This window comes from Spirosoma fluminis, from assembly GCF_054778895.1.
Genome location: NZ_BAAGZD010000003.1, coordinates 115,344 through 173,014, shown reverse-complemented (window position 1 = coordinate 173,014; position 57,671 = coordinate 115,344). Strand labels below are relative to the sequence as shown.

At 53.2% G+C, this 57,671-nt stretch carries 38 protein-coding genes and 1 tRNA gene (2 of these 39 cut by a window edge); 17 read left to right on the top strand and 22 right to left on the bottom strand.

What is annotated here, in order from left to right:
* Positions 1-437, bottom strand: partial view of a TonB-dependent receptor domain-containing protein gene (locus ACYVBJ_RS02740; RefSeq protein WP_460980770.1) — the beginning only. Its footprint begins 2,026 nt before the window's first position; 437 of the gene's 2,463 nt are visible here — the first part of the coding sequence; it begins with the start codon at positions 435-437; its stop codon lies beyond the left edge, outside the window.
* A gap of 178 nt (positions 438-615) precedes the next feature.
* Between ACYVBJ_RS02740 and ACYVBJ_RS02735 the strand changes: the two genes are divergently transcribed.
* The 8 genes from ACYVBJ_RS02735 to ACYVBJ_RS02700 all read left to right on the top strand — a co-directional run bounded on the left by ACYVBJ_RS02735 (position 616) and on the right by ACYVBJ_RS02700 (position 9,247).
* Positions 616-1,053, top strand: a complete 438-nt coding sequence (locus ACYVBJ_RS02735; RefSeq protein ID WP_460980769.1) for a MarR family winged helix-turn-helix transcriptional regulator — start codon at positions 616-618, stop codon at positions 1,051-1,053.
* Positions 1,054-1,133: 80 nt separating this feature from the next.
* Complete coding sequence (locus ACYVBJ_RS02730; protein ID WP_460980768.1) at positions 1,134-2,585, top strand: sulfatase family protein; 1,452 nt, start codon at positions 1,134-1,136, stop codon at positions 2,583-2,585.
* A gap of 79 nt (positions 2,586-2,664) precedes the next feature.
* Positions 2,665-2,907 (top strand): hypothetical protein, encoded by a 243-nt coding sequence (locus ACYVBJ_RS02725; RefSeq protein ID WP_460980767.1) that lies wholly within the window; start codon positions 2,665-2,667, stop codon positions 2,905-2,907.
* 191 nt (positions 2,908-3,098) lie between these two features.
* Complete coding sequence (locus ACYVBJ_RS02720) at positions 3,099-3,323, top strand: hypothetical protein (RefSeq protein ID WP_460980766.1); 225 nt, start codon at positions 3,099-3,101, stop codon at positions 3,321-3,323.
* 185 nt (positions 3,324-3,508) lie between these two features.
* Complete coding sequence (locus ACYVBJ_RS02715) at positions 3,509-3,967, top strand: YybH family protein (RefSeq protein WP_460980765.1); 459 nt, start codon at positions 3,509-3,511, stop codon at positions 3,965-3,967.
* A gap of 128 nt (positions 3,968-4,095) precedes the next feature.
* A complete protein-coding gene (locus tag ACYVBJ_RS02710) occupies positions 4,096-5,202 on the top strand; it encodes a sensor histidine kinase (protein WP_460980764.1) in 1,107 nt (368 codons plus the stop codon).
* Between the two features lie 149 nt (positions 5,203-5,351).
* Positions 5,352-8,129 carry a DUF7133 domain-containing protein gene (locus ACYVBJ_RS02705; RefSeq protein WP_460980763.1) on the top strand — a complete coding sequence of 926 codons (2,778 nt, stop codon included), beginning with the start codon at positions 5,352-5,354 and terminating at the stop codon, positions 8,127-8,129.
* An 80-nt stretch (positions 8,130-8,209) separates the two neighbouring features.
* Positions 8,210-9,247 carry a sugar phosphate isomerase/epimerase family protein gene (locus ACYVBJ_RS02700; protein ID WP_460980762.1) on the top strand — a complete coding sequence of 346 codons (1,038 nt, stop codon included), beginning with the start codon at positions 8,210-8,212 and terminating at the stop codon, positions 9,245-9,247.
* 204 nt (positions 9,248-9,451) lie between these two features.
* Here ACYVBJ_RS02700 and ACYVBJ_RS02695 read toward each other — a convergent pair whose 3' ends face one another.
* A complete protein-coding gene (locus tag ACYVBJ_RS02695) occupies positions 9,452-9,730 on the bottom strand; it encodes a hypothetical protein (protein WP_460980761.1) in 279 nt (92 codons plus the stop codon).
* Between the two features lie 144 nt (positions 9,731-9,874).
* Complete coding sequence (locus ACYVBJ_RS02690) at positions 9,875-10,246, bottom strand: hypothetical protein (RefSeq protein WP_460980760.1); 372 nt, start codon at positions 10,244-10,246, stop codon at positions 9,875-9,877.
* 252 nt (positions 10,247-10,498) lie between these two features.
* Here ACYVBJ_RS02690 and ACYVBJ_RS02685 point away from each other — a divergent pair, with 252 nt between their 5' ends.
* The 3 genes from ACYVBJ_RS02685 to ACYVBJ_RS02675 are packed head-to-tail and all read left to right on the top strand — an operon-like array spanning position 10,499 to position 14,335.
* Positions 10,499-11,818, top strand: a complete 1,320-nt coding sequence (locus ACYVBJ_RS02685; RefSeq protein WP_460980759.1) for a Gfo/Idh/MocA family protein — start codon at positions 10,499-10,501, stop codon at positions 11,816-11,818.
* A gap of 31 nt (positions 11,819-11,849) precedes the next feature.
* A complete protein-coding gene (gene kefF / locus ACYVBJ_RS02680; RefSeq protein ID WP_460980758.1) occupies positions 11,850-12,452 on the top strand; it encodes a glutathione-regulated potassium-efflux system oxidoreductase KefF in 603 nt (200 codons plus the stop codon).
* The gene (locus ACYVBJ_RS02675) at positions 12,449-14,335 is read left to right on the top strand and encodes a monovalent cation:proton antiporter-2 (CPA2) family protein (protein ID WP_460980757.1); all 1,887 of its coding nucleotides are present in this window, start codon (positions 12,449-12,451) and stop codon (positions 14,333-14,335) included. Before kefF ends, ACYVBJ_RS02675 begins: the two co-directional genes overlap by 4 nt.
* A 212-nt stretch (positions 14,336-14,547) precedes the next feature.
* Here ACYVBJ_RS02675 and ACYVBJ_RS02670 read toward each other — a convergent pair whose 3' ends face one another.
* The 8 genes from ACYVBJ_RS02670 to ACYVBJ_RS02635 form a co-directional block, all read right to left on the bottom strand.
* A complete protein-coding gene (locus tag ACYVBJ_RS02670) occupies positions 14,548-15,465 on the bottom strand; it encodes a T9SS type A sorting domain-containing protein (protein WP_460980756.1) in 918 nt (305 codons plus the stop codon).
* 12 nt (positions 15,466-15,477) lie between these two features.
* Complete coding sequence (locus ACYVBJ_RS02665; RefSeq protein WP_460980755.1) at positions 15,478-17,892, bottom strand: Ig-like domain-containing protein; 2,415 nt, start codon at positions 17,890-17,892, stop codon at positions 15,478-15,480.
* Between the two features lie 72 nt (positions 17,893-17,964).
* A complete protein-coding gene (locus ACYVBJ_RS02660; protein WP_460980754.1) occupies positions 17,965-21,558 on the bottom strand; it encodes an Ig-like domain-containing protein in 3,594 nt (1,197 codons plus the stop codon).
* 79 nt (positions 21,559-21,637) lie between these two features.
* On the bottom strand, positions 21,638-28,804 hold the full coding sequence (locus tag ACYVBJ_RS02655) for a beta strand repeat-containing protein (protein WP_460980753.1): 7,167 nt from the start codon (positions 28,802-28,804) through the stop codon (positions 21,638-21,640).
* Between the two features lie 859 nt (positions 28,805-29,663).
* Entirely contained in the window at positions 29,664-30,497 is an 834-nt protein-coding gene (locus ACYVBJ_RS02650) for an SPFH domain-containing protein (protein WP_460980752.1), read from the bottom strand.
* The gene (locus tag ACYVBJ_RS02645; protein WP_460980751.1) at positions 30,494-30,682 is read right to left on the bottom strand and encodes a hypothetical protein; all 189 of its coding nucleotides are present in this window, start codon (positions 30,680-30,682) and stop codon (positions 30,494-30,496) included. The genes ACYVBJ_RS02650 and ACYVBJ_RS02645 overlap by 4 nt, the downstream gene beginning before the upstream one ends.
* 885 nt (positions 30,683-31,567) lie before the next feature.
* Positions 31,568-32,140 carry a GAF domain-containing protein gene (locus ACYVBJ_RS02640; protein WP_460980750.1) on the bottom strand — a complete coding sequence of 191 codons (573 nt, stop codon included), beginning with the start codon at positions 32,138-32,140 and terminating at the stop codon, positions 31,568-31,570.
* 362 nt (positions 32,141-32,502) lie between these two features.
* Entirely contained in the window at positions 32,503-38,475 is a 5,973-nt protein-coding gene (locus ACYVBJ_RS02635; protein WP_460980749.1) for an SBBP repeat-containing protein, read from the bottom strand.
* Between the two features lie 756 nt (positions 38,476-39,231).
* On the opposite strand from ACYVBJ_RS02635, the gene ACYVBJ_RS02630 reads away from it, so the two are divergent.
* Positions 39,232-41,259, top strand: coding sequence for a PAS domain-containing sensor histidine kinase (locus ACYVBJ_RS02630; protein WP_460980748.1), 2,028 nt, complete (start codon positions 39,232-39,234; stop codon positions 41,257-41,259).
* Between the two features lie 290 nt (positions 41,260-41,549).
* Here ACYVBJ_RS02630 and ACYVBJ_RS02625 read toward each other — a convergent pair.
* Positions 41,550-41,622 (bottom strand) — tRNA-Thr (locus tag ACYVBJ_RS02625).
* 117 nt (positions 41,623-41,739) lie between these two features.
* Here ACYVBJ_RS02625 and ACYVBJ_RS02620 point away from each other — a divergent pair.
* Complete coding sequence (locus tag ACYVBJ_RS02620; protein WP_460980747.1) at positions 41,740-43,725, top strand: ABC-F family ATP-binding cassette domain-containing protein; 1,986 nt, start codon at positions 41,740-41,742, stop codon at positions 43,723-43,725.
* A gap of 108 nt (positions 43,726-43,833) precedes the next feature.
* Here the strand turns inward: ACYVBJ_RS02620 and ACYVBJ_RS02615 are convergent, their stop codons facing one another.
* Both ACYVBJ_RS02615 and ACYVBJ_RS02610 read right to left on the bottom strand, forming a co-directional pair.
* Positions 43,834-44,637, bottom strand: coding sequence for a DUF3667 domain-containing protein (locus tag ACYVBJ_RS02615; RefSeq protein ID WP_460980746.1), 804 nt, complete (start codon positions 44,635-44,637; stop codon positions 43,834-43,836).
* A gap of 84 nt (positions 44,638-44,721) precedes the next feature.
* A complete protein-coding gene (locus tag ACYVBJ_RS02610; protein ID WP_460980745.1) occupies positions 44,722-45,624 on the bottom strand; it encodes a bestrophin family protein in 903 nt (300 codons plus the stop codon).
* A 101-nt stretch (positions 45,625-45,725) separates the two neighbouring features.
* Between ACYVBJ_RS02610 and ACYVBJ_RS02605 the strand changes: the two genes are divergently transcribed.
* Positions 45,726-47,027, top strand: coding sequence for a type IX secretion system plug protein (locus tag ACYVBJ_RS02605; RefSeq protein WP_460980744.1), 1,302 nt, complete (start codon positions 45,726-45,728; stop codon positions 47,025-47,027).
* An 84-nt stretch (positions 47,028-47,111) separates the two neighbouring features.
* On the opposite strand, the gene ychF is transcribed toward ACYVBJ_RS02605, so the two are convergent.
* Both ychF and ACYVBJ_RS02595 read right to left on the bottom strand, forming a co-directional pair.
* Positions 47,112-48,212 carry a redox-regulated ATPase YchF gene (gene ychF, locus ACYVBJ_RS02600; RefSeq protein ID WP_460980743.1) on the bottom strand — a complete coding sequence of 367 codons (1,101 nt, stop codon included), beginning with the start codon at positions 48,210-48,212 and terminating at the stop codon, positions 47,112-47,114.
* Between the two features lie 269 nt (positions 48,213-48,481).
* Positions 48,482-48,802 carry a DUF3276 family protein gene (locus ACYVBJ_RS02595; RefSeq protein ID WP_460974638.1) on the bottom strand — a complete coding sequence of 107 codons (321 nt, stop codon included), beginning with the start codon at positions 48,800-48,802 and terminating at the stop codon, positions 48,482-48,484.
* Between the two features lie 273 nt (positions 48,803-49,075).
* Here ACYVBJ_RS02595 and ACYVBJ_RS02590 point away from each other — a divergent pair, with 273 nt between their 5' ends.
* Both ACYVBJ_RS02590 and ACYVBJ_RS02585 read left to right on the top strand, forming a co-directional pair.
* Positions 49,076-49,516, top strand: a complete 441-nt coding sequence (locus ACYVBJ_RS02590) for a septal ring lytic transglycosylase RlpA family protein (protein WP_460980742.1) — start codon at positions 49,076-49,078, stop codon at positions 49,514-49,516.
* Between the two features lie 141 nt (positions 49,517-49,657).
* Positions 49,658-50,569, top strand: coding sequence for a DUF58 domain-containing protein (locus ACYVBJ_RS02585; protein WP_460980741.1), 912 nt, complete (start codon positions 49,658-49,660; stop codon positions 50,567-50,569).
* Between the two features lie 181 nt (positions 50,570-50,750).
* Here ACYVBJ_RS02585 and ACYVBJ_RS02580 read toward each other — a convergent pair whose 3' ends face one another.
* Complete coding sequence (locus tag ACYVBJ_RS02580) at positions 50,751-52,250, bottom strand: DUF4369 domain-containing protein (protein WP_460980740.1); 1,500 nt, start codon at positions 52,248-52,250, stop codon at positions 50,751-50,753.
* A 98-nt stretch (positions 52,251-52,348) separates the two neighbouring features.
* Between ACYVBJ_RS02580 and ACYVBJ_RS02575 the strand changes: the two genes are divergently transcribed.
* Positions 52,349-53,143, top strand: a complete 795-nt coding sequence (locus ACYVBJ_RS02575; RefSeq protein ID WP_460980739.1) for a YdcF family protein — start codon at positions 52,349-52,351, stop codon at positions 53,141-53,143.
* Between the two features lie 69 nt (positions 53,144-53,212).
* Here ACYVBJ_RS02575 and pfkA read toward each other — a convergent pair whose 3' ends face one another.
* The 5 genes from pfkA to ACYVBJ_RS02550 all read right to left on the bottom strand — a co-directional run.
* Positions 53,213-54,187, bottom strand: a complete 975-nt coding sequence (gene pfkA / locus ACYVBJ_RS02570; RefSeq protein ID WP_460980738.1) for a 6-phosphofructokinase — start codon at positions 54,185-54,187, stop codon at positions 53,213-53,215.
* Positions 54,188-54,429: 242 nt separating this feature from the next.
* Positions 54,430-55,185 carry a glycosyltransferase family 2 protein gene (locus ACYVBJ_RS02565; protein ID WP_460980737.1) on the bottom strand — a complete coding sequence of 252 codons (756 nt, stop codon included), beginning with the start codon at positions 55,183-55,185 and terminating at the stop codon, positions 54,430-54,432.
* Positions 55,186-55,239: 54 nt separating this feature from the next.
* Complete coding sequence (locus ACYVBJ_RS02560) at positions 55,240-56,529, bottom strand: glycosyltransferase family 4 protein (protein WP_460980736.1); 1,290 nt, start codon at positions 56,527-56,529, stop codon at positions 55,240-55,242.
* The gene (locus ACYVBJ_RS02555) at positions 56,526-57,491 is read right to left on the bottom strand and encodes a hypothetical protein (protein WP_460980735.1); all 966 of its coding nucleotides are present in this window, start codon (positions 57,489-57,491) and stop codon (positions 56,526-56,528) included. The genes ACYVBJ_RS02560 and ACYVBJ_RS02555 overlap by 4 nt, the downstream gene beginning before the upstream one ends.
* A 94-nt stretch (positions 57,492-57,585) precedes the next feature.
* Positions 57,586-57,671, bottom strand: the 3' portion of a protein-coding gene (locus ACYVBJ_RS02550; protein WP_460980734.1) for an FkbM family methyltransferase. It continues 724 nt past the right edge of the window; 86 of the gene's 810 nt are visible here — the last part of the coding sequence; its start codon lies off the right edge, out of view; the stop codon is at positions 57,586-57,588.

The window sequence follows — 57,671 nt, the reverse complement described above, 5'->3', positions numbered from 1 at the left end:
TCTACGTTCACTACCGTGCGATCGGTCATCCGTTCGTAGAGGGGTTTCTGAGCCACTACCTTTACCTCATTCAGGGTTGTGTTCTGGTTCGGACGGAGTACCAACGCGGGCAGGCGCTGCCCTTCGGCAGCGACCGTAATCGGAGCCGTTTTTGCCCGGGCAAACCCAACCTGCGACGCGGCCACGAAGTAGCGCCCGGCGGCCGGAAGGGCGAACGAATACGTACCCTCCGCATCGGTGAACTCCGCCTTGACAACAACGGAATCACTCGCCCGGTTGAGCGTAACAGTGGCGAACTCAACGGCCAGTCCAGACTCGGTCTGCACGCTGCCTTTTAGCTGAACGGGTGATTGTGCCCAACTAGCGGGGCTGACCGACAGCACGTTGAATAAGGTAAATAATGCCGAAAAGCAGTTTAGATAAAGCGCTGGTTTCATAGGTAATGGATCACTAAGCGGTTGATGCGACAAACGTATGATATATCATTTAATCAAAGACGGGGCTTCTGACTGAATTGCGCAAAAAGAAGTGTGAACGAACTATTTTGGGGATGAACGGCCGGATTCGGGGAGGTTTGGATATACTTGCAATACCTAACTTCGTTCTGTGCGGCCTATGCTGGATACCGTCATCTTTTACGTACTCGAAAAAACGATCAAGCGCTACCGCCAGTTTGCCCAAAGCCATCTTGACCAGGCAGCCCTGGGCATCACCGTCGATCAGTGGCTCGTTCTGAACGTAATCCGGGAGTCGCCTGCGCTGGGTCAGACCGAAATCGCGGAGCGGGTATTTAAAGATCAGGCATCGGTAGCCCGTATTATCGACCTGCTGGTTAAAAAAGAACTACTCACGCAAAGCGTCAGCCCACACGACCGTCGGCGGGTTGACCGAGCCATTACGTCCCAGGGGATGGCTTTACTCGATTCAGCGGGCCCTATTGTTGTCGGATACCGCAGCGCAGCCCTACAGGGATTATCGGAACCGGCCATTGACCAACTGCGACAGACATTAGAGACGATCTACGCCAATTGTCAGGTTAGGGGCGCCGAGTAGGCAATGTGCCTTTGCTTCAGTGGCTGAAATGGATTGGCTATTCAGATACGTATCATTTTCAAACCTCTTGACGGACAAATATGAGCAGTAAAAAATATCCTGGTATCCTCGCGGCAGTCGTTACGTTGTCTCTCGGAGGTCTGGTCATCAGCGCCTGGGTCAACCTGCCGAAGGCCGCCAAACCTAACGTGATCCTGTTTTTCATGGACGACCTGGGGTACGGTGATCTTTCCTGCACGGGTGCGATGGGGTACCGTACGCCGAACCTGGATCGGATGGCGGCCGAGGGAAGCCGGTTTACCAATTTTCTGGCCGCTCAACCCGTCTGTACCGCGTCCCGGGCGTCGCTGCTCACCGGTTGCTATCCCAACCGCATCGGTCTGGCCGGTGCATTAGGCCCCAACTCGCCCATCGGACTGAATCCGGACGAGGAAACGATTGCCGAACTGCTTAAAGAACAGGGGTATGCGACCGGAATATTCGGTAAATGGCACCTGGGCGACAAATTGCCGTTCATGCCCCTGCAACAAGGCTTCGATACGTATTTTGGCGTACCCTACTCGCACGATATGTGGCCGCTGCACCCGGACCAGGCACGTGCCAATTACCCTCCTTTGTTTCTGATCGACGGGAATCGGCCCGTTAAAGAAGTGAAGACCCTGAACGAGGCTAGCGAATTGACAACGACATTCACCGAAAAAGCTGTTTCGTTCATTCGAAAGCACAAAAAAGACCCGTTCTTCCTGTACTTACCTCATCCGCTCCCTCATGTCCCGCTGGCGGCATCGGCGCGTTTTCGGGGTAAAAGCGAGCGGGGTTTGTTCGGGGACGTACTGATGGAGCTGGACTGGTCGGTTGGCCAGATCATGCAGGAGCTTAAGCAGCAGGGACTCGACCGGAATACGCTCGTTATTTTTATCAGCGACAATGGCCCCTGGTTAAACTACGGTGACCATGCTGGCTCAACGGGCGGGCTGCGCGAGGGTAAAGGCACTACGTTTGAGGGCGGCAACCGGGTACCTTGTCTCGTACGCTGGCCCGGTGTGGTGCCAGCCGGCCGGGTTAGTAACAAACTCCTGACAACCATGGATATTCTGCCTACCGTAGCGAAATTGTGCGGAGCCCGGCTGCCCAGGCGATCTATTGATGGTGTCGACTGGATTGCCCTGCTCAGGGGCGATGAATCCGTAACGCCACGCAGCCATTTTTACTACTATTATCGGAAAAACAACCTGGAAGCCGTTCGCAAGGGCGACTGGAAGCTGGTGTTTGCGCATCCGGGCCGAACTTACGAGGGCTTTCTGCCGGGTGAAAACGGCAAACCGGGTAAGAATGACGAAAATCATAGATTCTCCGCGGGGCTGTATGACCTTCGACGTGACCCCGGCGAGCGCTATGATGTGCGCGAACAACATCCCGACATTATCAGAGAGCTCGAAACCTTAGCCGAAAAGGCACGCGCTGATCTGGGCGACGATCTGCAGCAGCGAACAGGAGCCAATACCCGTCCCGCTGGCCAGCAAACGGAATAACTTACTTCCCGCTGCCAGCCGGAAACTGCGAGATACGCTGCGCGAAACGGGTCAGTTAGAGAACACACTGATCGTTTTCTTGTCGGATAACGACGCTAGCCCCGAAAACTGCGCGGCTTACGGTCCCGGCTTCGACCGTCCGAACGAGACCCGCGATGGCCGGCCAATCGTGTATGATCTGAAGGAACGGGTCATGTCAGGTCCACAAACCTCGTTTGCTTCAATTGGTCAGCGGTGGGCAAACGTGTCCAATACGCCATACCGGTATTGGAAAGCTGAGTCATACGAAGGAGGAATCCATACACCGATCATCGCCTTTTGACCCAACGGTATAAAAGCGAAAAAAGGTAGTTCCAGCCCACAGGTTGGTCACGCAATGGACTTTATGAGCACGTTTGTTGAGGTAGCCGGAGTAACTTATCCCAACATGCATAAAAGACGTACCGTTACTCCAGCCACGGGTGTAAGTTTGGTGTCCTCTTTCCGGGGTGAAGCATCGGGAGACACGAGTTGTTGTTTAATGAACACTACGGCGCTCGTTACGTCCGGTCTGGCGATTGGAAACTGGTATCATCCAGCCGCGACAGTACCTGGCAACTGTTTAACCTGGCGACCGACAAGGCCGAAACAAAAAACCTGGCGAGCTATCACCCGCAGAAAGTAAACCAACTAAAAACGCAATGGCAGCAATGGGCGAGTAGCCATCAGGTGTTTCCCAAACCTGACAAGAAAAGCTAACGAAGTTGAGCTGCCTTTTCGACTATAAGCCGACTTACGGTTTATACAGCGAAATACCCGACTTAATCATTAAACGTGTGTGTCTGGCTTATCTAGCTGGCGTTGCTGATGGGGCCTGTATAGCTTTGATGAGATTCCGGTATGTTACCGGGAAACTTTCGAACCATAAACCGTTAAGCACTTACATGAAAAACAACGTACTTACCTATGCGCTCTTCGGCCTGCTAGCGCTGGTTTCATGGCAAATCAATGCCCAGAACCCGTCCCTGGCTGACCTCAAAAAACAGGTTGCCGATACCGAGCGGGCCTTTGCGAAAACCATGGCCGACCGGAATCACGCGGCATTCAGTACGTTCCTGTCCGAAGAAGCCGTTTTCTTTTCCGGCCCTAAACCCCTCCACGGAAAAAACCAGGTAGCGCAGTCATGGAAACCGTTTTACGAGTCGGCAGAAGCGCCGTTTTCGTGGGAGCCCGAGCAGGTAGAAGTGCTGGAGTCGGGTAAACTCGCTCTGAGTACGGGTCCGGTCCGCGATCCAACGGGTAAAGTCGTCGGCACCTTTTCGTCTATCTGGCGACTAGAGGCTCCCAACACCTGGCGGATTGTATTTGATAAAGGAAATCCTGTATGTGACCCGGCTAAGTAGGGGAGCTGCCAACGTTCATTCCGTTTCAGTTTGTTGGGCTGGTCGTCTACGAAAGCCGAGCAGTAGTCAGCTCAAATTCAAGTGCATACACAGATTTGACCGTTGCTGGCTATATTTACTGACTAGATATGAACCGGCTAACCTTGGCAACGCTGAACGATCGTTGGATACGTAGTATTGGTATTGGTGGACTGTGGCTGCTCAGCCTGCTAACCAGTGGTCTGCTGGACCAGCCATGGTCATCTGGCCAGCTGATCCGAATGGCTATCCTGCTGGGGTCGATCACCATCACCTGGCACTTCATCCGGTTCTTGATTCTGTTTTTCCGGCAGAAATATTTCAGTAAGCAGGATACGGTCAAGCGGTTGCTGCTTACGTTTCTGACGGGTAGTCTGGTCTCTTCGCTGATTATGCAGGGGACGCATGTGCTGTGGTATTTTCTTCGCTACGGTTCACTGGCCAATTTTCGGTCTGCTGCCGCCAGTATTACCATCAATAACTACACGTTTTCGCTCAATCTGTACGGGTTCGATCTGTTGCAGTCGGCGCTGGTCTTTATCTTCTTTCAGAGTATTTACGAAGTACTGTTCTTTATCCAGCGCACGCGCAAATACCAGAAACGACTGAAGGAAGCCGAACATGAGCAGGAAAAGCTGCGAACGGCCAGTCTGCAAAGTCAGCTCGATGCCCTCAAGCAGCAGGTCAATCCGCATTTTCTGTTCAACAGCCTGAACGTACTCGACTCGCTGATTGAAGACGACCCGGCGCAGGCCCGCGTGTTTCTGGAGGAATTAAGCACCGTCTACCGCTATCTGCTGCGTTCCAACGATCAGCATCTGACCGATCTGGGCACCGAACTCGATTTTATTCACTCGTATTTTCATTTGCTCAAAACCCGCCACGGCGACGGGTTGAGTCTGGCAATTGCGGTAGACGACCGGCTTCAGACGTATCAACTGCCTCCGCTGACGCTGCAACTGCTGGTCGAGAATGCGGTGAAGCACAACATCGTTTTGCCCGAGCAACCGCTGTGCATTGCCATCTCTACCGACGGGCAGTCCCGGTTGCAGGTTCGCAACAACCTGCAGCGCAAGACCGTACGGGTTGCGTCCAACGGCGTTGGTCTGACCAATATTTTCGCTAAATACCGGATGCTGAACCAGCCTGCCCCCATCATTCGGGAAAGCGACGGGCAATTTGTGGTTACGCTGCCGCTCATTGTCGAGCGGCCCTGAGTCGCTGAGTACTGACTAATTGCATTTCCAGAACGATACGTACTGTAGCCAGCGTCGGAGGTAGTCGGCCAAGGGGATTTTTGTTGTGCTTTACGGCGAATCAATATGATTTAGATCAGTATAAATCAACCTTTTCAGGTTTTGATAGTATGCTGAAATCTTTACGTACCACCGGTCTGGCAGTCGCTCTTTGCGCAGGAGCGCTGTCGTCGTTTATTGGCTCGAACCCAATCCAACAAATTCGGCTGCAACAGCATTTTTTTGCGGCTGATACTCTTCCCAGGGTTAAACTACCCGAAAATGCCAATCCCGATGATCCCGATTGGAAAGGCATTGATCTGGAGCCTAAAGCGCCTGTGCAGCCCCTGTCGCCAGCGGAGGAAGCCAAGCAATTTCTGCTGCCGCCAGGCTACAAAATCGAGCCCATTCTGACCGAGCCCGCGATCCAGCAGCCAGCGGCTATCTCCTTCGATGGAAACGGTAGGATGTACGTGCTGGAACTGAGGACCTACATGCTGGACGCCGATTCGAAAAACGAGTTGATGCCAACCAGCCGGATTTCACGCTGGGAGGATAAAAACAACGACGGCGTCTACGAAACCGGAACGACCTTTGTCGATAACCTGGTTTTTCCGCGCTTTGTGCTGCCTTACGGTAAAGACTGCATTCTGACGATGGAGTCGGATGCCGATAACGTCTATAAATACACCGACACCAATGGCGACGGTAAGGCCGATAAAAAAGAGTTTTTTACCAATAAATACGGTCGGTCGGGCAACGTAGAGCACCAGCAGGCATTCATGTACTGGGGCATGGACAACTGGCTGTACAGCACCGTCAATGCGTTCCGGGTTCGGGAAACGCCCAATGGGGTCATTCGGGAGAAAACCGGCTTTAACCGGGCGCAGTGGGGCGTTACTCACGACGATAACGGGAAATTATGGTTCCAGGGTGGAGCCAGCGGCTTGCCATCGTATTTCCAGTTTCCGATTCACTACGGCAATTTCGACGTACCGAACGAGTTTGCGCAGGGCTTCGACGTACCGTGGGGCGCTGCCGTTAAACTGGCCGACATGCAGGGCGGCATGGACGAAGTTCGCCAGCCCGATGGATCACTCAAACGCGTAACCGGTTCCGCTGGGAACGACGTGTACCGGGGAGATCGCTTACCCGCCGAACTGAAAGGTCAGTATTTTTACGGTGAGCCCGTAGCTCGCATTGTTCGTCAGATCAACCCCGTTGTAACCGAAGGACTCACGACACTGCATAACGTCTACCAGGATAAGCAGTCCGAGTTTCTGCGTTCGACCGATCCGCTGTTTCGGCCCGTCGACATGACGACGGCTCCCGATGGTACCCTGTACATCACGGATATGTACCACGGCATTATTCAGGAGGGGCAGTGGACGCAAAAAGGAACGTACCTGCGGACCAAAATCGAACAGTATCAACTAGATAAAGTCGTGGGGTTGGGCCGCATCTGGCGCATTACGTACGAAGGCAAGGAACGGAACAAAGCTCGGCCGACAATGTACACCGACAAAACGGCCGCTCTGGTGAAACACCTGGAACACCCCAACGGCTGGTGGCGCGATGCGGCTCAGCAGGTGATGGTACAACGCAAGGATTTATCGGTAGTGCCACAACTGACCGCTATGGCGCTCACCAATCAAAATCCACTCGCCCGGATGCATGCCCTGTGGACGCTCGAAGGGCTGGGGGCTCTGAAAGCAGATGTCGTGCAGAAGCTGTTGAAGGATGCCAATCCCCGTATCCGCATACAGGCTCTCCGGGCGGGCGAAACGCTTTACAAAACCGGCGATAAAGCGCTGGAAGCTGATTTCAGCCGGGCCTTAGCCGATTCGGATACCGACGTACAGATTCAGGCGATGCTTTCGGCCAAATTTTTGAAACTGCCCGATATGGAAACGGGCATCAAATCGGCGATGGCGAGTAATAAAGCTGCGGGCGTGAAGCTGGTTGGCGAACAAATTCTGACCCCACCCAAACCCCGTAACATGGGACCATTCGGCGCTCCTGAACTGGCAGCCAATCAGAAAGCGATGATTGAACGTGGCGCGTTGATCTATAACGAGTTATGCTCACAATGTCACGGTAATAACGGTATGGGTACCCCGGCGGGCGATGGTCGGCTGCTGGCACCTGCCCTGGCAGGGTCGCAGCACATTCAGTCGCATCCGGAGTATGCCGTACGCGTAATCCTGCACGGACTGGAGGGCTCAATCGAAGGAAAGACGTATGCCGGTGGCCTGATGGCCAGCATGAAAGAACAGTCCGACGAATGGGTAGCCGATGTGCTGTCTTATGTCCGGAATGGATTGTCGAACGACGCATCGCTGGTTTCGGCGCAGCAGGTGGCAAAAATTCGCGAGAAAACGGCCAGTCAGAAAGGACCCTATCAATACGCGCAGCTGGCTAAGTTAACGCCGTTTGAGTTGCAGCCGCAAACCCTGAAGGTAACGGCCAGCCACACAAACTCTACCCGCATCGGCGGCAACGCGTCGCCCTCGAGTGCCTTCACCTACGAAGGCTGGTCAACCGGTGGCCGTCAGGAAAAAGGGATGTGGTACCAGATCGAGTTTCCCCAGGATGTGAAAGTGGCCGAGCTTCATTTCACCGCTCCGCAAACGATCAAGCCCGGCTGGCGACGTGATCCGAACGCGCCCACGGTACCCCCGCCTTATATTCAGGCGTATCCGCGTGCTTACACCATTGAAGTGTCGTCGGATGGGCAGCACTGGCAGGAAGTGATGGCGGATGTAAAAGGAAGTGAGGGTGACAACGTTGTCTCAGTCAATGCGCCTAAATCACGATTTATGAAGATACGACTGAACGAAAGCTTAACCGGCGGCAGCGAATCTATACCCTGGTCAATGCGGCAATTGAAAGTATTCGCTCAGAATTAATCGGGTCATTGGTACGTAGCTAGTCACTTGGCGGCCAGCTACGTACCAATGACAATTCTTTTTCCCTAACAACTATGAACATGAAAGACCAACAAACCCGTCGCCAGTTTCTGGGCGCATCGGCGGTGCTGGCAGCCACTGCGGTAGCCGGTACGAACAAGCTGTTTGGTGCCCCCGCCATTATCCGAAACCTGAACAAGCCCAATTCTCTGATTAATGGGGTGCAGATTGGCGTTATTACGTATTCGTTCCGCGATATGCCCGACCAGAGTGCCGAGGCTACCCTGCAATACGTCCTGGATAGCGGTATTAGTGCCATTGAGTTGATGGGCGGACCCGCCGAATCATTCGCGGGGGCACCGAAGAACACCGTCGACATGCGGTCGCTGTTCCCGCTGATGCGGAAGCGACGCGAAAACCAGACGCTTACCGAAGACGAGCAGAAAACGCTGGCTGAAGCCGATGCACAGATGAAAGCCTACCGGGCCGAAGTGGCCAAATGGCGGCTCTCGGCACCCACGGCCAAGTTTGAGCAGGTGCGCAAGATGTATAACCAGGCGGGCGTAACGATCTACGGATTCAAGCCCGATGCATTTGGTATGCAGAACACCGACGCTGATATTGAGTATGGAATGCGGGCTGCCAAAATCTTGGGAGCAAACCAGGTTACACTCGAACACCCCGCCAACGATGCGCATACGCTCAAGCTGGGGCAAATGGCACAGAAACACGGGTTGCGTGTGGGCTACCACGGCCATGAGCAGCAAACGCCTACCTTCTGGGATACGGCGCTGGCACAGTCACCGGGCAACGCGATGAATTTTGATTTAGGTCACTACGTAGCCGCTGGTCAGCCCGATCCACTGGGGTTAATCCGGCAAAAACACACGCGCATTGCCAGTATGCACATCAAAGACCGCCAGACACCGGCACATGGCAAGGGCAACCTGCCGTGGGGGCAGGGCGATACGCCCTTAACCGACGTTTTGAACCTGATGCGGGAACAGAAATACACCTTCCCGGCCACCGTCGAGCTGGAGTATCAGATTCCGCAGGGCTCCAACGCCGTTGCCGAAGTGAAGAAGTGCGTAGAGGTATGCCGCAAGGTATTGGCATAAATCGCTCAAGTATGAGGCTGTTTATAATTTCACTTTGTGCGTGAGTTTACCGTTCTGACTTGAGAATGAATCTCCTTTGGTCAGAATGACAAAAACGCTATAGTTTCATCTTAACTAATTCAGGAATAGATCACTCAAAAAAACAAGCCCGGATAAACACTCACGTTTATCCGGGCTTGTTCTGCTTTATACCAGGCTTATCGGTCAGCTGATGTTTCGTTTGATGTTTCGTTTTTGCAGCTGGTTATTGAGCGCTTTTCGCTTCTTGTTATATTCCTCCAGAGCCGGAATCATGGCCCAGCTGGTAATGGCTACCAGATACGATTCGAGCACAAAAGCCATACTCACAACCAGCACCAGCAGTAGCAGCATAACGGCTCCCAGTTGCCGGACCCTGGTCCGTTTAGCCAGAAGTTGACTATCAGATAGCTGTTCTAAGGTAAGTTGATCGTAGGAGCAGGAAGTGAGTAGCGACGTCATCATTTAGTTGATTTAGGCTTAAAGCTAGCGATCCCCCAAGCATCTCAGGGAATAAACGGATAAAAGGGGTATACAGCGGTTAACTGGCGAGATTCTGCGCCTAAGTACTACTGCCTGAATTGGACCTACTTTGTAAATCGAACTCGTTTACTGGGAAACAGAAACAAATTTGACATCAAATTTTCCAGAAGCCCGGCGACCTTTCAGAGAGACGGTGTACTCTGTTCCTTTCTGATTCAGTAAATGGATAGAGCCAGTCTCCGCGGTTTCAATGGCTTTATTAAACAGTAACTCAGAAGAAGATTCTAGCGTCGCTTCTAAGTGGCCATTGGGTTCACTGAATTGATAAGCTAGATAGACGTTGTTGCTCGGTACGTGGAGCGTAGATACTTGTTTTCCGGTCAGTTCATTAAAATCCGCTTGCGTACGCTGCGGTGTTGAAGAGCCCTGCCAGTTTTTGGTATAAGAACACGAGCTAAAAAGAACGGTAACAAGTAGGTAAGGCATAAAACGGTTCATCGTAGTAACATTTAGCGTTGATCAAACAGTACCTCTGTTTTAGCCAGTAGATGAATAGTTTCTGGTTATGGTTGCAGGGCGATCAGGTCAACTATCTTCCAAGGTCATGTCATGAACTGCTGTTTCTGTTTTAACAAGTCATTTTTCTGAGCGAAACATGTTGGGGTAGTAACCGCATACGCGTAACTTACTGCCTACTCGGGAGATACGTACTGAATTGTTACCTGAGCCAACCTCCTAAGCACTGAACGTATGCCTACCTCAAGACGCCAATTCCTGACCCAATCGACCCGCCTGGCCGCGGGTGTTGGCTTGTCCCACGCTGTTCCGGTGGCGCGAGCGGAAACCTCTACCAATGCGGCAGATACGGTCAATATCGCGCTGATCGGCTGCAACAGCATGGGCTGGGCCGACTTAACCTCCATGCTCAAAACCCCCGGCGTTCGCTGCCTGGCCCTGTGCGACGTAGACAGCAACGTTCTAAACCGACGAGCCGCTGAACTGGAGAAATCGACCGGACAAAAGCCGCTGCTGTACGCCGACTTCCGCAAACTGCTCGAAAATAAAGATATCCACGCGGTGATCGTCGGTACGCCCGACCACTGGCATTGTTTGCCTACCGTGGTGGCCTGTCAGGCCGGTAAAGATGTATACGTCGAAAAGCCCCTGGCCAACAGCATCGAAGAATGTAACCTGATCGTGGAGGCCGCCCGGAAGTACAAGCGAGTGGTGCAGGTCGGGCAGTGGCAGCGGAGTGGCAAACACTGGACTGAAGCGCTTGAGTACGTCCGGTCGGGAAAACTGGGCACCATTCGGTCGGCGAAAGCCTGGGCGTTTATGCCCTACGGCAAAACGTTTCCCGTGGTGGCCGATGAGCCCGTACCCGCCGGTGTCGACTACGATATGTGGCTGGGACCGGCACCCCATCGGCCGTTTAACCGCAATCGCTTCCACGGGAGTTTTCGGTATTTCTGGGATTATGCCGGTGGGCTGATGACCGACTGGGGTGCCCACATGATCGACATGGTGCTGGCGGGTATGCAGGTCAACGCGCCTAAATCCGTTGTGGCAGCGGGCGGTAAATTTGGCTTCCCCGATCATGCCAGCGAAACTCCCGATACTATGCAGACGGTGTACGATTTCGGTAATTTTAGCTTACTTTGGGAACAATCGCTGGGAACGGGTCGTGGGCCTTATGACCGCGAACATGGCGTAGCGTTCATCGGCAACCTGGGTACCCTGGTCATTGACCGGGGTAAGTGGGAGGTGTTGCCCGAAGTAGAAGGAGGAAAGTACCTGACACCCGCTATGCCCGTTCAACGTAACGACGGCCGTGATCTGGACAACCACACGCGCAACTTTATTGAGTGTGTCCGCAGTCGCCAACAACCTAATTGTTCGGCCGAGATCGGTCGCGATGTGGCCGTTTGTGCCCAGTTGGGAAACATGGCCTATCGGCTGGGTCGTAAGCTGCACTGGAATGCCGCAACCAGCACCGTAGCCGATGATGCGCAGGCCAACGCGCTGGTTAAGGCGCATTACCACAACCCCTGGCGTTTACCAGCCGTCTAGCCCGATTTACACGAACCGTAGAACCCATAATATGCCCAACGTATTAATACAATTTGCCCATCCGGCACTGGAAAAATCACGCGTCAACCGGCTGTTGATTGAAGCCGTCAGCGATCTGCCCTTCGTTACGGTCAATGACCTGTATGAACGGTATCCCGATTTCGACATTGATATTGATCGGGAGCAGGCGCTGCTGCTCGAGCACGAATACGTCCTGCTGCAGCATCCGTTTTACTGGTACAGCGCCCCCGCTATTATTAAGCAGTGGGAAGACCTGACGCTGGAACACGGCTGGGCCTACGGTCGGCATGGGAATGCACTAACGGGTAAGAAACTGATGAACGTTATTTCGGCGGGTGGACGGCAGGAGGCTTACGCCGAATCGGGCTACAATGGCTTGACGGTTCGGCAGTTTCTGGCCCCCTTCGAGCAGACGGCTACTCTGTGCAAGATGACGTACCTGCCGCCTTTCGCGGTGCACGGTACGCACCGAATTACTGATGAAAGTATCGAAACGGCTACTCGGCAATATCGGACGCTGCTCGAACGGCTGACGGCCCGCGAGATTGATCCCGAATACGCCCGTCAGTTTGATTACATCAATGATCTGTTAACCGAAATGCCAACGTTATGAGTGAATCTGTCTTGATACAGGCCCTGGTGTATCTGGCCGCCGGGGTTGTTTTTGTGCCCATCGCCAAACGATTGGGCTTAGGCTCTGTACTGGGTTATCTGATTGCGGGTATGGTGATTGGGCCGGCCGCCCTGGGGTTAGTCGGTGAAGAAGGGCAGGATGTGATGCACGTAGCGGAGTTTGGCGTTGTGATCATGCTTTTTCTGATTGGGCTTGAGCTGGAACCTGACCTGCTCTGGAAATTACGGGTGCCCATCGTCGGTCTGGGTGGCTTACAGGTGCTGCTGACCATGCTGGTACTGGGCGGCCTGGCCATGCTGGCCGGTTTGCCGTGGCAGGCCGCTTTAGCCGTAGGTATGATCCTGACCATGTCGTCGACGGCCATTGTGCTGCAAACCATGGAGGAAAAGGGGTTGATGCAAACCGCTTCCGGGCAGAGTACGTTTTCGGTGCTCTTGTTTCAGGATGTTGCCGTCATTCCCATCCTGGCCGTTTTGCCCCTGTTGGCTACGTATCCGGTAGCTGCCACGGGCGAAGCCAATAGGCATCAGACCTGGCTGGCCGATTTGCCGGGCTGGTTGCATACGCTGGCTGTGCTTGGAGCGGTGGCAGTAGTGGTTTTATTGGGCCGATTCATCATGCGGCCAGTATTCCATGCCATCGCCCGGACGGGCTTGCGGGAGGTGTTTATCGCGTCGGCGCTGCTGTTGGTCGGAGGGGTAGCGCTGCTGATGGAATCCGTAGGGCTCAGTCCGGCGCTGGGGGCTTTCGTGGCGGGGGTCGTTCTGGCGAACAGCGAATACAAGCATGAACTGGAAAGCGATATTGATCCATTTCGCGGCCTGTTGCTAGGGTTGTTTTTTATTTCCGTCGGCGCGTCGATCGACTTCGCCCTCATTGCCGATTATCCGTTGCTGGTGATTGGCCTCGTCGTAGGCGTAATGGCGCTGAAGGCGCTGGTACTGGCGGGGTTAGGCAAACGGTTTAAACTGAGCACGGATCAGAACGTAACGTTTGCCCTGGCGCTTTCGCAGGTTGGCGAATTTGCGTTTGTACTGCTGTCGTTCACCTTACAAAACGGCGTACTCGATGCGCGGACGGCAGGCCTGTTAACCGCCGTTGTGGCCATCAGCATGGCCCTGACTCCCTTTGTCTTTCTGCTGAACGAGCGCGTTCTGCTGCCCCGAATTGGTACCCGTCCTGAGTCAGCGAAAGCGTCGGATCCCATCGAAGAGAAGAATCCGGTCATCATTGCGGGCTTCGACCGGTTCGGCAACATCGTCGGGCGATTTCTGCGGGCAAGCGGCATTCACACGACGGTACTCGACTTCGACTCCGACCGGGTGGACGTGCTGCGGAAAATTGGTATCAAAGTGTATTACGGCGATGCCTCCCGCTATGATCTGCTCAGGTCGGCGGGGGCCGAAGAGGCAAAGCTGATCGTTATTGCGCTGGACTCGCCCGAAAAATCGCTGGCGCTGGTCGAAACGATCAAGAAACATTTTCCGCATCTGAAAATATTAGCTCGGGCGCAGGACCGCGACGACGCGTATGAGTTCATGGATGCGGGTATTGACCATATCTACCGGGAAACGTTAGATGCTTCCTTACGGACGGGGGTGGATGTGATGCGACTGCTCGGTTTCCGGGCGTACCATGCCGAACGGTCAGCCCGGCTTTTTCGCCGACACGATGAGGAAGCGCTCGTTGAGCTGGGGGCCGTGCGCCACAACCAGAAACAATACTTCAGCACTGCCCGCCGACGGATTCATGAGTTAGAGCAGCTCATCAGCTCCGACGAAACGGACCGCTGGCTGCGTGAAGTAGAAGAAGGCTGGGATGCCGATTCACTTCGCAAAGAAGCAAACCAGCCTGCCGAATAGGCGGGATGAGCTTCGGTGAATCATGCATCGCTCCATGATTTACCGAACATACGTAGTGTGTGGTACGTTGTCTTCACCGGTTTAGGAGCTGAAGCAGCCGATCTCATCGAGAGAAAACAAAAGAAGTCCTCAACACTCGCTGAGGACTTCTTTTGTTTATACACGTAAGCTTAAGCGTTTGGACTGATTCGGCTCGATGAACTACCAACTCGCTACTGCTTGATAATCTTCTTGGTAACCCGCTGACCCTGCACCATGCCCCGGACAAAATAAACCCCGCCCGGTAAATTAGAGACCACGAATCGGGTCGAGTTGAAGCCGGGTTTGGCATTCAGGGCGCTATTCTGTTTTACGTTACCCTGGTTGTCGAGCAGTTCGAGTTGCAGACCGGCCTGTTCGGTCGCGCTAAAATACTTGACCTCGATCAGATCGGTAGCCGGGTTTGGATACGCCTGCACCGACAGGGTGGCAATGTCCTCGTTAGCACCCGTCGGAGCTAGTCCTAGTTGAGATTGTTTCTGTTTCAGAACTTCATCGAGTTTGATTACTCCGCTCAGCTGCTCCAGCGGGTGGGCCGATGTGGATGCGCGCTGGCCGGAACGGGTGTAAAAACTGCTCCGGATGTTCAGGGCCATTTTCGATTCGGCGAACTGCACAAACTCGTCGTCGATGTTTAATACCTGAACTTGTTCGGCACTACCGCCCTTGCCTTTAAAGGTAAACAACGCAACTGGCTCTCCACTGACAAACGGCCCATAATTGGTTTCCTGTGGGGTTTTACCAATGATGTAATACGCCCAGTTCGACGCATCCGCCGACGCGAAACTTTCGGGAGCCGCCAGCTTGTAGGGAACTTTGTCCCAGCTTCCCCGAACATCGCCTACGTTTGTCAAGACGAAGTCTTTGGGTACTTTCAGGGAAAACTGGGCGGTGGCTCCCAGGTCTTCCGATTCCGGATTGTTCGCGTTTGGCGTGTTGTAGTTCGGAATTACCCAGGCGGTGTACAGTTGGGTCGTTGGTTCATAGGAAACCATGTACCGAACGTCGCTGGAGGAGATCATGACCTGGCTTTGCGACCAGACCGGAGCAAGACTAATCCAGATGAGCAGAAGTAAGCTGATACGTTTCATAACTATTCTTGATCAAAGACGTGATTTAGTTTTTTTGATGACAAATGGAACGCATTTGTCAGGTGCACAGCAGTTGCCTTCTTCAACAATGATCGGGCAGCAGCCGGTCAGTGGGCAGCTTCCATCGGTTGATGTTACCGAGTACGTACCGACCTGTGTAATCAGAATTGAATTGCCCGTTGCGTACGCACTGCCGTTTCGGAACCACTGTACGCCCTGGTAGCGATCGGGAACGGTAACGATGAATTCGTCGCCCGTACACAGCTGTATGGGTACCGTCGCGCAGGAGGATGCTTCGTTGTTGGATGCGACAGGGTCCTGACTACCGGTAGCCGTTACACTAGCAGTATTGATCAGAACACCCTGCGCCTGAATCTGTACGGTCAGGACCAACGTAACGATTTCACTCGCCGACAAACTACCGACTGTCCAGACGCCCGTTGTTGTATTGTAGCTGCCTTTAGACGGAGTGGGAGTTCCCAGCAGCAGGGCCGATCCGTTGCGGGCGAGCGTGTCAAGTACGGTTACGCCGATCGCGCTGCCGGGCCCCAGGTTCTGTACCGTAATGGTAAAGCTTACGCTGGTTCCGACTGTCGCTACAGACTGACTTACCTGTTTGGTGATGAGCAGGTCGGCGGGTTGGTTGGCAGCTGGTTGCACCGTCAGGCTGATGGGAGCCGACGAACAGGACGTTGGTTGCAGGTTATCGCATACCGTATACGTGAACGAAATCGGCCCAGTAAAGCCCGCTGCCGGAGTATACGTTACAGTACCATCCGGATTGACGGTGGCTGTACCGGCGTTAGGAACACTGACCGTTACTGTTACGCTGGTGTTGCTAATGGGCTGACCGTTGCGGGTGTCGTTGGCCAGTACCGGAATCGTTGTGGGTATACCCGCCGTCAGGATCTGGTTATCCGGACTAGCCTGTAGCGACGCGTTAACCGTCAGGCTGACAACGGCTGATGCGCACTGGCCGGGTTGGGCTATATCACAAATTGTATAGGTAAAGCTAACCGGGCCCGAAAATCCGGCGGCCGGTACGTAGCTGATCGTTCCGTTTGGGTTGACCGTTGCCGAACCCGAATTGGGGGTGCTGACGGTAACCGTTACGCTGGTGGTACTGGCAGGTAACCCATTGCGAGTATCGTTGGTCAGTACGGGTAAGCTCACGGCAGTACCGGCATTGGTCGTTGCCTGATCGGCCGTAGCGACCAACACTACAGGGGCGGCATTTACGGTTAAACTAACGGGTGCCGACGCGCACTGACCGGGCTGGGCAATGTCGCAGATTGTATACGTAAAGCTAATCGGACCCGAAAACCCGGCGGCTGGCGTGAAGCTGATGCTGCCATCGCCATTGACCGTCGCCGTGCCGCTGGCGGGCGGAGTGCTAACGCTAACCGTTACGTTAGCGATGCTGGCCGGCTGACCGTTGCGAGTGTCGTTGGTCAGTACCAAAAGGGTCAGGGGGGTATTGGTGTTGGTCGTTGCCTGATCGGCCGTAGCAACCAGGGTTACTGCGTTCGAATTGATCGTCAGGTTGATGGATGACGATGAACACAGGCTGGGCTGAGCAAGGTCGCAGATCGTATAGGTAAAGCTAACCGGGCCCGAAAACCCGGCGGCCGGTACGTAGCTGATCGTTCCGTCTGGGTTGACCGTTGCCGAACCCGAATTGGGGGTGCTGACGGTAACCGTTACGCTGGTGCTGCTGACGGGGAGTCCGTTGCGGGTGTCGTTGGCCAGTACCGAAACCGTTGTGGATACACCAGCCGTAAGAGTCAGGTTATCCGGGTTAGCCTGTAGGGCCGAGCATTGCGCGGCTGGTCCGGTAACCGTGCGGAACTGTTCGAGCGGATTCTGATTGCCACCCGTCGGCTGCCCGGAAACCGAGTAGAAACTGTTTGCTACGTTCAGCGAAAATCGCTGATCGGCCTGCGAAATGAAACTGTTTCCGGGCTCGAGCGGACTGATAGGACCGAAGCAGCCGTTTCCCCGAAAGGTAAACAGAGCTACCGGAGTGCCGCTGACAAACGGCCCGTAATTCGTTTCAGAAGGCGACTTCCCGATAACATAGTAGTTCAACGTCGGGTCCAGTCCTGAACCGGTCCAGTCCTGCCCTGGGTTGCCAGGACCCAGGCGAAGGGGCGCTTTCTCCCACGTTCCCCGCACGTCGGCGATTTCGGTGATCGAAAATGAAGCTGGCACTTTCAGGGTGAACTGAGCCGTGCCGCCCCGTTCGTTAGCGCCTGTATTGTTTGTATTGGGAGTATTATACTGCGGCACAACCCAGGCTGTGTACAGGTCTGTAGCCTGATCATACGTGACCTGGTAATCCACTACGTTGGTTGACTGCTGTGCGTAACCTATCCTGACGGTCAGGAACAGGAGGCCCCAAATGAGTACGCTTACATATCGGTTCATAATATTACTTGTTTTCAACGTTCATCGGTACGAAGGAGAGGAGCCGACCAAAAGCCGACTCCTCTGGATTGATTAGGGCAGTTGCTCGCGAATCGTGAAGAACGGTAGCCGGAAGCTGTTGCCAGGGTGATTCTTGACGACGTTCTGGTAGATGTATTCAACATCATTACCCGTGCCCTGGAAGATAACCTGCCCATCCAGGTTCACATCTTCGATAGAATAGCCCCGCAGCTTGTAGAACGGTGTCTTCAGGGTGTTGCCCGATGAGTTGATGATCCGTAGATACACCTGGTTTACATCGTTGTTAGAACCCTGGTAGATGACCAGGTTGCGGGGTGTCGTGGCGTTGTTATCGGGCAGGACATTACCCGACCACATGGCTACACCCTGCTGTACAATGACCTGCGCCTGATTAGGGACAACTTCCGTGTAACTGGTTGTGCCCGAGTAGGTGAAGGTAGGCGTACTGCTGCTGCGGAAGTCAATCGTAGCCGCGGTCGGTGACAGAGGCAGGGGTGTCTGGCTCATCACACCCAGATGATTGCGGTGGCGAATGGCTACGTAGTAGTTGCCCGTCAGCGCCTGCGCAAACGTTAAGGATGATACGCCGTCGACTTCAACAACATCGCCATCGCGCTGGAGCAGAGCCGCCCGGCTGTCGACAATGATGGCGGGGTTAGCCGCTGAGCGCAGCTCTACGAAGACCCAGTCGACGATGGCGTCAGCACCCGTGACGGCTGTCATCGTGGCGGCCATGCTGGAAACAGGGGTGATCGGGTTGAGCAGCGCGTAGGGCTGGCTGGTCGGTAACAGCCCCAGAGATCTCAGGTCGTCCCGCATCAGGTTCGAACCGGTCACCCCAAACAACGCACCCTGTAAATACACTTTCGGCGACAGTCTGACAATCGGCGCTGGGTTCACATTGATCGTGGTTACCGTTGTCTGGTTGTTGGCGGGCGTAACGTCACCTGCCGGTACAACCGTAGCCACGGTAAATGTCTGGGGCTGACCTACCGTCGGCAAACCGGCAATAATCGGAACGGCGAGGGTTTCGCTGCTGACAGGAGTCAGCGATACCGATTTAACGCAGGTAACCAGTTGTCCGCTTACGGTACAGGTAAATCCATTGGAGGTGATAAAGCCTGGTGCTACCGTTACGTTCGCCGGAAGCGTCAGCGTAACCGACACCGGGCCCGCAAAAATACCCGTACCCACGTTACTTACCGAGAGCGGCAGGCTGCTGACCAGCGTTGCCGTCAGGCTTTGCACGGGCTGGCTGATACCAACCACCAGATCGACGGCCCCGTTGGGTGGGAAGGTGGTGATATAGACAGTAGCCGTAGCGCAGGCCGATGGCATACCGTTGTCACAGACCTGATAAACAAAGAAATCAGTTCCGGTAAAGCCGGGTTCAGGCGTGTACGTAAAGACTCCGCTGGAAGTCAGCGTTACCGTACCATTGACGGGGGCAACAGTCGGTGACAGGCTTACCGTCTGGGTGTTGCCTTCCAGATCCTGGTCGTTGGTCAGGACGTTGCCACTGACTGGTACGTTCGTAAACGTACTGAAGGCGTCGTCGAAAGCAAACGTCTGGTTTACAGCCGGATTGGGCCGTACAGTTACGGTCACGGTAGCCTGATCGCAAAGAATTGGGCTGCCGTTATCACAGACCTGATACACGAATGAATCGACGCCGGTAAAGCTGTTCACGGGTGTGTACGTAATGGTACCATCGGGGTTGATAGAGACATTGCCATTCACGGGTGGAGTAACCAGAATCGGCTGGCCTAGTGGCTGTCCGTCCGGATCGCTGTCGTTGGCTTTTACGGCAATCGTTACCGCGTTGTTGGGCGTTGTCACGGCTCTGTCGTTCTGAGCGATCGGCGCATCGTTGGCATTGGGTGCGTTATCGCGTACTTCAATCGTAACCAGCGCTGTGGTGCACTCAACGGCCGTGTTACACACCAGGTACACAAAGCTGTCGCTACCGGTGAAGTTCGCGTTCGGGGTATACGTATAGCTGCCCGTGGCGGTGATCAATACCGTACCATTGGTAGGGCTGACCACCGGCGTCGTGCTCGCACCGAGCTGAAGCCCGGCCGATTCCTGATCATTGGTCAGGACATTGCCGAAAATGCCCGCGTTTCTGAACGTCTGCGCAAAGTCATTCTGCGGTAGGGGCTGACTGGGTAAGACTGTAACGGTAACCGTGTTGGTCGAACACTGGCCCGGCTGATCAACGTCGCAGGTGGTATAGCTGAAGGAGGTGACGCCGTAGAACGCGTATACGGGCGTAACGGTGATGGTGCCGTTCAGGTTTACTACGGCGGTAGCATTGGCGGGCTGGCTGGCCAAACTGACCGTTACGTTGGTGATACTGGCCGGTAAGGCGTTGCGGGTATCGTTAGCCAGTACCGAAACGCTGATGGGGGTGCCCGATGGAGTCGTTACCTGGTCGGGGTTGGTTGCAATCACTGCGCTAACGGTCAGGCTTACCGGTATTGAGGAGCATCGACCGGGTTGGGCAATGTCACAGATCGTATAGGTGAAGCTAACCGGACCCGAAAAGCCTGCTGCCGGATTGAAGGTGATTGTACCATCCGCATTTGCGGTGGCGGTGCCGTTGGCGGGTGGTGAACTGACGCTGACCGTTACGTTGGTGGTGCTGGCGGGCAGTCCGTTGCGGGTGTCGTTGGCCAGTACCGACAGGCTCAGGGGCGTATTGGCATTGGTCGTCGCCAGATCCGTTGTGGCAACAATCACGGCATTAACCGTCAGACTAACCGTTGCCGATGAGCAGATTGTGGTCTGGCTGGGTGCGCAGATTGTATACGTAAACGAAACCGGTCCTGAATAACCGGCGGCCGGGGTGTAGGTAATGGTTCCATCTGTATTGGTTGCGGCCGTACCGATGGCTGGGGCCGTCCCAATATTTACAGTTACGTCGGTATTACTTACCGGTTGCGTGTTGCGTGTATCGTTGGCCAGCACCGATAGGCTGACGGGTATCCCCGCCGTTAGGGTCTGGCTGTCGGGGTTGGCCTGAAGTACGGCGCACTGGGCAGCCGGACCGAACACGGTGCGGAACTGTTCGAGTGGCGACTGGTTACCACCGGCTGGCTGGCCCGAGCGGGAATAGAAGCTATTCGCTACGTTATACGATAAAACGTCGTCGGCGATGTCAATAAAGGGGTCCGTAGGGTAAAGCGGAGTGATCTCGCCAAAACAGCCATTGCCGGTAAAGGCGAAGAGCGGTACCCGGTTGCCGGGCGTAAACCTGCCGTAGTTGACTTCGTTCGGCGCTTTTCCGATCACATAATAATTGTAATTGGGGTCCAGGCCTGAGTTGGTCCAGTTCTGATTCGGATTGCCGGGCCCCAGTCGGATGGGGTTTTTCTCCCAACTGCCAGTCAGGTCCTGTACACTGGTAATCGAAAATGAAGAAGGAACCCTGATCGTGAATTGGGCGGTGCCTCCGAGTTCATCGAGGCCGGGGTTGTTGGCATTCGGCGTTGCGTAATTCGGAACGACCCAGGCGATGTATCGTCCGGTAGGAACATCGTACGTAAGCTGGTAGTCGACTGTGTTTGGTGACTGCTGAGCCAGTAGGAGACGGCCTCCGAGCAGAAAGCATCCCCAAAGCAAACACGTAAAGAACTGCTTCATAACTATAAGCGTTTTAGATTAGCACTGGGTTTTTGTGCCTGAGTAAGCCTGTGCTACGGACTTACTCAGACGGTTTTAGTTAAGGTAATTGTTCACGAATGGTGAAGAACGAGACCCGGAGGCTGTTGCCGGGGTGGTTCTTGACGACGTTCTGATAGATATATTCAACATCATTGCCCGTACCCTGTAAGACGGCCTGCCCATCCAGATTCACATCTTCAGCCGTGTAGCCCCGCAGCTTGTAGAACGGTGTCTTCAAGCCGTTGCCCGGTGCGTTGATGACCTGCTGATAGATCTGGTTTGCATCGTTGTTGGACCCCTGATAGATGATCAGGTTCCGTGGACTCGTGGCGTTGTTGTCGGCAAAGACATTGCCTGCCCACATGGCCACGCCCTGTTCCACAATTACCTGCGCCTGATCAACCGTCACCTGCGTGTAACTGCTGGTATTGGTGGTGGTGTAAGCCGGCGTATTGGGGTTGGTAAAGTCCACCGTGATGGCCGTTGGCGACAACGGTAAGGCGGTCTGGCTCATCACGCCCAGGTGATTGCGGTGACGGACCGCTACATAATAACTACCCGTTAGTGATTGACTGAAAAGCAGGGGCGATACGCCGTCAACGTCAACAACATCGCCATCGCGCTGAAGCAGAGCCGCCCGGCTGTCGATAATGATGGCGGGGTTAGCCGCTGAGCGCAGCTCTACGAAGACCCAGTCGACGATGGCGTCAGCACCCGTGACGGCTGTCATCGTGGCGGCCATGCTGGAAACAGGGGTGATCGGGTTGAGCAGCGCGTAGGGCTGGCTGGTCGGTAGCAGCCCCAGAGATCTCAGATCGTCCCGCATCAGGTTCGAACCGGTCACTCCAAACAACGCACCCTGTAAATACACTTTTGGCGATACCGCCACCAGTTGAGGCAGGGGCTGCACCAGTACCGACACCGAAGCGATGGTACATCGGCCGCCGGTATTGCATACCGAATACGTAAAGCTGGCTGGTCCCGTAAAGCCGGCTGCGGGCGTGTAGGTATAACTGCCGGTGGGCGACATTACGACTGTACCATTAACCGGTTGCCCCGTTGAGAACGTTAACGGAAGCCCTTGTGGATCGGTATCGTTGGCGCTGACGGTGCCTACGCCCGGCGTGTTGATGCGGGTCAGCAGAACATCGTCAATTGCATTCGGTGCCAGGGTTGTTCCGGCGGGCGGAGTTGCCACTACATTGATACTGACTGTTGCTGTGGCGCACAGCGCAGGTGTTGCCCGATCGCAGACCTGGTACCCGAAACTGACCACACCCGTGAATCCAGTTGGTGGGGTATAAGTGATGGTACCGTTTGCGTTCACCAGAGCCGAACCTTGTGCCACCTGGCCGATGATCGTTGGATTTGCTAACTGACCGCTCAGGCTCGTAGCCGAATCGGGGTCGGTATCGTTGGCCAGCACCGCAATTGTTACAGGTGTATCCTGGATCGTCTTCGTATTATCATTATTGGCTACAGGAGCCGCATTGCCCAGCGCCGGGTCCGGAATCACATTGATACTGATGCAGGATGTAGTGCTGAGCCCGGCCGAGTTACTGACCACGTAGCAGAAGCCCGCAGTTCCCGTAAATCCCGTTGGGGGTGTATACGTGTAGCTGCCGTCGGGAGCAAGGGTAACCGTACCGATGGCGGGTGGCGACGCGAGCGAAGCGGTTAACGGTAAACCCTGCGGATCGGTGTCGTTGGTCAGCACATTACCGGTTACCGGCGTGTTCGGCCGTGTATTGGCAATGTCGGGCGTAGCGACAGGCGGTAACCCGATGACCGTAATAACGGCAACCGTGTTTGTACAGGTTGCGGGCGTGAGTCGATCACAAAGCTGATACGCGATTGTATAGGAGCCGGGTACCGTGTTCGCAGCAACGCTGACTGTGCCCGTAGCGGGGTCCAGCGTAATGCCGGGTGGGTAGGTGCCAATCTGAGAGAGCGTCGCGTTGCCACCGATTCCCAATGTCGCGGGCAGACCGTTGACCTGATCGTTTGCCGCTACGTTCGGTATCGCTACGCCACCGGTGGCCAGCGCGCTGCCTGCGTCGGTGCCTGCGGTGCTGAGGGCGGTTACGGTAACCGAAACGACTGCCGACGTACACGTAGCAGGCGTAAGCCGATCGCAGAGTTGATACGCTACGGTATAGGAACCCGGTGCGGTACCCTGGGCGACACTGATGCTGCCCGTGGTGGGGTTCAGCGTAATGCCTACTGGATACGTACCAATCTGGACCAGGGTTGCATTGCCATTCGGTCCCAGCGTAGCAGGCAGGCCATTAACGATGTCGTTGGCGGCTACGTTGGCGACGGCGGTGCCGCCCGTACCCGCGCTAAGCACACCCTCATCCGGACTAGCTGCGCTGCTTGCCGTTACTTCAATGCTTACCGAGGCAGTCGCACAGGTTACGGGCGTAAGCCGATCGCAGATCTGGTAAATGACCGTATAGCTTCCGGGCATGGTTCCCTGCGCCACACTGATGCTGCCCGTGGCAGGGTCGAGGGTAATACCCGGCGGATACGTACCAACCTGGGCCAGGGTTGCATTGCCATTCGGTCCCAGCGTAGCAGGCAGGCCATTGACGATGTCATCGGCGGCTACGTTGGCAACGGCCGTACCACCCATGCCCGCTCCACTCGCACCTGCATCGATATTCGCTACCACAGCAGGGGTGACTGTAACGGTAACCAGCCCAGTGGCGCAGGTGGTCGTGCCTAGCGTAGAGCACAGCGAATAGACCAGCGAATAAGAGCCCGGTGTTGTCCCTTGCGCGACGCTCACACTGCCGGTTGTCGTATTGAGGGTGATGCCGGGGGAGCTACTGCTGACCAGACTCAGGCTCGAGTTGACCGCATCGGCGAATAGACCATTGACAATATCGTTAACGCGTACGTTGGTAACAGCTATTCCACCCGTACCGGCCGAAGCGCTACCTCCATCGGGTATAACCGTGATGGTCGGCGTAACGGTGATAGCGACCGTTGCGTTGGCGCAGGTTGCCAGTATAAGCTGATCACAGACCTGGTACGTGACTGTATAGTTGCCTGGTGTGGTGCCTACGGCTACGTCAATACTGCCGGTTGTCGTATTGAGGGTGATGCCGGTTGGGTAGAAACCTACGGCGGCTACGGTCGCATTACCCCCAATGCCTAAAGTGGCCGGTACGCCATTGACTATATCATTGGCCACCACGTTAGTGACTGCGGTACCGCCGGTGCCCGCACTTGCTGTACCCGCGTCAGGGTTCGCTTGTATAGACGCCGTTACGGTTATTGTGGCTAAGCCGGTTGTACAGGTGACCGGTGTGAGCTGATCGCAAAGCTGATAGGCGACGGTGTATGAACCGGGTGTGGTTCCCTGCGCCACGCTGATGCTGCCCGTGGCAGGGTTGAGAGTAATACCGGGCGGATACGTACCAACCTGGGCCAACGTCGCGTTGCCACCTAACGTAGCAGCTACCCCATTCACTACATCATTGGCCGCTACGTTGCCTATCGCCGTACCACCGCTTCCAGCACTCGCCGTACCGGCATCGGCATTCGCTACCACAGAGGGGGTGACCGTAACGGTGACCAGCCCAGTGGCGCAGGTGGTCGTGCCTAGCGTGGAGCATAGGGAGTAGACCAGCGAGTATGAGCCCGGCGTGGTGCCCACCGCCACACTGACGCTACCCGTAGTGGGGTCAAGCGTGATACCTGGCGAGCCGCTGCTGACCAGGCTCAGGCTGGAATTAGCCGAGATGGCGGGTTGACCATTGACGATGTCGTTAGCCCGTACGTTGGCCACCGCTGTGCCACCCGTACCAGCCGAGACCGTACCCGCGTCTGGGGCTGCGGTTACAGAGGCCGTGACGGTGATAGTAACCAGGCCGGTCGTGCAGGTAGTGGTGCCCAAGGTAGAGCATAGGGAGTAGACCAGCGAGTATGAGCCCGGCGTGGTGCCCACCGCCACACTGACGCTACCCGTAGTGGGGTCAAGCGTGATACCTGGCGAGCCGCTGCTGACCAGGCTCAGGCTGGAATTAGCCGAGATGGCGGGTTGACCATTGACGATGTCGTTAGCCCGTACGTTGGCCACCGCTGTGCCACCCGTACCAGCCGAGACCGTACCCGCGTCTGGGGCTGCGGTGATGGTTGGGGTAACGGTAATGGTTACTGTCGCCGTGGCGCAGGTGGCGGGTGTGAGTCGATCGCAGAGTTGATAGCCCACCGTATAACTGCCGGGTGTGGTGCCCACGGCTACGCTCACACTACCCGTGGCAGGGTTGAGGGTAATGCCGGTGGGGTAGGTACCGATTTGAGAGATTGTCGCGTTACCTGGTCCGGTTAACGTAGCGGCTACCCCATTCACCACATCATTAGCGACCACATTGGCTACCGCCGTGCCGCCCGTGCCAGCTGAGACCGTACCCGCATCTGGCGCGGCCGTTACGGTGGAGCCGACAGGTGCCGTGAGTGTAGTGATGTTATTGGTTACGCTGATCTCAGATGTGATGGATACAATATGCGTAAACGTCAATGACGTTCCGGCTGTAGCGGCTCCGGGAGTAACCGGCACAGCATAGGTCGTGCTGGACCCAGCCGTAAGTGTCGTTGAGTTGGTACACGTAACGTTCGACCCTGTCGTAACACAGACAAATCCATTACTGGTGAATGTAGCCGGGGCCGCTACATTATCCGGTATAATCAGTGTGGTTGTGATGGGCCCCGTTGAGGTGGCTGTGCCCACGTTACTGACACTAATGGGTAACGTGCTGGTTCGGCCCGGCAGAAGCGAAGGGACGGGCTGCCCAATTGAGGTGGTCAGGTCGGCCAAACCGATCACCGTGACTGGCGATGAACATGACCCTGTTCCCTGCGGAGAGCTGACCGTCAATGACCGGGTTCCAATCGGACCCGATCCATCGTAGGCAATCGGAATCGACAGAGCCGTCTGGCTGGTAATCAGCGTAGTGGTTACCGATACGGGTATCGACGTGAACCCCGGACCCGTTACCGAAGCGACGACAATCTGCCCATCGCGGACTGTTGTGATCGGAATGGTCAACACGCCGGTCGAAGGGGTGCCTATGACAAACGTACCGGTGATAGTAGCATTGGCGCAAATACCGTAGGTGAAGGCTCCTTCTTTTATTCGCCAGAGCACTTGTGAGCCGTTCGCCGGGTAAGCCGTCAGCGGATTCGTGATACCTGCGTTTACGGGGCCAAACGCGCCGGTATTTGTATCGGTTTTAGGATTATCGTTCAGACCGTCGCCATCGGCATCAGTACCTGTGTTGCTACCCGTAAAGTTTCCGACCAGGGTTATGTTCGCTTCGTTGGTGTCGGTTTTTGTGTCATTATCACTATCAGTATCCAGATAGTCGGGGTTATCGGCACTGTCCGTATTAACCGGTGTCAGACCATTGGTGGTTGAATAGGATGTAGGAAGTCCCTGGGCAGTAACCGTTGCACTCGGCACGATGTATCCGGCCGTGGTTTGCGCTTCAATGTTGTCGGGAATCCCATCGCCGTCTGAATCCAGATCAAGGGCATTCGCAATACCATCACCGTCAGCATCAGCCAGCACCCCCTCGGTATCATCCAGTATACCATCATTGTCGTCGTCTATATCAATGGCATTGGCCACGCCATCACCATCGGTATCCAGTACAGGTACGCAGGTTGATGTAGTAAAGACAGTACCACCTTGGCCATCTAATGGGAAATTAGCTGTTCCGTTGCTTGTCCCAACTTTTGAATAGGTTATCTCAAACGAAGAAACGCCAACGTAAGCTAGTGCCACTGCGTACTTTTGGTCTGTGCCATCGGTACCTGGTTGGTTCTGGGTTCCCTGAAAACGGATGGTCGGCGAGGCTGACGTCGAAATAACCGATGTGAAGGTTGGATTACTTAGTTTGTAGGAAAACAGATCATCTTTATTGACAAGAATCGATTCCGTCGTTGTCCCGTCAAAATCAATATCACCAACGGTAAAGGATCCCTGAAAGGGTACGGGCATATTAGTTCCCAATTTTACTAGTGACCAGCGAACGGTTGACGTTAACCCGTTAGGGGCGGTTGATGTGCCGGAAATAGCGTAGCGGGCCGAGGTTCCCGTATTATCAAATCTAGGATAAATAGCATCTGCCGTACCCGAATACGTTAATACCTCACCGATCACGTCTACCTGCTGACCACCTATAGTCGCTACGTTCGTATACCGCGCTCTTCGACCAACGGCTTGCCCGGCGGTGGCCGTAACAGAAGGTACTCCGAAGGTGAACGAAGCAAATCCGTTTTGGCCTGGAACCGGACAGGGAGCTACCCGAACGCCGACCGTCGCTGAAGCGGTGGTCGTACAGCCATTGAAATCCGTTACCGTTACGCTGTAGGTTCCCGTCGTTACGCCGGTTAGGTTCTGCGTAGTGGCTCCGTTACTCCAGCGATACGTATAGGGCGAACGGCCGCCCGACACGCTAAGGGTCACGGCACCATCGGCCGCTGCTGAACTACTGGCGTTTGTGGGGTTGGCTGTGGCCGTTAAGTCGCTATACTGAACAAAGGGGAAATACACCGCCGTGCTCGATACCAGACTAACGACGCTGGCAATACGAATCTGCACTTCGTCGAAGTCGCGGGTCGTCACAAACCCCACCGCAAGCTGCCCTGTACCCGACAGGGGTAGGTTCAGGAGCGACGATGAGTTGGATGATTCCTGAAGCGTACCGTTCAGATACGTCCGAATGGTGGTAGAAGCCAGCAGGCCCGTGCCGAGGGCGCTGTTGTTGGCAATAATGAAACCCGCAATAGAGCCTCCCGTGAACACAGTGTTTCCTCCATTCTGATTGGCATTAACCGAAATCTGCCCACCGCTCCCAACGCCTAGTACGGAATTGATGGTTGCCGTATTGGTTAAGTTCGCATCCACGACGGCTGTTGTGGATGATACGCTACCAACGCTCAGAATGCCACCAATTCCGCCCGTGCGGCTGCTGACGCCAGCGTTCGGAAAATTATTAACGGTCAGCGTTCGGAAGTTACAGGGTACGGTTTGCGCCAGTGCCTTATGGTCGGCACCAACGAAAAACAGGACCAGCGCGCCGAGTATCATTGCAAGTCGACCGGTCCACGCCCATTGCGTTTCGGATGAAGATGATCCCGACTTCCAGGAAACGCTTCGCCGAAGGAAGCGTAGTAAGTCGGGAATGAGGATAGAGTAAACGATTAACTTCATATAAAGATCGTATGAGTATTATTTCGTTCTACGTAGAGTAAGCTGCTGGTTTATGTCCTGCACATGAATATTACGGGAGACACCGGGTTGAGTCTGTTCATTAACTGAAGCCAATAAACGGCCATGCCAATAGCTGATCGGTAACGAACCGGGTTGGCTGTGTACCCATCAGCCGGGACGGCTCTCGTTTTTTGTGATGAATTTTCTGGGAGGCCCGCGTAGCCGGATGGCTTTCTGGATTGTGTTGGCAGAGAGCCCTGAAGAGCGGGGTCTTGATCCAGCCTCTCGACCCGACCTTCGGTGTAGAAGCGATGATCGACTGAAATGATGTTCCTGATTGAGCGTATGAGATTACGTATCTCAATAGAATATTTCCGAAACATATAAATAAGGTAACAATGGTCATGAGCGAGATGAAGTCTGTTTCTTCAATTCATCCGCCTTACAAAAACGCTGCTAACCTTATCGGAACTGGTAAAAAAAGCCGAAAATGGATAAAAAATGAGCTAATCCTAACGAAAGAATGGTAGTTGAGGGAGCTTTGCGAATGGAAAGCTGGCGTTAACAATTTGTATACCAAATTTGCCAGAATGGCTTAGTTTTATAATTTATCGATCAAAGGAATAAACCAGTGCGCCTGCTTGGGTAATGAGCAACGGGGCCATGCCGTAAGCAGACTTAAATTAAAACATGATAATAGTTGACTATTCCTGGTAGGAAGGGTCAATTTTACTGGTATCAAACAACCAGGATTGTCTTCATGCTGACGAATCATTTTATCCGTCAGACTCATATTACGCCCAATGCAAAACAGCCCGACACGAGTAGTGCCGGGCTGTTTTGCATTGGGTCAACTTGCTTATTTCGGTAGCTGGACCAGCGTATTCGTACCAGTGCCTAACTGTGTAGTGGGCAGTTGCCCGTTCCACTTTTTAATCCATTCCTGCTGAACCAGCAGGGGCGTTAAGGTCTTCTGTTTTAGTTCGTTGGCTCTGGCTTCGGCTTCAGCTTCAATAATTCGGGCCCGGGCAATACCCGTAGCTTTTGTGACGGCTATTTCGGCACTTGCCTTTTCGGCCGCTACCTGATTGTTGAGCCGAAGGGCGTTCTGCACGGCCGTATTCTTGGCGTCGATCATAGCCTGCAGCGATTCGGGCGGAGTCAGGTTGGACGTAATGTTCTCAAACACAAATCCGTCGCTGGATAGGGCCTTCTGCAACTTGGCTTCTACCTGATCTTCAAAGGCAACGCGGTTGTTTACCAGCGAATCCGGAGTAAAGGTATTCGCTACGTCGCGGTACGAATTATAGACAATGGTACGTAAGATATTATTCTCGATGTCGGGCAGCTCCTTCCGGTACTTGCGGTACACGTTAGCTGCCTGCCCGCGCTGCAAATGATAATTCAGCGTCGGGTCGATCTTAAACAGCGTTCCTCCTTTGGCACTGACCGTAAATGGGTCATAATCTTTCGTTTGGGTAAAGGTCGGGTACTGTTCAATGAACGACGTCAGGGGATTGTAAAATTGCCAGCCCGTTACGTTCTCGATATCGTTAGCGCCCCGGTCAGAGCCGATTTTACTAACTTTTATACCTTCGTGACTGGCGTCGATGGTCGTGCAGCCAATTACAGTTTGGGACAGAATAAAAATAAAGACCAGGGCAACGCCTGACCAGATAAGGATTGACTTCATCTTTTAAAGGGATTTTTGGTGAAGGCTTTGGTTTTAACGGCAATCCAGCCGTAGCAAACAAGTAACAACCCCGCCACAATGAGCAAATAATCACTGGGCTGATTCAAAAGCCAGAACATGGCCTCGAGGCAAATTACGGTAAAAACGACAAAGGCAAATACGAGTAATATTCCTTCGATGCGCATCGTTTACATTGGGTTTACACATCGTCAACTGTGGCGACGTGCAACAGTACTAATTTTCTCAGTAATGCCGAATGACTGCTCATTGCATACAAGGCCTTTGGTGAGACTCAGACGCTAACGGCAGGCAAAGTGAATAAGGAGAACGGTTCTTTCGCAGAACATCTATATGGAAGGTCATTTTCGAATGCCGAGTTGCGTACCGGGCTGACCAAATCGTTTTCGCTTTTTTCAATCTTCACTACGTACTTACTGGTGCAAACGGCCTGTCTTTACCCGGGCCCGGCAACAACAGTGCAGTTGAGAGAGCGCACAGTACGTAACAGCAGAGAACGCCATCGGCGTATCGGAGGGAAATGGAAGAGAGTGATTTTTTGACTGACGGACGTGTTCTACACCCGATTTAGCTAGTGCGCCGGTTACGTTCTCATAAGCACGTATTGTATTGAACAAATGGTCTTTCGGTACCTAAACAAAAACGGTCGGCTGACTACATTCCAGTCGCGTACGCATAGTTGCGGTGCCTACGTTACGTAAAGCCTGCTTCATAAGATGTACTAACCTGGCGCTGTGTATGAATTACATCTGTACAAGTGGAAAATAGGGACGGACCCAGCGGATAAAACTGTTTTCTTGATTGAGTACTATAAAGAGAAAGAGCCTCCTGCGGGACTAGAACTAACCAGAACAACCAATTGATAATCAGAGGTAAAAACTGCCTGAAAAAGATCAGGGGACGGATTGAGGAATAAGATAAAGATTTTACAAAATAGGGGACGGGTACCCATGCCTGTAAGTATCTTTGACCTAAATCGAGCGGCCGTACAGGTCACTTGGTTTGGTCAGAGCCGGGCGGGTGGTTCCCCGACCTTTTTATTTTTATAACCCTCAGGGTCTTTCTTTAGCAAGTGTTTCCAATTCGCTATTACGTTCTTCTAATAACTTGGTCATAACTTCTAACGCTTTATTTTTACGACGAAGCTCTAACAAGTTAACGACTTGTTTACCTAAGATTTTTAACGCGTTCAGCTGATCCTGGGTTAACTGTTTAGGAGTATTGTCAATCACACACAGGGAGCCTAATGGATAGCCATCTTTATCCACTAAAGGAACACCTGCATAAAAAATAACGTGTGGATCTCCGGTGACTAACGGATTGCCTGTAAATCGCTCATCCTTTCTGGAATCGGGAACAACCAATATTTCATGAGGATCTAAAATGCCATGAGTACAAAAGGCAAACTCGCAGGGTGTTTCGCGAACACTGAGGCCGTGGTTTGATTTAAACCACTGTCGGGAATCATCAATCAAGCTGATTAATGAAATAGGAGTCTGGCAAATCTGGGAGGCCAAATAAGTTAAGTCGTCATAATCTTGTTCGGGTAGTGTGTCCAGAATGTCATAGCTCCGTAAGGCTTCGACTCGGTTAGCTTCATCTGAATGAAGGGGAGAAACTTGCATGTGTTGTGCCAGAGAGACTATGAATCACCTAATGTAATACGCGAAAATGATTTTTGCGTATTACACGCATGTTAATTCCTGTGCAATATTTCTGAAATGAAACATGTTTTTTATTGTTACACTTTGACGTGCAGTTGACTTACCCCCCTCCCCAATTTTGACCGCGTATTTTTGGGGCTAGGCTGACGGTCATAGTTAGAACAAGTTGTAGTCTTTTTACCCACCCCTGCCCGGCATCCCTTGATGAGAGTTAGAAAGGAAAACAAAGAGGTCAATTTTGTAAATAGGAGCAGTAGCCGTGAAAACGTACAAAGCCCGACTAGTCAGACCAGCCGGGCTTTTTGCATAACCAATCGAGTAGGTTACGGTTTGAGCACCTTCACGCTCTGCCGTTGAACAGGGGTAGCTGCGTCTGCTCCACTGACCACCTGTAACAGATACACTCCGCTGGGTTGTGCCTGCATCTGCCACTCAATCACCTGCTCAGCCTGGGCCTGTGGCCAGTGCTGCTGACGGACCGAGTGGCCTTGTAGGTCCACCAGTTCCACCTGTAAAGACCGGCCCTCAGCACCCCGGACAACCGCCCGCAACCGATCCTGCTGGATGGGGTTGGGGGCTAGCTCCACCTGCAAGGGTATTTCCAAACTAGCGATCTCTCGGGCCCGACAGTTAGCGTCTACCGTGAGCCGAAAAGGACCAAAGACCTTCACCGTATTTGACCGATCGGTGACCTTCAGGTAGAAGTCACCCTGGGTGTTAGCCTGAGCGTTGATCAGGGTCAGACTGCTGGTCGCCGTTCCTCGAAAGAGTTGCGGGGTTTCCATGATCTTGGGGCTGGTCAGCGTGTTCTTATACCACTCATACTTGGCCGGGTTGCCATCTACCACTACATTGATGAGGGTCGTTCCACCCCGGCACACGGTGGGGCTGTTGCCCCCGGTCACCGTCGTAGAGACCGTAGCCGAGCAACCGTTGGTGGTCGCCGTTACCGAGTAGACACCCGCTGCCTTGACGGTAGCCACAGGGCCCGAGCCTTGTTGACTAGCCTCAGAACTAAAGCGGTAAGTGGTGCCCCCGGTGGCCATCAGACTAACGGTGCTGTTGGTAAAGGAGACCGGACCGCTAAAGCTCAGGTTAGGAGTGGGCAGGGCCTTGATCTCCACACTCTGCTCGGCGTAATTAGAGCAACCGTTGCTGGTCAATGTATAACGGACCATATGGTTACCCACACTCAGATTAGCTGGATTGAGCTGGGTGGCATTCTGCCCGTCGATGGTGAAGTTGCCCCCTGAAGGCGAACCCGCCAAGGTAACCGGTTGGGCATCTTTACAAAACGCGGAGGCTAGACTGGTGATCTGAACCGTAGGCAGGGCCTTGATCTCCACGACCTGTTCGGTAAAGGCTGAACACCCATTAGTGGTGACCGTGTAACGGACCGTATGGTTACCCACACTCAGATTAGCCGGATTGAGTTGCGTGGCATTCTGCCCATCGATAGTGAACACACCCCCTTCGGCGGGTGTACCCGCTAGGGTAACCGCACTGGCATCTTTACAGAAGGCAGGAGCTAAGCCTGTAATCTGAGGGGTGGGCACAGCCCTGATCTCCACACTCTGCTCAGTATACGCTGAACAGCCGTTGGTCGTCACCATGTACCGTACGGTGTGGTTACCTACTGTCAAATTAGCCGGGTTAAGCTGAGTAGCGTTCTGACCATCGATGCTGAACACCCCGCCCTCAGTGGGTGTACCGGCTAAGGTAACGGGTTGAGCATCCTTGCAGAAGGCGTTGGCTAAGCTTGTGATGGCCGGGGTGGGCAGAGCCTTGATCTCTACTGTTTGCTCACTGTAGCCTGAACAGCCATTGGTGGTGACCGTGTAACGCACCGTATGGTTACCTACCGTGAGGTTGGCTGGATTGAGCTGAGTAGCGTTGTTGCCATCAATAGTGAACACACCGCCCTCAATGGGTGTACCGGCCAAAGTAACGGGTTGGGCATCCTTACAAAACGCGTTGGCTAAGCCCGTGATCTGGGGGGTAGGCACAGCCTTGATTTCCACACTCTGCTCGGTGTAGGCCGAACAGCCGTTGGTCGTCACCGTGTAGCGTATGGTGTGCGTGCCCACCGTCAGATTAGCCGGGTTAAGCTGAGTAACATTCTGCCCATCGATGGTGAACACACCACCTTCGGCCGGGGTACCCGCTAAGGTAACGGGCTGAGCATCTTTACAATAAGCCGAGACTAAGCCCGTGATGGCCGGGGTAGGCAGGGCCTTGATCTCGACCGTCTGCCGGGCGGTGGCCGAACAGCCGTTGGTCGTCACCCGGTAGCGCACCGTATGATTGCCCACACTTAAGCTGGTAGGGTTAAACAGGGTAGCCGTCTCCCCATCGACGGTGAACACCCCGCCTTCGGTCGGTGTACCCGTCAGGGCGACCGCCTGGGCATCTTTGCAGTAGGTGTTGGCCAACCCTGTAATAGCAGGGGTTGGCAGGGCCTTGATCTCCACCACCTGCTCCACGAAGGCCGAACAGCCACTGTTGTTGGTGACCGTGTAGCGTACCGTGTGGGTGCCCGCACTCAAGCTGGCCGGGTCAAGCTGGGTGGCGTTGTTACCATCGATGGTGAAGGTCCCCCCGGTCGGTGCCCCTGTCAGGCTAACGGGTTGAGCATCCTGGCAGTAGGCAGCGGCCAGTCTCCTGATCTCAGGGGTAGGCAGGGCCTTGATCTCCACGCTCTGCCGGGCGGTGGCCGAACAGCCGTTGGTCGTCACCCGGTAGCGCACGGTGTGGTTACCCACACTTAAGCTGGTGGGACTGAACAGGGTAGCCGTCTCTCCATCAACGGTGAACACCCCGCCTTCGGTCGGTGTACCCGTTAGGGTGACCGCCTGGGCGTCTTTGCAGTAGGTATCAGCCAGGTTCGTAATCGCAGGGGTAGGCTGGGCCTTGATCTCCACCACCTGCTCGGCGAAGGCCGAACAGCCACTGTTGTTGGTGACCGTGTAGCGTACCGTGTGGTTGCCCGCACTCAAGCTGGCCGGGTCAAGCTGGGTAGTACTCTGGCCATCGATAGTGAACGTACCTCCGGTTGGTGTACCCGTCAGGCTAACGGGTTGGGCGTCCTGACAGTACGCATTGGCCAGCCGCTTGATGTCAGGGGTTGGCACAGCCTTGATTTCCACACTCTGCTCGGTGTAGGCCGAACAGCCGTTGGTGGTGACCGTGTAGCGGACGATGTGCGTACCCAGGGTGAGGTTGGCCGGGTTAAGCTGGGTCGCATTCTGGCCGTCGATGGTAAAGGTACCGCCCTCCGAGGGGGTACCCACTAACGTAACCGGTTGGGCGTCCTTGCAGAACGAGCTAGACAGGTTAGCGATCTGAGCCGAAGGCTGAGCCTTAATCTCGACGTTCTGCTCACTATAGTTGGAGCAGCCGTTAGCCGTTACGGTGTAGCGCACCGTGTGAGTGCCTACTGAGAGGTTGGCCGGGTTGAGTTGGGTAGCACTCTGCCCATCGATGGTGAACACACCACCTTCGGCGGGCGTACCTGTCAGGGTAACCGCACTGGCATCTTTACAGAAGGAGTTAGCTAAGCCCGTGATGGCCGAGGTTGGTTGAGCCCTGATCTCCACCGCCAGTTCCGCATAGGCCGAACAGCCGTTAGCGTTCACCGTGTAACGCAATGTATGGGTACCCACAGCCAGATTGGCCGGGATAAGTTCGGTCGCATTTTGGCCATCGATGGTGAAGCTGCCCCCGGAAGGCGTGGCTACATCGGCTAGATTAACCGTTAGGCCGGCTCGCTGGCAGAAGAAGGAGCCAATGGCAATGCCCGTGATGGCCGGGGTAGGCACCGCCTTGATCTCCACACTCTGCTCAATGTAGTTGGAACAACCATTGGCCGTTACCGTGTAACGGACGGTATGCGTACCCACCGTTAGGTTGGCCGGGTTAAGCTGAGTAGCGTTGTTGCCATCAATGCTGAACACCCCGCCTTCGGTAGGAGTGCCCACTAACGTAACCGGTTGGGCATCTTTGCAGAAGGAGCTGGCCAGGTTGGTGATGGCTGGAGTAGGCAGGGCGTTAACTGTAACCGGAATGGTGGTAGAAACCGTGCCCTCTGTAGTGGTGATGGTGAGCGTGTAGGTTTGAGACCCCTGCCCCCTGGCCGTCAGGCTCTGGCTGAAGGGAGTAGTTGAGGCTGTGCCCTCCAGGGAGCTGCCCGCCCCGTTGGTGAGGGTGTAGCTGTAGCCCTGGGTTACGTTGCCCACCGTAGCGGTGAAGGTGATCGGCTGCCCCGCGCAAACCGGGTTGGGGGTGGCTAAGGGGCCCGTTAGCGTGGGCGGAGAAGACAGGGGCGCAAACTTCTGCACACGGTTGTTATTATAATCAGCTACATACACATTACCATCCTTGTCCACGGCCACCCCAATGGGATAATACAACTGATTCAGCCCGGCCCCATAGCCATTGCCCCCGGCCACGGGGGCGCCCTGGCTGGCCCCAGGGGCCCACTTAACAATGCGGTGGTTATACTGATCGGCCACATACACATTGCCCGACCCATCCACATACACACCAAAGGGATAATACAACTGATTCAGTCCCGAGCCTGCTCCACTGCCCCCGGCCACGGGGGCGCCCTGGCTGGCCCCAGGGGCCCACTTGACAATGCGGTGGTTCTGCTGATCGGCCACATACACATTGCCCGACCCATCCACATACACACCAAAGGGATAATACAACTGATTCAGTCCTGAGCCTGCTCCACTGCCCCCGGCCACAATCGTGCCCTGGCTGGCCCCAGGGGCCCACTTGACAATGCGGTGGTTATACTGATCGGCCACATACACATTACCATCCTTATCCACATACACACCAGTGGGATTAGCCAACTGATTCAGCCCCGAACCATAGCCATTGCCCCCGGCCACAATCGTGCCCGCACTGGCGTTGGGGACCCACTTGACAATGCGGTGGTTACCCAGATCGGCCACATACACATTGCCATCCTTGTCCACAGCCACACCATAGGGATAGGTCAACTGATTCAGCCCCGAACCATAGCCATTGCCCCCGGCCACAATCGTGCCCTGGCTGGCCCCAGGGGCCCACTTGACGATGCGGTGGTTCTGCTCATCGGCCACATACACATTACCATCCTTATCCACGGCCACACCAGCGGGATAAAGCCTGATCCCCCCGGCCACAAGCGTGCCCTGGCTGGCCCCAGGCGCCCACTTAACAATGCGGTTGTTCTGCTGATCGGCCACATACACATTGCCCGACCCATCTACATACACACCAAAGGGATAATACAACTGATTCTGTCTCGAGCCTGCTCCACTGCCCCCGGCCACAATCGTGCCCGCACTGGCGTTGGGGGCCCACTTGACAATGCGGTGGTTCTGCTGATCGGCCACATACACATTGCCCGACCCATCTACATACACACCAGTGGGACTATCCAACTGATTCAGTCCCGAGCCTGCTCCACTGCCCCCGGCCACAATCGTGCCCGCACTGGCGTTGGGGGCCCACTTGACAATGCGGTGGTTCTGCTGATCAACCACATACACATTGCCCGCCCCATCCACATACACACCAGTGGGATTAGCCAACTGATTCAGTCCCGAGCCTGCTCCACTGCCCCCGGCCACAATCGTGCCCTGGCTGGCCCCAGGCGCCCACTTGACAATGCGCTGGTTACCCGTATCAGCCACATACACATTGCCCGACCCATCCACATACACACCAAAGGGATCATATAACTGATTCAGTCCTGAGCCTGCTCCACTGCCCCCGGCCACAATCGTGCCCGCACTGGCGTTGGGGGCCCACTTGACAATGCGCTGGTTACCCAGATCGGCCACATACACATTACCATCCTTGTCCACGGCCACACCACTAGGATAATACAACTGATTCAGTCCTGAGCCTGCTCCACTGCCCCCGGCCACAGTCGTGCCCGCACTGGCGTTGGGGGCCCACTTGACAATGCGGTGGTTACCCAGATCGGCCACATACACATTGCCATCCTTGTCCACGGCCACACCAGCGGGACTAGACAACTGATTTAGCGCCGAAGGTAGACCTCCGGCTACGGTAACGCCATCGGGGACCTGGGCGGTGGCGGTTAGGGATAAGCCCAGCCACAACCAGCCTATTAGGGCAATGGCCCATCCCCGAGCGGCTACGGGCAGGGAATGGAAACAACTCAACAATCGGGTCGGCTGAGCAGCCCTATCGAACTGAGGCTCCTGGGCCGCTGGGGGGGGCGTCAAGCCGCCCAGGGTTACGTAAGGCCAGGTGTGGTAGAATTTTGTGTGCATACAGTTTGTACTTGGGTTACGTGTTGGTTAAAAAAAATGGGCACTGGATAATCGTTAAAAAAAACTATTTAAAAAATAAAGCAAACGTAAATACGTACATATTAAGCATTTAGCGTACACAAATAGCTTGCAAGCTACATCGGGTTACAATTGCAGGCAATACCCCTAATAGGGTATTTTTACGGTTTATCGAAAGCGAAAAATACTGCCCGTAGTCTATGCTTCTGTCAAGCTTTATTCACCTTGACGGGCCGGTATTAAAACTGAAACGCCTGTACCCGGTATTGAGCTGGTTGGGCTCAGAAGACTACAGCGATACGTAGCAGCAACAAAAGCAGAACGTAGTAGAGCCCTGGCCAGCCTAAACTTCTTCATTGGTATCATTTTCCTGAAAATCCCTGTATTTTTCGGCCCTATAAACAGGCAAACACCCCTTCCCAATTTTGACCGCTCATTTTTGGGGCTAGGCTGACGGCCGTGAATCTGGTTACGACTAGAGAATCAATACACTCCCTGCCTGCCCACTTTGTATGTGGTCAACTCACTTCGTAGTATAGATTTCCGAAAAGATATAACCGCTGTTAGATACGTCGACTGCACTGATACAGCAAACGCCGGAAAGTACCTATACCCTGTAGCAACCGGGATTCCTGGCAAGCTGATGAAATTTAATGTGGCTATTACGTCAAGACTACGTAACCAATGCTATTGTTCTATTGCTTAATTTCGTATTGATCTACGTAGAAACTACCCGGAATGTCTCAAGTTAATGAACCTGCTCATCAACCCCAGACCGATGAAAACACTCGGTTCCGATTTGCCATGAAGGCTGCTGGCATTGGTACCTGGGACTTGGACATCGTTCACCAGTCCGTTTGGTGGGATGAGCGTTGCAAAGAACTTTATGGATTTCAAAAGGACGATGTGGTGCCTTATGACCAAGTCCTATCGTATATGCATCCTGACGATCAGCTTCGGGTCAATGAAGCTGTTCAGTGGGCACTTAATCCTGAATCGAACGGAGATTACGCCGTTGAGTTTCGCACCATTGGCGCAAGTAATAACCAGTTGCGTTGGTTGCGCTGTCAGGGCAAAGCTTTATTTAACGAACAAGGTATTCCGTACCGATTCGCTGGCATCGCTCAGGATATCACAACAGAACGACTGCTGGTCGATCAGCTTCAACAGGAGCAGCAACGGTTAACGGTCATTTTAGAGCATATTCCAACCGGCGTCCTTATTACCGACCCGAAGGGTGAGTTGACTTATGGTAACCAGCAGGTTGACCAAATCTTTCGCCATCCATTTCGAGAGAGTCAGCATATGTCCGCTTATAAAGACTGGCAGTTGTTTGACCCGCAGACCGACGAACCTTATGCCATGGTGCATACGCTGCTCAACGGGGAAACCGTAGAGGGGGTAGAAATGAAACTGTTGCGGGGAGACGGGACTTGGGGGTACGCTATTATAAATACAGTCGCCATTCTTGACAAACAAGGGCGGATAGACTTAGGCGTTGCTACTTTTACTGATATTACCGAACGGCGTCAGGTTGAAGAAGCCTTACGCCAGAGTGAAGGGCGTTTACGGGCGGTTTTAGAAAGTATTGTTGATGGCATTTATATTGGAGGGCTGGAGGGTATTACGCTCGTTAACCAACCGGCGCTTGACCAACTCGGTTTTTCCACTCCTGAAGAACTTAATCGGCACATCGGTGAACTTGCGGAAGAGATTCAGACGCGTGATTGGCAGTCTGGGGAATCAATTCCGGTTGAGCGTCAGGCGTTCGCACGGGCATTGGGTGGTGAGCGTGTCATTCAGGACGTATTAGTGCGGCATCGGTTAAGTGGAGATGAACGAGTCGTTCGTTGTGCCGTAGCCCCCGTCGTCGTAGACGATCAGGTTATAGCGGCCGTAGCGATTAACACAGACGTTACCGAGCAACGACGCACGGAGGCTGCCCTGCGCAAAAGTGAGGAACAATACCGCGTACTTACGCAGGAGTTGGAAGAACGAGTGCAGCAACGGACTCGAGAATTAACCTATGCCAATCAGGACCTGAAACGGTCAAATGATAATCTTCAGCAATTTGCTTATATCGCCAGCCACGATTTGCAGGAGCCCCTTCGCAAGGTTCAGGGATTTAGTACCCTTCTGCTACAGGAACTTGAGCATCAGTTAAATGATACAAGTCGCGATTACTTACAACGTATCACGAACGCCGGAGCCCGTATGTCTACGTTGATAAAAGACCTGTTGACCTACTCGCGGATTGCTACCCGGCAACAGGCCTTTGGGCTGGTGTCTTTGACTGCAATTGTGGCAGAGGTAATAACGACACTTGACTGGGTAATTAGCCAACGGGATGTGTATGTTAGGGTTGACGATCTGCCTGTAGTTAAAGGAGATGAATCACAACTAGGTCAATTGTTTCAAAACCTGCTCTCGAACGCCATCAAGTTCACACCGCCGAACCAAAAGCCCCGTGTGTCAATAACGTATCAACTTCGGACCCGAAGCGAATTGCCCGCAGACGTAAGGCCAGCTAGCGATGCGTCGCTGTTTCATCAAATTAGTGTGAGCGATGAAGGTATTGGGTTTGACAGGAAGTATCTAGATCGAATTTTTGAAGTGTTCCAGCGGCTACACGGTCGGAGCGAGTTTTCTGGTACAGGTATTGGCCTCGCCATCAGCCAACGTGTAGTGCAAAACCACGGCGGAGCAATCACGGCAGACAGCCAACCAGGGAAAGGCGCTACATTTTGGGTTTATCTGCCAGCCTAAAGATGACCCCGTTGGTTTGGTCACTACCAAGTTGCAAATTATACCTTTGTGATAGGACGGTTTTACATTACAAAACCGTATTTGTTATAATAAAGCTGAATAAAAGAGAAAAGGATAACCAGTTGATTTTGAGTTCTTACACTCAATAACTGATTAGCCTTTGTACTAAAAAAGAGCCTCCTACGGGATTCGACCGGCAACGGCCGACCGTCTGCGACCTACGCATTCGTAATGCGTCGCTCTACCGCTATAAAATGAAAATTCCCAAACAAATCAGTTTGGGAATTAAGAGCCTCCTACGGGATTCGAACCTGCGACCTACGCATTACGAATGCGTCGCTCTACCAGCTGAGCTAAGGAGGCTTTACGTTGTCGGAAACCAGCCATTTCTTTGTTGGTGTCCCCGAAACTGGGTGCAAATATAATCGGTCCGAATTTAATAACGCAAGTATATGTTATCAATTTGGTAAATTTGCGTCCATGATTTCCATTACAAACCTCTCGTACTATCTCGGTAGCCGGGCTCTCTATGAAAATGCCTCGCTCCATATCAAGCCTAACCAAAAAATCGGCCTGATTGGTCTGAATGGCACCGGTAAGTCGACATTGCTGCGCATTATCAACGGTGAATATCAGATTGATGGCGGTACCATTTCTAAAGCGGGTGACGTAACGATTGGCTTCCTGAACCAGGACCTGCTGTCGTACCAGACCGATGATTCGATCCTGTCCGTAGCCATGCAGGCGTTTGCGCGGCAAAACCAGCTGCAAAAGCAGATCGACGAGCTGCTCCACGAAATGGAGACCAACTACCGGGATGAACTGGTGGATAAGCTGGGTAAGGTACAGGAAGAGTTTGATGCCCTCGACGGCTATACGGTCCAGTCGAAAGCAGAGGAAATCCTGGAAGGCCTTGGCTTTTCAACCGAAGACCTGCATCATCCTCTAAAGCAGTTCTCCGGCGGCTGGCGGATGCGGGTTATGTTGGCTAAACTGCTGTTGCAGAAGCCATCGCTGCTGATGCTCGATGAGCCCACCAACCACCTGGACTTACCTTCGATCCAGTGGGTTGAAAAATACATACAGACGTACGAAGGGGCCGTGATTGTCGTATCCCACGACCGCGAGTTCCTGGACAACGTCATCGATATAACGGTAGAGGTATCGGGCGGTAAGCTCAATTATTACCCCGGTAACTATTCGTTTTATCTCGAAGAGAAGGCGCTACGTAACGAAATTCAGAAAGGCGCCTACGAAAACCAGCAGGCTAAGATCCGGCAGACGGAGCGCTTCATTGAGCGGTTCAAAGCCAAGGCGACCAAGGCCAAGCAAGCCCAGAGCCGCGTAAAGCAGCTGGCTCGTATGGAACTGGTTGATGCAGTCATCGACGAAACGGCGCGGGTAAACTTCAAGTTTCAGTTCTCTACCCAGCCGGGTCGGCACATCCTGCACCTCGACGAAATCACCAAACATTACGGGCCCAAGCGCATCCTGACCCATGCGGATATCCGGCTCGAACGGGGTGATAAGGTGGCCCTGATCGGGGCTAACGGCCGGGGTAAGTCTACGCTGCTACGGATCATTTCGGGTTCGGAACCGCTCAACGAGGGGCGTCGGCAACTGGGCCATAACGTATCGTTCAGCTTTTATGCACAGCACCAGTTGGAGTCGCTGAACGTAGAGGACAGCCTGCTGGAAGAGCTTAAACACGCGAACCCGACCAAAACGGAAGGCGAATTGCGCGGGGTACTGGGTTGTTTCCTGTTCTCGAACGACGAAGTATTCAAAAAGATCAAAGTGCTGTCCGGTGGTGAAAAATCGCGGGTGGCGCTGGCCAAGGTTTTGCTCTCGCAGGCGAACTTCCTGCTCCTTGATGAGCCGACCAACCACCTGGATATGCAGTCGGTGAATATTCTGATTCAGGCGCTCGAACAGTACGAAGGTACCTACGTAGTCGTTTCGCACGACCGGTACTTTGTGTCGCAGATCGCCAACAAAATCTGGTACATCGAAGACGAACAGATCAAAGAGTATCCGGGCACCTACGATGAATACGAATGGTGGATGGAAGAACGGAAAGAGCAGGGACTGGATAAGAAACCCGCTGAGAGTTCGAAGCTTCAGTCGGTGGCTACGCCGACCGCTACCAATGGCCATTCGGTGAACGGAAACGGGCAGAAACCGACCAACGGACGTGCTACGGATGAAGAACGGAAGGAGTGGCAGAAAACGCTGAAAAAACTAACGCAGCAGGCCGAAGAAGCCGAAACACAGATCAGTCAGTTGGAGAGCCGCAAGAAGAAGCTGGAAGCCGAGCTTACTGATCCAGCTACGTATGGCGATAGTCGTAAGATGCAGGCTAAAAACGAAGAGTATAACCAGGTATCAAAACAGCTCGATCAACTTCAGTCGCAATGGGAAACCGCCATGCTCGAAGCTGAAGAATGGGAGAGGAAATTAGCGTAAGGTAAACCCTATAAGCAGAAGCGCCCAGGAACTTAAACGTCCTGAGCGCTTCTGCTTATAGGGTAAATTAAACTTGCTGATGCCAGGCTCCGCTACGTATTGAGTGCTTTAGCCAAAGAGAATATACAGTGTACCGATACCGCCCGAAACGATGAACCAACTGAAAATGGCTAAAAAAGCAGCGGTTGCCACTTTGAGTGATCTGAAGGTGGTTGTTGACGGAAGAAATGCTGTGTAAGCGAATGTCAGGTAAAAAAACTGAAGCAAAAGCAGGGTGTAGTTATACCAGGAGCCGGAAGCTATATAGTGACGGGACGGTACAAAGATCAAGGCGGTTGCTAGGGCGTAGAACCCCATGAAAAAAACGTGTGCTACCAAATGCTCTGCGAAGTTAATCCCCGTTCTACGAAAGAAAAGCCAGTAGACAAGAGCGAAAAGGGGGACTGCCAAGAATATCAGGATGTTTCCCCGCTTTTCGATAAACTGCATCATAGTTCGTCTACGTTCTTCAAATTGGGTACGCTTGGATGGTGGTGCCCCTTTTGTTGAATGTTGATTCGCGGTTGCCACGCTATTTGTAGTTATTTCCCGGACGTAAGGATGAAAAATTGAATTAGATAAAACAACAAACCCCACGGTGATAACCAGAAAGGTAAACGGATTGAAATATCGTTTTCGCTTTCCTTCCAGGACGTATTCACGTGCCACTGTCCCCGGCCGAACCGTTAGGGCTGCAATCAGTTGTAAAATACCTTTGTCGGCATGGGTGAACGCGTGAAAGACCTCGTGCACAATGTGGGGAAGATTGAACCGATGAATGTGTGAATTTTGACCACAATTCGGGCAAAAGTTGAATTCGGTCTCCAGGTTAGCCGTGCAGTTGGGGCAGGTCTTTACAGCAGTTAAGGTCATAGCCGGGGCGGTAGAGGGTTCCGTATGCAAAATACGAATTATGCCCGTACTGCCTATAAATCTGTTCGTTATCGTTACGTTGCCTTAGCGGGATGCAGTAAGCACCGTTGTTTTGAACGCTTGTGAAACGGTTTGCCGAATGCCCTTGCAGATGGTGTCGACCGGCAGGTCGTTGGCATCGGTACCAAATGGATTCTCGATTTCTTCGGCAATGATTTCAAGGCTCGCCAAGACGTAAAAGACAAACATGACAAACGGGATGACCAAGTAATGCAGGTTCGATACGTAGCCGATTGGTAACGTACTGCAATAGATGAAAATGAACTTCTTGATGAACGACGTGTAGGAGTAAGGAATAGGGGTGTTCCGAATTCGTTCGCAGGCCCCGCAAATGTCCATCAGTGACTGGATTTCGGTGTTGACCAGCAGTAGATGTTCGGGAAGTAAGACACCTCGCCGTTGTAATTCATTGACTTTGCCGAAGATGGCATAGGCGATTTGCTGAGGAATGTGCTCATTCTGTTGCAAATCGGCGTAGGTAAACGTATCGGTTTCGACAAACTCCTGCTGCACCGGCTGGTGGCGCAAATGTTGCTTGAGGGCAAAGGCAAAGTTCGGAATCATTGCCCGGAAAAACTGAAGCTCGCTGGCCTGCTCCGGACCGAGTAGTTGCTGAAGCTTTAAGGCTAAATTCCGGCTGTTATTGACCAGTGATCCCCAAAGTTTCCGGCCTTCCCACCAGCGGTCATACGCGGTATTAGTGCGAAACACCAGCAGCATGGAAATTACAAAGCTCAGTAAGGTATGCAGCAGCGAAAGATTCTTGAGGTAAGGATTTTCCGAGTAGCCAAGCTCTTCAATAACGTGAACGACAATAAATGAATAGACCGCAATGGCGAGTATAACCGGCGACAACTTACGTACTGTATCGGCCCGATTAAAGGCAATCAGAACCCGAAACCACTCTTTAGGATTGTAGTCAACCATGGTAAGTTTAAATTCGCTAAACAGGCAATTTTACTGATTCTGCACAACTATACGGGTGTATTTACGTTTACTAACCGTTTTCCCGACGAAACATCTTCTGAATGATTAATTACCGCCAACTGCTTCTTTTTGTTAGTGTATGCCTATTGACTGGACAGGTATACGCCCAGCAGCAACCGCAGCCGATCGACCGTATTTATGATCCGCAGGTGCAAACGGTGCTGCTGTTTCCGCAGGTTGGCCCAAACCCCAACGACCCATCGCTAACCCTTAATCCGCCCGTTGTGTCGCTCGATGAGCAGGTGCCGCTTCAACTCGAATTCGACGATCTGACGGCTAACTATCGGTCGTTTCGGGCCCGATTGCTGCATTGTAATGCGGATTGGCAACGCTCGGTATTGAACGACATCGAGTTTACCTACGAATACAATGATAACCCAATTACGGATTATCAGGTGTCGATCAACACAAAAATTCCGTATTATCATTACCGATTTACCCTGCCGCGGGTGAAGTTGCCGGGCAACTACCTGCTCATTGTGTATGACGAGCGCAACCGGAACAACATCATCCTGACCCGTCGGTTTATGACGTATCAGAACCGCGTAACGGTGGGCGCAGCGGTGCGCTTTTCCACGGACCCATCCCGCCAGTTCAGCGATCAGCAGATTGACATGACCCTTGACTACCGCGGGTATCAGGTGATTTCGCCCCAGGATGATTTTCGAGTGGTAATTCGGCAGAATTACCGCGACGACCGCGAGATACGAGGTCTGCGCCCTACCAACGTGCGGGCGTTCGATCAGGTGCTGGAATATCGACTTGTGGATTTGAGTAATACGATGCCCGGTGGCAATGAGTTTCGGTTCTTCGATACACGGACGGTTTTGTCACGGGCAAACTACATCGAACGGATTGAGCGGCCCGCCGATCGAAATATTGCTTACGTTCAGGTCGATCAGCCGCGCAGCCGGGGGGCCTACATTCAAAGCGACGATTTTAACGGACAATACGTAATCGACCACCGCGAAACAGGCAACGGGGCCACGAACGGCGACTATATCGAAACCATTTTTACACTCCGAACCGCCGAAGTGCCAGGCGCTACTGTATACGTGAACAGCGCGTTCAATCTCTGGCGATTAGACGACCGGAACCGCATGACGTTCGATTCGGCACTGGGGGCATATCAGGCTTCGATTCTGCTCAAACAGGGTATCTATAATTACGATTACATTCTTCAGTCCACCAGCCAGCCCCAGAAAGTAGACGAGAATTACGTAGAAGGAAGTTATTCGTCGACCGAGAACGACTACGAAGTGTTTGTGTACCACCGCCCCCCGGCCGCCCGCGCCGATCAACTTATTGCCTACAGACGGGTAGGGGTGAACAAGCGGAAGTGATGAGTTTTTACATGAAGTGGGTGCCGTACGTATAAGAGTTGAACTCAATACACGTACTGCACCCACTCTACTACGTACCGTAAACTAGGCGCTGTGGAGGAACTCCATAATATCGCCGTCCTGCACGATGTATTCTTTACCTTCTACAGCGAGCTTGCCCGCTTCGCGAACGCCAGCCTCGGTTTTGAACTGTACGAAATCGGGCAGTTTCATCACCTGCGCCCGAATGAACTTCTTCTCAAAGTCCGAGTGAATAACCCCGGCGGCCTGCGGTGCTTTCCAGCCCCGGTGAATCGTCCAGGCGCGCACCTCCTTAATCCCGGCCGTAAAGTACGTAATCAGCCCTAGCAGCCGGTAAGACTCTTTGATAAGCTTACTTAAGCCCGACTCGGTAAGGCCGTATTCGCCGAGGAACATGTCCCGTTCGTCGGGGTCTTCCATTTCGGCAATTTGCGACTCGATGCCCGCGCTGATCACAACTACCTCGGCACCTTCGTCTTTAACGGCCTCACGCAGCGTATCTGAAAAGGTATTACCGTTCGGCAGTGACCCTTCGTCGACGTTCGCCACGTAAATGACGGGCTTGATGGTCAACAGCGATATATCGCCGATCGCAGCTTCGCGATCTTCGGGTGAGATGGGCACCGTGCGGGCGCTTTTGCCGGCTTCCAGCGCGGCTTTGTACTGCTTCAGGATTTCCAGCTCTGCTTTGGCTTTGGCGTCGCCCACCTGAGCGGCTTTGGCAATCCGCTGAATCTTCTTATCGACCGACTCCAGATCTTTCAACTGTAGTTCAGCGTCGATAATCTCCTTGTCGAAGACCGGATTTACTTTACCCTCAACGTGAACGATGTTCTCGTCTTCGAAGCAGCGGATGACGTGCACAATGGCATCTACTTCCCGGATATTCGCCAGAAATTTATTGCCTAATCCGGCCCCCTGGCTAGCGCCTTTCACCAGCCCCGCAATGTCGACAAACTCGATAATCGTCGGCACAACGCGCTGCGGTTTCACCAGTGTTTCGAGCGTATCCAGCCGCTCATCCGGTACGGTTACCACACCGACGTTCGGTTCTATGGTGCAGAATGGATAATTGGCCGCTTCGGCCTTTCCACTCGAAATTGCATTAAATAAGGTCGATTTACCGACGTTCGGCAAACCTACGATTCCACATTGTAAGCCCATATAGCAATGAGCGAAAGAGTGAATGAGTGAATGAACAAAAGACCGGACCTCTCCGGACGGTGAACTGCCACTAGATGCATGTTCACCCTTTCACTCATTCACTCGTTCGGTCTTTCACTCTTTTAAGTTTTCACAAATTTACAACCCCGAGGGCGGACCACAAAAAAAGCCTTCGGCAAGGGGCCGGAGGCTGATGGTTTCGGCAACAAGGTTCTTGTTTCGAGCCGGTAAGAAATGAATAAGGTAAAGTTAATTCATACGTGTATCGATTACTCCCATTTCAGCTCATTCGCAAAATCGTCCTGTTCGTCGCGCTGAACAAACTGAGAAAAATCTACTTCGGGCATCAACTCAGATTTGACGTGATCAACGGTTTCCTGCAAGGCTTCAATGAACTTGTCGAAGTCTTCTTTGTAGAGAAACATCTTATGTTTTTCGTACACAAACCCGTCGCCCTGCGGGTGGCGCCGGCTTTCGGTAATGGTGAGATAATAGTCGTTGGCACGCGTGGATTTGACGTCAAAAAAATACGTTCGCTTGCCAGCCCTAACCCGCCTAGAATAGATTTTCTCTCGTTCTCTTTCTTCCACAATCAGTGAGGTTTAGTACGTTCACAACTGCTAAAGTACGGGCTAAGGATTAAGAACAAAAAGAATGGGCGTAAATATATTAGGGGGTAAAATAACCCCATTTCCGGATAGAGTTGTGGAGGCCGTTCCACAGTTTTTTCGATAATCGCTTGGTTCTTAAGGCCATTCATTATATATTTGCTATACAGGAATTGCACTTTTTGGGGACGGGCGGTATGTGTTGTGTTAACGGGCATACCCTCCGTCTATTTTTTTCACGTAACCAAAAGCTGTATGAGTTTAATCATGTCCCTTATGCTATTTTTTGGTGGCATAAAACCGGCGGAGGCCCTTCCAGGCCTCATACAGAAAGGCAAAGCGTCTTTTTATTCCAAGAAGTTCAATGGTCGCAAGACCGCTTATGGTGAACGAGTCAGCGCCGAAGCGCTCGCAGGAGCCCACCGTTCCCTACCGCTAAACACACTGGTAGAAGTCACAAATCTCGATAACCAACGATCCGTAATTGTACGAATCAATGATCGGGGACCTTTTTCGAAGGGACGCGTTATCGATCTCACCCACGCAGCTGCCCAAACTCTCGGTATGGTTTCGAGAGGAGTTGCCAATGTTTCGCTGCGGGTTGTTGGCAAAGGACGCGAATTAGCGTTTGCCCCCGCTGCTTCGGTTTTCGCTACCCCTGCCGACTATCAGCCGCTGCTGGAGCCGGTGTTGTAGCCTAACCGCGTAAATTCAGCCGAACCGTTCGACACCCCCTTTCTGCAATTCCTGGCTGGGGTATCGAACGGTTCACTTTTTCAGGGTAAAAGTCTTAACTTTGAGTAAGCCCATACGGACTGGTTTACTAACGTTGATCGCATGAAACAATCCTTGAATTTAGGTCAGGTACGTTCCTTTGGAAACGTCGAATTCCTGGCCCGCCAACTGGTCGAAGGTTTTATCACGGGCTTACATAAATCACCCTTCCACGGCTTTTCGGTTGAGTTCGCCGAGCACCGTCTGTACAATACCGGCGAAACGACGCGCCACATCGACTGGAAAGTGTATGGCAAAACCGAAAAGCTGTTCGTAAAGCGCTACGAGGAAGAAACCAATCTGCGCTGCCACATCATGATCGATACGTCGTCGTCGATGTATTATCCGGAAGCGAATTATGGCAAGATGACGTTCAGCGTGATGGCGGCCGCCTGTCTGGCTTATATGCTCCAGCGCCAGAAAGATGCGGTCAGCCTGACCACCTTTGCCGATACTGTCGATTTGCAGACGCCGACCAAGTCAACGCCGTCGCACGTGCACAAGCTGTTCACCCACCTCGATCAACTCATGCAGCAGCCCAAGCCATTACGGAAGACGTCGGCGGCTGATGTGATCCACGAAGTGGCGGAGAAGATCAACAAGCGTTCGCTGGTGGTTATTTTCAGCGATATGTTCGATAACTCGGAGAAGTCCGATGCCTTGTTCTCGGCTTTGCAGCACCTGCGCCACAATCTGCACGAGGTGTTGCTTTTTCACGTAACGGATAAGAAAACCGAGGAAGATTTTGCGTTCGATGAGCGTCCGTATGAGTTTATCGACTTGGAGACGGGCGAGAAGGTGAAGCTTCAGCCGGGGCAGGTGCGCGATACGTATCAGCAGGCGGTGAAGTCGTATTTTCAGGAGTTGAAAATGCGCTGCGGTCAATACAAGATCGACTTCATCGAAGCGGACATCGCTCAGGGATTCGACCAGATCCTGACGGCCTATCTGGTGAAGCGTACCAAGATGAAATAGCCGCTTTGGGTAATTAATCTGGCTCGATTACGTCTCTCAAATCAAACCCTTCGCTTGTCTGTAACCAGACCTCCTTACCGCTTTCCACCTCGAAGGTTACTGACTCAAAGTCACACGAAGGCTGGTATAAAACAACAAAGGACGTTGAATAAACGTCCTTTGTTGTTTTATGAACTAACACCTATTTCTTCACACTTGCTTTTGCGTTCGCTGGTGCAATGGTCGGCTTTTTAACGGCTGTGTTGCCCGCCTGTTGCCGCTTATGGAAGAGCATAAAGTCTTCGAGTTGTTCAACCGGAAGCTTGCGGGCAATAATCTTCTTATCTTTATCCAGCATGTAGATGGTCGGGGTGGTCCAGACATCGTACTGCTTCCGGTAGTTCGTGCGGAGATTATAATCGTAGCCGTTGATTGCCTTACCTAACTTAAACTCCCGGATAAACTTCTTCCACTCTTCGGGGCTCTGCTCAACGGCGATGGCGACTACTTCGGCCCCTTTACCTTTATAGTCGTCAACAAACTTTTTGAGCCTGGGCGCACTTTCCCGGCAGTGACCGCAGTGCGGGTCGTAAAAATACACGACGGTGTAGTCGGCTTTGATGTTGGAAAAGGCGATCGGTCGACGTAACGTATCGCTAACGCTTGGTGCGGCCAGCACTTTACCAACCAGCGTTGGTTTCAGCGTTGCCACCCGTTCGCCAATTTTCTGAATCGTTGAGGAGTCCGTAACGGGCATGACACCCGTGGCGTAATACTTCTCAAACATGTGCACGAATAAGCCATCGGTGCCCATCACCTTGGGCTGCTCATACTGGCTGGTGATGTAATAAATGGAATACGATAGCACCTCTTTGTTCTTGCCTGCCCTGGCTTTGCCAACGATGAAGTCAGCCTCTTTGATGAGTGAATCGGCATTTTGTACGGTAAGCTCTTTCAGGTACCGATCGAGTTTCTGCTGCAAAAAAGGTGTCCGGACGAACCGTTCGTCGGCAAAGTCAAAGTCGTCCCAGAAGTGACGTTTATAATAATTAAATACCCATATCGAATCAGGCCGACCATTCGCGGCTTTCGGCGCGGTTGGCACCTCCGGCTCGGCCGCTGTCTTCAGCAGTTTAACCGCAAAGGAACCCGCGTTCTGGTTCAGAAACTGATTCCGTTGATCCTGCGCGAGTTTTTGCAGATCCTCCATCTTCGTATTCACCAGCGCCAGCGACGCAGCATCGTTGTGCAACTTTTTCTCGACGTTTATCGCCCGGGCTTCGTCGTTCAGTTTATCCAGCTGTTGTTGGTACGCATAAAATAACTCATTCTCTTTCGAACCCGTCACTTTCATGTGTTTGATGACACCGGACGTATCCGTCTGGAACGAGAACTGCTGATTGGCGTCGGGAATCAGAAACTGGAGGTAGCCGTTCTTGGGCGTTACAACCAGGTAAAGGCCCGTCGGTAACGTCTTCGTTCCTTCAAACACCATGTTCCCCTCGCTGTCAAGGCGGGCGGTATCTTTCGGGATGTACTGGGTAGCGCCAAAATAATGGGCCAGTACGCAGGTCGTATCTTTTAAGCCTTTGATACGGCCGGTAATTTTGAAGCCGTTGGCCGAGGCTGGCGTAGCTGATTGGGCCCAGGCAGTTGATACTACGAGCAGGCTCGACAAGACAGCTAAAAAGAAATTCTTCATAGAAATAGGGACGTATCTTCGCGGCAGAATAGTTACAAATTTACGGGATTCACGGGTAAGTTCTTGTCTACAAAACGCTTGCCAGCCCGACATAGTCTATGTTTTATTTCTTTTCTAAAACACTCAACTACCTGATTACGCCTGCGGGCTGGTTGGTCGTTACGTTACTGGTAGCCTTTTTTACGAAAAATGCCATCCGCCGACGGCGATTTATTGGCGTTGCGCTCGGTGTTTTCTGGATCTGCGGCAACGGGTTTCTGACCAATGAACTGGCCTTATGGTGGGAGTATCCGCCCGCCGGTAAACCCGCAGATTCTACGGCAACCGTCGCCGTTCTGTTGACTGGTGGCATGATCAACGTAATGAAAGCTGTACCGAGCCAGGGACCAGCAGACAGACGATACGTACTGGACCGGGAAGCCGACCGGGCGGGGCAGGCGCTTTATCTGTATAAAACGGGGGCCGTCCGAAAAATTCTGATTAGCGGAGGGAATGGTGATCTGCCGATGCAGGCCAGTAATGTGAGCGATGAAGGGCAGATGACGGCTTCATTTCTTTTGACCGCTGGCGTACCCCCCACTGATATTGTCTTCGAAAACAGATCCCGTAATACGCACGAAAATGCGGCCTTCACCGCTCCCGTGCTACGGAATAAATTCGGCACAACGAAGTGTGTGCTGGTTACGTCGGCCTGGCACATGCGCCGGGCCGTAGCCTGCTTCGAAAAAGCGGGCGTTACCGTCGTTGCGTTTCCGGGCGGTTACCTCAGCGGTAAACGGTCGTTTGTACCGGGAGAGTGGCTGCTGCCAAATGAACAGGCATTCGCCGATGCGTACTTTCTGTTAAAAGAGCTCGCTGGGTACGTCGTGTACAAGCTGGTTGGGTACGCCTAAGAATGGGCGAAGGGAAACCCGAAGTTCTCCCGTTCGTCCCAGTTCTTCCATTACGTATTGTTGGTGTTGTTACACCGACAGGATTTTCACCATGCGCAGCAAATCTTCGTTGATGGGCTTGGGCAGGCGAATCGTGTCTTTGAACGGAGTGTAGACCAACTCATTGTTGACAATACCCGCCATCACATTTTTCTCACCATTCATCAGGCCTTCCAGCGCACCGAGCCCAAGCCGGCTGGCCAGAATTCGGTCGTAAGCCGTTGGAATACCGCCCCGCTGAATGTGCCCTAACGTAGTGACCCGCATATCGATCTCCGACTCGACCTGCTGGCGGATCTTTTCAGAAATTTCGGTGGCATTACCTTCTTCTTCGCCTTCCGCGACGACAATGATGGACGACGATTTCTGACGACTCCAACCCGATTTCAGCGTTTCTACAACTTCTGAGATTGGGGTCAATACTTCCGGAACCATGACCAGTTCGGCCCCCCCGGCAATACCTGACTGGATGGCAATGTAGCCCGAATCCCGGCCCATTACTTCAATAAAAAAGATGCGGTCGTGCGAATCGGCTGTATCCCGAATCTTGTCGATGGCTTCCAGCGCGGTATTCACGGCCGTGTCGAAACCAATCGTATAGTCTGTACCGTACAGATCGTTATCAATCGTACCCGGCGCGCCTACAGTTGGGATGCCGTACTCATCGAAGAACAGCGTAGCACCGGTGAACGTACCGTTACCGCCAATAGCGATCAGCCCTTCGATACCAAACTTTTGAAGCTGCTCGTATGCCTTTGTACGACCTTCGGGTGTCATAAACTCTTTACTGCGGGCCGACTTTAAAATTGTACCTCCGCGCTGCACGATGTTGCTCACCGAATGCGAAGACATCTGAAAAATATCGCCGTTTATCATGCCGCTGTACCCTCGGCGGATACCGAAAACTTCAAGACCGTGATAGACCGCCCCCCGGACCACAGCCCGGATGCAGGCGTTCATACCCGGTGCGTCACCACCCGAGGTAAAAACAGCTATTCGTTTCATAGGTTACGTCAATTTTTTAAGGAAATTTCACAAAAAGGGTCTGGGTTGGGCGGAATAAACCCTGCAAATTTATCCCATTTCCCAATCTAAAGGCATCAATCGGTTAATTATCCCGTTCGTTTCACGCAAAATTCATATATCGACAAAATCCAGAGAAGCTGTTCATCGACAGAATTCAGTGTGGATGCCCACTCTAAAGAGGTGCTTACGCGAACGGGGGAGGTTGTTCGTAGTGAATTAGGTCAGCTAACTCCACTGCCGTTTTTAAATTGCCACGCTCGCCAGATGATTTGCGCGTGGTTAACTAACGTTGGCAGTAAGCCAAAATGCGTCGTTAACACCTTGAATCGGTCCGTCAGCGACTTACGATGCTGCTGAACAGAAAGCCCTCCAATCAGGTATTTGCACAAAACCAGGTCAACATACTCAATTTGCTGAGCGGCTTTCAGGCAGCGGATTTCCCAGTCGAGGTCGGCACTGAGGTTATCAGTGGGGTAATCAGGAGCAATAGCACGTTTAGCAACGAAGGCCTGGTGACACACTTTCATGCCTAATGCCATGTCGCGCCAGGTCAAATCCTTAGGTAATGTATGGGGCGTTACCTGGCTGCGTAGACCAACCGGGCTGCCGTCATTACGTACAAATAAGGCATCGCTATAATAGACATCCGACTGCGTGGTTTGAATTCGCGCTAGCAGGTCAGGTAGTGTGTCTGAACTGTAAAGCTCATCACCGGCGTTCATGAACCAGACGTAATCGCCGGTGGCCATGTGCAGCCCTTTATTCATCGCATCGTAGAGGCCTTTGTCGGGTTCGGAAATCCAACGCGTAATGTGCTTTTCGTACTTCCTGACAATAGCTAACGTACCATCCTTCGAGGCTCCATCAACCACAATGTACTCGAAATCCGTAGCCCGCTGCGACACAATGCTCTGGATCGTGCGCTCCAGGAATCGCCCGGCGTTGTATGTAATGGTGATGATGGATATGGTTGGCATGTTCAACGAGCGAAAGAGCGAACGAGTGAAAGAATGAGTAGAACAAGCGCTCTTTCACTCGTTCGCCCTTTCGCTCATTAATTCTTTGTAAAGCTCAACGTGTTTCTGCGCAACGACTTCTTCGGAAAAACGGGCTTCGGCTGATTGTCGGGCGTTTTGGCGTATGGTTTCTGGGGCAGAATGATTCAGAACAAAGGCGAGCCCATCGGCTAATTCCTGGGCTGATCCGACGCTGGCCAGGTAACCGTTTTTCTGGTGGTCGATCATTTCGGGAATACCGCCCGTACGAAAGCCCACGACCGGCGTTCCGCAAGCTAATGACTCAATGACCGTATTCGGCAGATTGTCTTCTAAAGACGGTACAATCATTGCGTCGGCTGCGTTATAAGCCGCAACAATGTCTTCCTGACTGGTTAGAATACCGAGATGACGTACCGTATAGGGCAGTTCATCGAACAGATAGCTTCGCCCTTTTCCGAATACCAGAATTTCAGGGTTTAAGCCGGGCTGTTGTTGGTGCAATTGCTTTAATGATTCAGCAAAGTACCGAAAGCCTTTACGCGCATCCGTTACGTTCGCACTGCCGAACAGAAGCCGGGGCTGGTCGGTGTCTGGAATCTCCAGACGGGCGTTTGCATCTGCCCGATCGATGGGCGCAAACGTCTGCTTGTCAATGGCGTATGGGATCACGCTAAATGGAAATGTACGTAGTAACGAGCTACGCAATCCCTCGTCAGCCAGCCAACGACTAGGCGGGGTGAAATGAACGGTAGCATCTTTGAAGAGCTGTGTCTTTTGCTCAAAGATCCGGTACGATAAATCGGTAGCGTGCGGCTTTTTCAGGTACGGACAGCCGTGGCAGTGCGTCAGAAAATGGTCGCAGCCGCGTGAGTAATGGCAGCCACCCGTAAAGGCCCATTGATCGTGTAAAGTCCAGACAATAGGCTTACCAAGCGAGAACAACGAACGAAGCCCGTCGATAGAAAGAAAGCCAAAGTTAATCCAATGCAGATGCAAGACGTCGGCTTGCCGGATGGCATCGTGATGCGTTAAACTCGCCCCAAAAGCCGCTGGCGAAAACTGAAACCTGACCGAGTGGTCACGCTCATAGGGCAGAAAATATAAGCGCTCAGCCACAAACCGCCCGAACGCCAGCTGCTCCGACAGAAGATTACCGGCCAGGTACGTAACGCCGGGGGCGGGCTGGTGTTTCTCCTGCCGGTTCGACGTACCGACCAGCATTGTGCTGTCGACACCTTGTTTGAGCAACGCGGTATGGAGCCGATTGGCGGCTACTGCCGCCCCGCCGAAGAGATGATACGTGCTCAGGTGCGTGACTCTCACCGGCTAAAGACTTGGTTAAGTTTTTTGACAACCTCGGGCCAGAAGCCGATACCCCAAACGCGCCCCCAGATCCGCCGACGGGAATACCGCTCCATCTCCGTAAAGATCGGATCGGTAAAGCGAGCTTTCGCCTTTTGGGTTAAGATCAAGGCGAATCCGTGCTGTTTCAGCGTCGTGGCGAACACCCAGCCCAACAGAACGTTACGTTGGGTAAGTGTAGTTTCGTCGGCAAATTGGTTCAGGTACGTCATTTCGCCCCAAACGGCGCTGTTTTTCAACGAGAAGAGCACGAATTTTTGTAACAACGGGTGCGTCGTGAAGCTGTCCAGCAGGGCGGGCGTAATTCGTGGCGAACCTTTCGGCAGCAGCTCGGCAAGCCAGTGGCTACCGGTTTCTTCCATGTATTGCAACACCTGGTAGAGCTTGTCCTCTCCATCGTAAATAGAGGCAATACCGGGCTCAAACTCGGCGGTTAGCACCCGTCGGGCGCGGTCGTCGCCGAGGTTGCGGAACAGCCGGAGATCAGTACCCTGCGAGTCGGTTTTAAACCAGTCAACCTGACCGATGTTCAGGCTGTCGAGCGTTGAGCGAAGGCTACGCGTCTTTAGCTGAACCATCCTGGTCGGCTCAAACTTGGGGGCAAAAGCGTATTCCTGAATCAGATCAGGTCGTGGCTTAAGCAGGCTGGAGCAGTGGGGCGAGGCAGTGAGGTAGAAATCGGCGGTTTCGGTCTCGGCCGAACGCGGCCCGGTAACGATGTGATTAAACGTATACAGCTTCCGGAAGTGGCTCGATTCGCTTTCGACGTAACCGAAATCACGGTCGTCGGCGTCAAAGGCGATACAGACCGAATATTTGGCAAATGGTTTCCAGCGCGTATGTAACTGCCCCGACGCGCCAATATCTACTAATACAGGCGGTTCGGTCTGAAATTCAGGGCGGCTTAAAATCTTGTCAATCATCGAAGGAATGGCATTAACTGGTCATAAGCTGTCATTTGGTAAAAGCCATTGTCTGCTACTGACAATCAATGACTGATTTAATGACCAAAGATGGCTATGTTCTGTACGCAAAAATAGTCAATTGCAGGTCCATGACTGTGTTGCCGCGATACTGACGATTCACGAGTGGTTTAGTGCGAT

What these genes read in the sequence shown, in the direction of transcription:
- kefF (WP_460980758.1), top strand. Translation starts at nt 11,850, where the DNA reads ATGCCCAACGTATTAATACAATTTGCCCATCCGGCACTGGAAAAATCA.
- ACYVBJ_RS02665 (WP_460980755.1), bottom strand. Translation starts at nt 17,892, where the DNA reads ATGAACCGATATGTAAGCGTACTCATTTGGGGCCTCCTGTTCCTGACC.
- ACYVBJ_RS02655 (WP_460980753.1), bottom strand. Translation starts at nt 28,804, where the DNA reads ATGAAGTTAATCGTTTACTCTATCCTCATTCCCGACTTACTACGCTTC.
- ACYVBJ_RS02715 (WP_460980765.1), top strand. Translation starts at nt 3,509, where the DNA reads ATGAAAAACAACGTACTTACCTATGCGCTCTTCGGCCTGCTAGCGCTG.
- ACYVBJ_RS02690 (WP_460980760.1), bottom strand. Translation starts at nt 10,246, where the DNA reads ATGAACCGTTTTATGCCTTACCTACTTGTTACCGTTCTTTTTAGCTCG.
- ACYVBJ_RS02685 (WP_460980759.1), top strand. Translation starts at nt 10,499, where the DNA reads ATGCCTACCTCAAGACGCCAATTCCTGACCCAATCGACCCGCCTGGCC.
- ACYVBJ_RS02585 (WP_460980741.1), top strand. Translation starts at nt 49,658, where the DNA reads ATGAAACAATCCTTGAATTTAGGTCAGGTACGTTCCTTTGGAAACGTC.
- ACYVBJ_RS02705 (WP_460980763.1), top strand. Translation starts at nt 5,352, where the DNA reads ATGCTGAAATCTTTACGTACCACCGGTCTGGCAGTCGCTCTTTGCGCA.
- ACYVBJ_RS02580 (WP_460980740.1), bottom strand. Translation starts at nt 52,250, where the DNA reads ATGAAGAATTTCTTTTTAGCTGTCTTGTCGAGCCTGCTCGTAGTATCA.
- ACYVBJ_RS02735 (WP_460980769.1), top strand. Translation starts at nt 616, where the DNA reads ATGCTGGATACCGTCATCTTTTACGTACTCGAAAAAACGATCAAGCGC.
- ACYVBJ_RS02660 (WP_460980754.1), bottom strand. Translation starts at nt 21,558, where the DNA reads ATGAAGCAGTTCTTTACGTGTTTGCTTTGGGGATGCTTTCTGCTCGGA.
- ACYVBJ_RS02650 (WP_460980752.1), bottom strand. Translation starts at nt 30,497, where the DNA reads ATGAAGTCAATCCTTATCTGGTCAGGCGTTGCCCTGGTCTTTATTTTT.
- ACYVBJ_RS02695 (WP_460980761.1), bottom strand. Translation starts at nt 9,730, where the DNA reads ATGATGACGTCGCTACTCACTTCCTGCTCCTACGATCAACTTACCTTA.
- ACYVBJ_RS02710 (WP_460980764.1), top strand. Translation starts at nt 4,096, where the DNA reads ATGAACCGGCTAACCTTGGCAACGCTGAACGATCGTTGGATACGTAGT.
- ACYVBJ_RS02590 (WP_460980742.1), top strand. Translation starts at nt 49,076, where the DNA reads ATGAGTTTAATCATGTCCCTTATGCTATTTTTTGGTGGCATAAAACCG.
- ychF (WP_460980743.1), bottom strand. Translation starts at nt 48,212, where the DNA reads ATGGGCTTACAATGTGGAATCGTAGGTTTGCCGAACGTCGGTAAATCG.
- ACYVBJ_RS02730 (WP_460980768.1), top strand. Translation starts at nt 1,134, where the DNA reads ATGAGCAGTAAAAAATATCCTGGTATCCTCGCGGCAGTCGTTACGTTG.
- ACYVBJ_RS02610 (WP_460980745.1), bottom strand. Translation starts at nt 45,624, where the DNA reads ATGGTTGACTACAATCCTAAAGAGTGGTTTCGGGTTCTGATTGCCTTT.
- ACYVBJ_RS02645 (WP_460980751.1), bottom strand. Translation starts at nt 30,682, where the DNA reads ATGCGCATCGAAGGAATATTACTCGTATTTGCCTTTGTCGTTTTTACC.
- ACYVBJ_RS02565 (WP_460980737.1), bottom strand. Translation starts at nt 55,185, where the DNA reads ATGCCAACCATATCCATCATCACCATTACATACAACGCCGGGCGATTC.
- ACYVBJ_RS02635 (WP_460980749.1), bottom strand. Translation starts at nt 38,475, where the DNA reads ATGCACACAAAATTCTACCACACCTGGCCTTACGTAACCCTGGGCGGC.
- ACYVBJ_RS02670 (WP_460980756.1), bottom strand. Translation starts at nt 15,465, where the DNA reads ATGAAACGTATCAGCTTACTTCTGCTCATCTGGATTAGTCTTGCTCCG.
- ACYVBJ_RS02605 (WP_460980744.1), top strand. Translation starts at nt 45,726, where the DNA reads ATGATTAATTACCGCCAACTGCTTCTTTTTGTTAGTGTATGCCTATTG.
- ACYVBJ_RS02675 (WP_460980757.1), top strand. Translation starts at nt 12,449, where the DNA reads ATGAGTGAATCTGTCTTGATACAGGCCCTGGTGTATCTGGCCGCCGGG.
- ACYVBJ_RS02640 (WP_460980750.1), bottom strand. Translation starts at nt 32,140, where the DNA reads ATGCAAGTTTCTCCCCTTCATTCAGATGAAGCTAACCGAGTCGAAGCC.
- ACYVBJ_RS02555 (WP_460980735.1), bottom strand. Translation starts at nt 57,491, where the DNA reads ATGATTGACAAGATTTTAAGCCGCCCTGAATTTCAGACCGAACCGCCT.
- ACYVBJ_RS02575 (WP_460980739.1), top strand. Translation starts at nt 52,349, where the DNA reads ATGTTTTATTTCTTTTCTAAAACACTCAACTACCTGATTACGCCTGCG.
- ACYVBJ_RS02620 (WP_460980747.1), top strand. Translation starts at nt 41,740, where the DNA reads ATGATTTCCATTACAAACCTCTCGTACTATCTCGGTAGCCGGGCTCTC.
- ACYVBJ_RS02700 (WP_460980762.1), top strand. Translation starts at nt 8,210, where the DNA reads ATGAAAGACCAACAAACCCGTCGCCAGTTTCTGGGCGCATCGGCGGTG.
- ACYVBJ_RS02630 (WP_460980748.1), top strand. Translation starts at nt 39,232, where the DNA reads ATGTCTCAAGTTAATGAACCTGCTCATCAACCCCAGACCGATGAAAAC.
- pfkA (WP_460980738.1), bottom strand. Translation starts at nt 54,187, where the DNA reads ATGAAACGAATAGCTGTTTTTACCTCGGGTGGTGACGCACCGGGTATG.
- ACYVBJ_RS02615 (WP_460980746.1), bottom strand. Translation starts at nt 44,637, where the DNA reads ATGACCTTAACTGCTGTAAAGACCTGCCCCAACTGCACGGCTAACCTG.